57 protein-coding genes, 5 tRNA genes and 1 riboswitch (2 of these 63 running past the window's edge) are annotated in these 57,671 nt (G+C 38.1%); of the genes, 12 read left to right on the top strand and 50 right to left on the bottom strand.

Translation table 11 applies throughout. From position 1 onward, the window contains the following. The 5 genes from VXM77_RS04995 to VXM77_RS04975 form a co-directional block, all read right to left on the bottom strand. Positions 1-132: the 5' end (the start) of an IS30 family transposase gene (locus VXM77_RS04995; protein WP_289461060.1), read on the bottom strand. It extends 813 nt beyond the left edge of the window; 132 of the gene's 945 nt are visible here — the first part of the coding sequence; the start codon lies at positions 130-132; its stop codon lies beyond the left edge, outside the window. A gap of 144 nt (positions 133-276) precedes the next feature. Then, positions 277-1,518: an ABC transporter permease gene (locus tag VXM77_RS04990; protein ID WP_161832680.1), complete on the bottom strand. Its 1,242-nt coding sequence runs from the start codon at positions 1,516-1,518 to the stop codon at positions 277-279. A 2-nt stretch (positions 1,519-1,520) separates the two neighbouring features. Beyond that, positions 1,521-3,101 (bottom strand): HlyD family efflux transporter periplasmic adaptor subunit, encoded by a 1,581-nt coding sequence (locus VXM77_RS04985; RefSeq protein ID WP_161832681.1) that lies wholly within the window; start codon positions 3,099-3,101, stop codon positions 1,521-1,523. Next, complete coding sequence (locus VXM77_RS04980) at positions 3,098-3,790, bottom strand: ABC transporter ATP-binding protein (RefSeq protein ID WP_161832682.1); 693 nt, start codon at positions 3,788-3,790, stop codon at positions 3,098-3,100. The genes VXM77_RS04985 and VXM77_RS04980 overlap by 4 nt, the downstream gene beginning before the upstream one ends. Positions 3,791-3,800: 10 nt before the next feature. After that, positions 3,801-4,979, bottom strand: coding sequence for a biotin/lipoyl-binding protein (locus tag VXM77_RS04975; RefSeq protein ID WP_338507282.1), 1,179 nt, complete (start codon positions 4,977-4,979; stop codon positions 3,801-3,803). Positions 4,980-5,151: 172 nt separating this feature from the next. Between VXM77_RS04975 and VXM77_RS04970 the strand changes: the two genes are divergently transcribed. From VXM77_RS04970 to VXM77_RS04960, 3 genes are all read left to right on the top strand, one after another. Then, positions 5,152-6,030 carry an AAA family ATPase gene (locus VXM77_RS04970; RefSeq protein WP_338507281.1) on the top strand — a complete coding sequence of 293 codons (879 nt, stop codon included), beginning with the start codon at positions 5,152-5,154 and terminating at the stop codon, positions 6,028-6,030. Position 6,031: 1 nt separating this feature from the next. After that, the gene (locus VXM77_RS04965; protein ID WP_161832685.1) at positions 6,032-6,769 is read left to right on the top strand and encodes a hypothetical protein; all 738 of its coding nucleotides are present in this window, start codon (positions 6,032-6,034) and stop codon (positions 6,767-6,769) included. Positions 6,770-6,886: 117 nt separating this feature from the next. After that, the gene (locus tag VXM77_RS04960) at positions 6,887-7,372 is read left to right on the top strand and encodes a hypothetical protein (RefSeq protein WP_161832686.1); all 486 of its coding nucleotides are present in this window, start codon (positions 6,887-6,889) and stop codon (positions 7,370-7,372) included. Between the two features lie 34 nt (positions 7,373-7,406). On the opposite strand, the gene VXM77_RS04955 is transcribed toward VXM77_RS04960, so the two are convergent. From VXM77_RS04955 to VXM77_RS04935, 5 genes are all read right to left on the bottom strand, one after another. After that, positions 7,407-8,801, bottom strand: coding sequence for a cation:dicarboxylase symporter family transporter (locus VXM77_RS04955; RefSeq protein ID WP_161832687.1), 1,395 nt, complete (start codon positions 8,799-8,801; stop codon positions 7,407-7,409). Positions 8,802-8,906: 105 nt separating this feature from the next. Then, on the bottom strand, positions 8,907-9,632 hold the full coding sequence (locus tag VXM77_RS04950) for a hypothetical protein (protein ID WP_161832688.1): 726 nt from the start codon (positions 9,630-9,632) through the stop codon (positions 8,907-8,909). Positions 9,633-9,750: 118 nt separating this feature from the next. Further along, complete coding sequence (locus VXM77_RS04945) at positions 9,751-11,133, bottom strand: sodium:alanine symporter family protein (protein ID WP_161832689.1); 1,383 nt, start codon at positions 11,131-11,133, stop codon at positions 9,751-9,753. A gap of 159 nt (positions 11,134-11,292) precedes the next feature. Beyond that, positions 11,293-11,383, bottom strand: a riboswitch (glycine riboswitch). Between the two features lie 190 nt (positions 11,384-11,573). Continuing rightward, positions 11,574-11,894, bottom strand: coding sequence for a DUF5668 domain-containing protein (locus tag VXM77_RS04940; protein WP_161832690.1), 321 nt, complete (start codon positions 11,892-11,894; stop codon positions 11,574-11,576). A 50-nt stretch (positions 11,895-11,944) separates the two neighbouring features. Next, entirely contained in the window at positions 11,945-12,487 is a 543-nt protein-coding gene (locus tag VXM77_RS04935; RefSeq protein WP_161832691.1) for a hypothetical protein, read from the bottom strand. A gap of 384 nt (positions 12,488-12,871) precedes the next feature. On the opposite strand from VXM77_RS04935, the gene VXM77_RS04930 reads away from it, so the two are divergent. Next, complete coding sequence (locus VXM77_RS04930; RefSeq protein ID WP_161832692.1) at positions 12,872-13,060, top strand: hypothetical protein; 189 nt, start codon at positions 12,872-12,874, stop codon at positions 13,058-13,060. A gap of 37 nt (positions 13,061-13,097) precedes the next feature. Here the strand turns inward: VXM77_RS04930 and VXM77_RS04925 are convergent, their stop codons facing one another. Further along, entirely contained in the window at positions 13,098-13,427 is a 330-nt protein-coding gene (locus VXM77_RS04925) for a cupin domain-containing protein (RefSeq protein ID WP_161832693.1), read from the bottom strand. A gap of 143 nt (positions 13,428-13,570) precedes the next feature. On the opposite strand from VXM77_RS04925, the gene VXM77_RS04920 reads away from it, so the two are divergent. Further along, positions 13,571-14,257 (top strand): MgtC/SapB family protein, encoded by a 687-nt coding sequence (locus VXM77_RS04920; RefSeq protein WP_161832694.1) that lies wholly within the window; start codon positions 13,571-13,573, stop codon positions 14,255-14,257. 165 nt (positions 14,258-14,422) lie between these two features. Here the strand turns inward: VXM77_RS04920 and VXM77_RS04915 are convergent, their stop codons facing one another. The 10 genes from VXM77_RS04915 to VXM77_RS04870 form a co-directional block, all read right to left on the bottom strand. Further along, positions 14,423-15,226 (bottom strand): TPM domain-containing protein, encoded by an 804-nt coding sequence (locus VXM77_RS04915; protein WP_161832695.1) that lies wholly within the window; start codon positions 15,224-15,226, stop codon positions 14,423-14,425. 57 nt (positions 15,227-15,283) lie between these two features. Continuing rightward, complete coding sequence (locus VXM77_RS04910; RefSeq protein ID WP_161832696.1) at positions 15,284-15,847, bottom strand: LemA family protein; 564 nt, start codon at positions 15,845-15,847, stop codon at positions 15,284-15,286. A gap of 266 nt (positions 15,848-16,113) precedes the next feature. Next, positions 16,114-16,905, bottom strand: coding sequence for a YwaF family protein (locus VXM77_RS04905; protein WP_161832935.1), 792 nt, complete (start codon positions 16,903-16,905; stop codon positions 16,114-16,116). A 747-nt stretch (positions 16,906-17,652) separates the two neighbouring features. Continuing rightward, a complete protein-coding gene (locus VXM77_RS04900) occupies positions 17,653-17,928 on the bottom strand; it encodes a hypothetical protein (protein ID WP_161832936.1) in 276 nt (91 codons plus the stop codon). 179 nt (positions 17,929-18,107) lie between these two features. After that, entirely contained in the window at positions 18,108-19,298 is a 1,191-nt protein-coding gene (locus tag VXM77_RS04895; protein ID WP_161832744.1) for a transposase, read from the bottom strand. Between the two features lie 194 nt (positions 19,299-19,492). Further along, a tRNA-Asn gene (locus tag VXM77_RS04890) sits at positions 19,493-19,565 on the bottom strand. 19 nt (positions 19,566-19,584) lie between these two features. Continuing rightward, a tRNA-Cys gene (locus VXM77_RS04885) sits at positions 19,585-19,658 on the bottom strand. A gap of 19 nt (positions 19,659-19,677) precedes the next feature. Beyond that, a tRNA-Cys gene (locus tag VXM77_RS04880) sits at positions 19,678-19,751 on the bottom strand. 18 nt (positions 19,752-19,769) lie between these two features. Beyond that, a tRNA-Cys gene (locus VXM77_RS04875) sits at positions 19,770-19,843 on the bottom strand. 152 nt (positions 19,844-19,995) lie between these two features. Beyond that, complete coding sequence (locus tag VXM77_RS04870; RefSeq protein ID WP_338507279.1) at positions 19,996-22,620, bottom strand: SIR2 family protein; 2,625 nt, start codon at positions 22,618-22,620, stop codon at positions 19,996-19,998. A gap of 219 nt (positions 22,621-22,839) precedes the next feature. Here VXM77_RS04870 and VXM77_RS04865 point away from each other — a divergent pair, with 219 nt between their 5' ends. Continuing rightward, positions 22,840-23,106: a hypothetical protein gene (locus VXM77_RS04865; RefSeq protein ID WP_338507278.1), complete on the top strand. Its 267-nt coding sequence runs from the start codon at positions 22,840-22,842 to the stop codon at positions 23,104-23,106. A gap of 42 nt (positions 23,107-23,148) precedes the next feature. Here VXM77_RS04865 and VXM77_RS04860 read toward each other — a convergent pair whose 3' ends face one another. Both VXM77_RS04860 and VXM77_RS04855 read right to left on the bottom strand, forming a co-directional pair. After that, a complete protein-coding gene (locus VXM77_RS04860) occupies positions 23,149-23,805 on the bottom strand; it encodes a hypothetical protein (RefSeq protein ID WP_262953649.1) in 657 nt (218 codons plus the stop codon). A 639-nt stretch (positions 23,806-24,444) separates the two neighbouring features. Beyond that, positions 24,445-25,122: a hypothetical protein gene (locus VXM77_RS04855; RefSeq protein ID WP_338507275.1), complete on the bottom strand. Its 678-nt coding sequence runs from the start codon at positions 25,120-25,122 to the stop codon at positions 24,445-24,447. Between the two features lie 561 nt (positions 25,123-25,683). On the opposite strand from VXM77_RS04855, the gene VXM77_RS04850 reads away from it, so the two are divergent. Together VXM77_RS04850 and VXM77_RS04845 are read left to right on the top strand one after the other, a co-directional pair. Next, positions 25,684-26,580, top strand: coding sequence for a linear amide C-N hydrolase (locus VXM77_RS04850; RefSeq protein ID WP_161832867.1), 897 nt, complete (start codon positions 25,684-25,686; stop codon positions 26,578-26,580). A gap of 136 nt (positions 26,581-26,716) precedes the next feature. Beyond that, positions 26,717-27,310 (top strand): hypothetical protein, encoded by a 594-nt coding sequence (locus tag VXM77_RS04845; RefSeq protein ID WP_161832868.1) that lies wholly within the window; start codon positions 26,717-26,719, stop codon positions 27,308-27,310. Positions 27,311-27,391: 81 nt separating this feature from the next. Here the strand turns inward: VXM77_RS04845 and VXM77_RS04840 are convergent, their stop codons facing one another. The 7 genes from VXM77_RS04840 to VXM77_RS04810 form a co-directional block, all read right to left on the bottom strand. Continuing rightward, on the bottom strand, positions 27,392-27,904 hold the full coding sequence (locus VXM77_RS04840; RefSeq protein ID WP_262950232.1) for a hypothetical protein: 513 nt from the start codon (positions 27,902-27,904) through the stop codon (positions 27,392-27,394). A 261-nt stretch (positions 27,905-28,165) separates the two neighbouring features. Beyond that, entirely contained in the window at positions 28,166-28,798 is a 633-nt protein-coding gene (locus VXM77_RS04835) for a DUF624 domain-containing protein (protein WP_338507272.1), read from the bottom strand. 496 nt (positions 28,799-29,294) lie between these two features. Next, the gene (gene pcp, locus VXM77_RS04830; protein ID WP_338507271.1) at positions 29,295-29,939 is read right to left on the bottom strand and encodes a pyroglutamyl-peptidase I; all 645 of its coding nucleotides are present in this window, start codon (positions 29,937-29,939) and stop codon (positions 29,295-29,297) included. A gap of 27 nt (positions 29,940-29,966) precedes the next feature. Further along, positions 29,967-30,881 (bottom strand): DUF979 domain-containing protein, encoded by a 915-nt coding sequence (locus VXM77_RS04825; protein ID WP_338507270.1) that lies wholly within the window; start codon positions 30,879-30,881, stop codon positions 29,967-29,969. Positions 30,882-30,883: 2 nt separating this feature from the next. Further along, positions 30,884-31,582: a DUF969 domain-containing protein gene (locus VXM77_RS04820; protein ID WP_338507269.1), complete on the bottom strand. Its 699-nt coding sequence runs from the start codon at positions 31,580-31,582 to the stop codon at positions 30,884-30,886. 127 nt (positions 31,583-31,709) lie between these two features. Next, entirely contained in the window at positions 31,710-34,829 is a 3,120-nt protein-coding gene (locus tag VXM77_RS04815) for an SMC family ATPase (RefSeq protein WP_262953639.1), read from the bottom strand. After that, complete coding sequence (locus VXM77_RS04810) at positions 34,826-35,968, bottom strand: exonuclease SbcCD subunit D (protein ID WP_161830896.1); 1,143 nt, start codon at positions 35,966-35,968, stop codon at positions 34,826-34,828. Before VXM77_RS04810 ends, VXM77_RS04815 begins: the two co-directional genes overlap by 4 nt. Positions 35,969-36,205: 237 nt before the next feature. Between VXM77_RS04810 and VXM77_RS04805 the strand changes: the two genes are divergently transcribed. Beyond that, on the top strand, positions 36,206-37,303 hold the full coding sequence (locus tag VXM77_RS04805; protein WP_161830895.1) for a GntR family transcriptional regulator: 1,098 nt from the start codon (positions 36,206-36,208) through the stop codon (positions 37,301-37,303). Positions 37,304-37,326: 23 nt separating this feature from the next. Here VXM77_RS04805 and VXM77_RS04800 read toward each other — a convergent pair whose 3' ends face one another. Next, complete coding sequence (locus tag VXM77_RS04800; protein WP_338507268.1) at positions 37,327-38,220, bottom strand: DUF368 domain-containing protein; 894 nt, start codon at positions 38,218-38,220, stop codon at positions 37,327-37,329. Between the two features lie 243 nt (positions 38,221-38,463). Here VXM77_RS04800 and VXM77_RS04795 point away from each other — a divergent pair, with 243 nt between their 5' ends. Then, the gene (locus VXM77_RS04795; RefSeq protein WP_338507267.1) at positions 38,464-39,552 is read left to right on the top strand and encodes a PRK06851 family protein; all 1,089 of its coding nucleotides are present in this window, start codon (positions 38,464-38,466) and stop codon (positions 39,550-39,552) included. Positions 39,553-39,643: 91 nt separating this feature from the next. On the opposite strand, the gene VXM77_RS04790 is transcribed toward VXM77_RS04795, so the two are convergent. Continuing rightward, positions 39,644-39,910: a hypothetical protein gene (locus VXM77_RS04790; RefSeq protein WP_161830892.1), complete on the bottom strand. Its 267-nt coding sequence runs from the start codon at positions 39,908-39,910 to the stop codon at positions 39,644-39,646. A gap of 234 nt (positions 39,911-40,144) precedes the next feature. Here VXM77_RS04790 and VXM77_RS04785 point away from each other — a divergent pair, with 234 nt between their 5' ends. Next, positions 40,145-41,047, top strand: a complete 903-nt coding sequence (locus tag VXM77_RS04785; RefSeq protein WP_338507266.1) for a prenyltransferase — start codon at positions 40,145-40,147, stop codon at positions 41,045-41,047. Between the two features lie 9 nt (positions 41,048-41,056). After that, the gene (locus tag VXM77_RS04780; RefSeq protein ID WP_338507265.1) at positions 41,057-41,710 is read left to right on the top strand and encodes a SprT family zinc-dependent metalloprotease; all 654 of its coding nucleotides are present in this window, start codon (positions 41,057-41,059) and stop codon (positions 41,708-41,710) included. Positions 41,711-41,792: 82 nt separating this feature from the next. On the opposite strand, the gene VXM77_RS04775 is transcribed toward VXM77_RS04780, so the two are convergent. From VXM77_RS04775 to recG, 18 genes are all read right to left on the bottom strand, one after another. Then, positions 41,793-42,233, bottom strand: a complete 441-nt coding sequence (locus VXM77_RS04775) for an HIRAN domain-containing protein (RefSeq protein ID WP_338507264.1) — start codon at positions 42,231-42,233, stop codon at positions 41,793-41,795. A 242-nt stretch (positions 42,234-42,475) separates the two neighbouring features. After that, on the bottom strand, positions 42,476-42,670 hold the full coding sequence (locus VXM77_RS04770; RefSeq protein ID WP_338507263.1) for a hypothetical protein: 195 nt from the start codon (positions 42,668-42,670) through the stop codon (positions 42,476-42,478). A 108-nt stretch (positions 42,671-42,778) separates the two neighbouring features. After that, positions 42,779-42,976 carry a hypothetical protein gene (locus VXM77_RS04765; protein WP_338507262.1) on the bottom strand — a complete coding sequence of 66 codons (198 nt, stop codon included), beginning with the start codon at positions 42,974-42,976 and terminating at the stop codon, positions 42,779-42,781. A gap of 103 nt (positions 42,977-43,079) precedes the next feature. Then, positions 43,080-43,283 (bottom strand): hypothetical protein, encoded by a 204-nt coding sequence (locus VXM77_RS04760; protein ID WP_161830888.1) that lies wholly within the window; start codon positions 43,281-43,283, stop codon positions 43,080-43,082. 105 nt (positions 43,284-43,388) lie between these two features. Further along, positions 43,389-44,207, bottom strand: coding sequence for an Rpn family recombination-promoting nuclease/putative transposase (locus tag VXM77_RS04755; RefSeq protein WP_262950236.1), 819 nt, complete (start codon positions 44,205-44,207; stop codon positions 43,389-43,391). A gap of 87 nt (positions 44,208-44,294) precedes the next feature. Continuing rightward, positions 44,295-44,858, bottom strand: coding sequence for a hypothetical protein (locus VXM77_RS04750; protein ID WP_338507261.1), 564 nt, complete (start codon positions 44,856-44,858; stop codon positions 44,295-44,297). A gap of 141 nt (positions 44,859-44,999) precedes the next feature. Further along, the gene (locus VXM77_RS04745) at positions 45,000-46,280 is read right to left on the bottom strand and encodes a restriction endonuclease subunit S (RefSeq protein ID WP_338507260.1); all 1,281 of its coding nucleotides are present in this window, start codon (positions 46,278-46,280) and stop codon (positions 45,000-45,002) included. 15 nt (positions 46,281-46,295) lie between these two features. Beyond that, complete coding sequence (locus VXM77_RS04740) at positions 46,296-47,840, bottom strand: type I restriction-modification system subunit M (protein ID WP_338507259.1); 1,545 nt, start codon at positions 47,838-47,840, stop codon at positions 46,296-46,298. A 1-nt stretch (position 47,841) separates the two neighbouring features. Next, positions 47,842-48,426 (bottom strand): hypothetical protein, encoded by a 585-nt coding sequence (locus VXM77_RS04735; protein ID WP_338507258.1) that lies wholly within the window; start codon positions 48,424-48,426, stop codon positions 47,842-47,844. A gap of 88 nt (positions 48,427-48,514) precedes the next feature. Further along, the gene (locus VXM77_RS04730) at positions 48,515-51,265 is read right to left on the bottom strand and encodes a type I restriction endonuclease subunit R (RefSeq protein WP_338507256.1); all 2,751 of its coding nucleotides are present in this window, start codon (positions 51,263-51,265) and stop codon (positions 48,515-48,517) included. Between the two features lie 298 nt (positions 51,266-51,563). Further along, positions 51,564-52,373, bottom strand: a complete 810-nt coding sequence (locus VXM77_RS04725) for a hypothetical protein (RefSeq protein WP_338507255.1) — start codon at positions 52,371-52,373, stop codon at positions 51,564-51,566. A 367-nt stretch (positions 52,374-52,740) separates the two neighbouring features. Beyond that, a complete protein-coding gene (locus tag VXM77_RS04720; protein WP_338507254.1) occupies positions 52,741-53,181 on the bottom strand; it encodes an ASCH domain-containing protein in 441 nt (146 codons plus the stop codon). A 96-nt stretch (positions 53,182-53,277) separates the two neighbouring features. Continuing rightward, a tRNA-Arg gene (locus VXM77_RS04715) sits at positions 53,278-53,354 on the bottom strand. Between the two features lie 148 nt (positions 53,355-53,502). Continuing rightward, complete coding sequence (locus VXM77_RS04710) at positions 53,503-54,276, bottom strand: SDR family oxidoreductase (protein WP_338507253.1); 774 nt, start codon at positions 54,274-54,276, stop codon at positions 53,503-53,505. A 63-nt stretch (positions 54,277-54,339) separates the two neighbouring features. Continuing rightward, positions 54,340-55,050, bottom strand: a complete 711-nt coding sequence (rnc, locus tag VXM77_RS04705; protein WP_262953496.1) for a ribonuclease III — start codon at positions 55,048-55,050, stop codon at positions 54,340-54,342. A 121-nt stretch (positions 55,051-55,171) separates the two neighbouring features. Next, positions 55,172-56,032 carry a phosphate acyltransferase PlsX gene (plsX, locus tag VXM77_RS04700; RefSeq protein ID WP_338507252.1) on the bottom strand — a complete coding sequence of 287 codons (861 nt, stop codon included), beginning with the start codon at positions 56,030-56,032 and terminating at the stop codon, positions 55,172-55,174. After that, positions 56,029-56,196, bottom strand: a complete 168-nt coding sequence (locus tag VXM77_RS04695) for a hypothetical protein (protein WP_338507251.1) — start codon at positions 56,194-56,196, stop codon at positions 56,029-56,031. The genes plsX and VXM77_RS04695 overlap by 4 nt, the downstream gene beginning before the upstream one ends. A gap of 70 nt (positions 56,197-56,266) precedes the next feature. After that, positions 56,267-57,671 carry the 3' portion of an ATP-dependent DNA helicase RecG gene (gene recG, locus VXM77_RS04690; RefSeq protein ID WP_338507250.1) on the bottom strand. It continues 641 nt past the right edge of the window, so the window shows 1,405 of its 2,046 coding nt (coding positions 642-2,046); its start codon lies off the right edge, out of view; the stop codon is at positions 56,267-56,269.

Raw genomic sequence — 57,671 nt, 5'->3', positions numbered from 1 at the left:
TCGTTTTAGTTCACGAGCAATGGTTGAATGATGACGATTTAATTGCCCCGCAATTTGTCTCGTTGAATAACCCATTTTTGAAAGAACTTCTATACGTGTACGCTCAAATGTGTTAAGATGTTTATAACTCATAAATAGATCTCCTTGTTAAGAATTTGGTGTGGTAACTTCATTCTATAACAAAGAATTCTATTTATGAGCTTTTTTTATTTGTCGCACTTAATATTACAATCTGTCTTATAGAAAAAAGTGTGGCGATCACCACACTTTTTTTCTTTATTCATGACGTAATGCATCAATTGGATTAAGGTTTGCTGCCTTCATTGATGGAAGCAATCCAAAAATTAGCCCGATTGCAATCGAAAATACAACTGATCCGACAGTAGCCGGAAGACTAATCGCTACCGGTGTTTGTGAAACAACGGAAATGACTTTGGCGAGTATAATTCCCGCTAAAATTCCCAAGATCCCACCTAAGCTCGTTAATACGGCCGCTTCCGTCAAAAATTGGGCTAAAATTACTCGTTTTCTTGCCCCAATAGCTTTCTTCAAACCAATCTCATTTGTACGCTCAGTCACAGAAACGAGCATAATATTCATAACCCCAATGCCTCCGACGAGGAGTGAAATACTCGCAATCCACAACAATTGCTGATTCGTTGCAGCACTTAATTCTTGTAATTGCTTCGCCTGTTCAAGAATGTCAATGGCCTGATAACTTAATGTACTATCCCAAAGCTCAGCATTTAAAATATTCGCACAATCACGTCCTACTGTTCCCATATAATCGGTATGACTCGCCTTAACCGCGACATGTTGGGGTTCATCGTATGCATACACAACCGGCCAAACAACATCTGGAAGAAAAATGTTACCACCTTGGTTTTGATGGTAGGTATAGTAATCATCAATCGAGTGAATAACAGGTTTGGATTGATTAGCCAATTCAACAACCCCAATAATAATAAACGGTTCCCCTCTTATCTCCAACGTCTGTCCAATTGGACTTTCACTTTGAAAAAGACTTGAAGCAACATCCTGATCGATAATCATATTTTTTCTAAATTCCTGGTAATCCGAATCAATAAAGAGGCGTCCCTGACGGATCACATAGCCCATAACGTTAAAATAATCCTCATCTATTCCTTTCACGCTCGGCCCTTCTAATAAGGTGCTCTTATAATAGATTCCATCTGCATAACTTCTACTCCGATACAAAGAGGCACCTTCTACATGCTCTATCGCCTTGATCTCTTCCAACGTAGCGGGAGATACTTCTTTCGTCCCATACGGAATCTGGTCTCCCTCGACTTCATATCCATCTTGACTCAACTTAACCTGTACGACATTATTCCCTGACCCAATCAAATTCTGTTTAATTTGCTCATTTGTCCCTTTAATCGTAGAAACAATGGCAATAATCGACGCAATCCCAATAATAATACCTAACATGGTTAAGAAGGAGCGCATTTTATGTGACCAAATACCTTTTAGTGATAGCCCAATATTTTCGATCATAGTTATTCCTCTCCTTCTAGCATCACCTTAGCTTTTAACCCGTCCTTAATATTTTTAGTATACGGGAAGGCTAAATGATCTTCCTCGTTTACTCCCGAAAGAATTTCGATATACGAACCGTAAATAACCTTTCCTGTCTGAACACGTTCTTTGACTAAACGTTTATTCTGATCCACCTTATAAACAAATTTTTGGCCGTGATCCTCGCCGACATAGGCCATGTCGATGTAAAGAGTTTGTCCTTCCTCTTGCGGCGATTTTAGTGTGACTGACACATTCATATTTGGGCTTAATTGTTGATTTCCTTCAATGGTTGCAACAAATGGATAACGTGACACTTTCGGACCCCAATCTTGATTATCTTCAACAGGGTAGGGATAAATCTCTGTAATTCGTGCTTCATAGCTCATCCCCGTTTCATAAGACTGGATATCTACTACTTGACCGACATCTACCTTAGCCAATTGATATTCATTGAGCGTTCCCTTTAAGTAAAAGCCCTCATCACTTGTGACCACAAGAAGCGGGGTCCCATCGTCTATTTTAGACTGATAATCCTCTACCTTTTTTACAACACCGTTGACGCTACTTCGAACGGTCAATTGTTCGATTTCTTTTTTGATTTGTTGCTCCTTTAAGAGCGCTTCTTTATAATCCAGCTCCAACCCTCTAACAGCTGACCGTTTCTCTTGAATCAATTGTTGAAGCTCCTCTTTTGAATAAGTATCTTCACCTTCTGTCCCATCTTGAACAGGTTCTTCGTCATCGGGTTGAGCAGCAGGAGGCTCTACCGAAATTGGCGGTTCCTCTTGACCTGGAACCTTCTCACCATCTGGCTCTAGGGTTTCATCCTTTATCAGGGATAAGTACTCTCCCACGCTCATTGAAACAAACCCCTCTGGAATTTTCAACCCTTCCCCATCAATTAAAACCGATTCTTTGTTTCCATCATCTGAAAGAACGATTAAATTTAATTTCATTGGGGCAAAAACGGTGGTTTTTCCTACCTCATCTAATCCCTTTAAACGATATAAAAATGAAACATGTAACCGGTCTTTTTGATGAGCTTCTACTTGATACGTTCCATCCTCTAATGGGAAAAATTCGGAGTTATAATTTAACCCTTCTTTCGCATCCATCCCCTCTTCCTGAGACGCTGTAACTGTCTTCGCCTGGTTGCTTCCTATCGCAAAAGAACTCATCGATTGTAAGTTTTGCAACTCTTTTTTTGCCAACTGAATTTGAACATCTAACCCTTTAACTTTAGATTGTTGAACCTGTAATTCTAATTCTTTCAAACTTCGGTCATAAACAATTAAGGGGTCACCTACTTGTACCCGATCTCCCTCAGCAACTAAAACCTCTTTAACTGTTTTAAAATTCTCAAGCATGACCTCTTGGGTCATATTCGAGGCAATATACCCTGAAGATTCTTCTAAATCCCCCCACCATGAGGTACTTAAGTGGGCGACGGGAATCGTTTCAATTTCATTTGAACGCATAAATGTTAGATAGCAACCTATCCCTCCTATTAAAAGGATAAAAAGCATACCACCGAACATAAGTAATTTCTTCTTTTTCACCATTCCCATCTCCCTTTAACAGCCGAATGAATGAGCTCACCGTCTAAAATTGCAATCTGTCGATTCGCTGCCTGCGCTACCTTTGCGTCGTGAGTAATCATAACAATAGTAACGCCTTCATCATTTAATTGTCTAAATAAGTCCATAATTTGTACCCCTGATTTACTATCTAACGCTCCTGTTGGTTCATCTGCTAACAAAAGAGATGGATGATTTACAATTGCTCGTGCAATCGCAACGCGTTGCTTCTGCCCACCTGATAATTGCGTAGGCTTAAAATGAAGCCGATCACCGAGTCCAACCCTTTCAAGTGCCTGTATCGCGCGCCGACGGCGTTCACTTTTAGGAATTTTGGCATACGTCAAGGGTAACTCAACATTTTCAAGCGCACTTTGCGAAGATAAAAGTTGAAAATTTTGAAAAACAAATCCGATTTCATTTAATCGCAAGTCCGAAAGTTCGTCCTCAGATAAAGATAGAACATCTTTTCCATTCAAAAAGTAGTCACCCGATGTTGGCAAATCAAGACATCCTAAAATATTCATCAGTGTCGATTTTCCTGAACCCGAAGGTCCCATAACGGCGACATAATCACCCATTTCAACTGAAAAATTTATATTTTTTAACACTTCTACTTTTAATTTATCCTGAAAATAATTTTTTTGTATATTTTTCGCCTCTAATAGCATTTTTTACCCCCTATTCCTCAACCTCGGTTAATGAGCCATTTTGCATTTTCTCGCATGCAATCCCTTCTTTAACTTGCTCGTCGGGAAAGGCAATATAATCATCCCCTGTTAATCCATCTAAAATTTCATATCGTTGTTGTTGCTCATCATAAGCTCCTAATTGCACTTCGCGTTTTTCTAATTTATGATCATTTTCTACGTATACGTAGCTTTTATCATCTTCATTCATCAAATAGTAGTCATAAAGCCATATCCCCTCGGATGACTGATCCTGCCCCTCATCTAATTCCACGTAGACGTGTTGGCCTAAAATTAAATTTTCTGTCGATTCTAATTCAACATAAAAAGGATAATTGGTTGCCACCTCTGAATTTCCGCCCATATTTAAATCATTCGGGGTGAGCATATTATTTAAATCAATCATGGTTATTTTTCCTTTCCATGTTTGTTCCTTATTTACCCGTGATCGAACGATGACAGGCTGTTCTACCTGTAATTGTGAAACACTTTGCTCACTAACTGTTCCCTTAATGCGATAGTTGGTCATCGATAACAAGGTCATGTAGCTTTCGCCATTTCCCTCTGAAGCAGTGGCATCGCCCCCAATTGATTTAACAACACCTGTAACTGTACTTTTAACCACCGAATTTTCAACAGATGATTTTAATTGTTCGACTTCAACCTGTTTACTTTTCCTATCATACTCCGCCTGCTTTAGTTCATTCTGTGTCGTTAAAATTTGTGCTTTATGTTCAAGGCTTAATTCGTTTGCTCCTACTGAGGCATTATTGAGTAAACCTACCTGCTCATTTAAATCTGTTATAGATGCACTTAGCCGTTCTAACTCTAATTCAGCATGACTTAACTGTAGCTCGAGTTCCCCCGTCTCATAAGAAAATAGTGGTGTCCCCTCTTCAACTAAATCGCCAACCTTTACGTAAACGTCTTTAATGACACGGTCCATATTTCGTTTTACCTCTGTTGTCTCTTGTGGTTCAACAATCCCGCTGTATCGTTGAAAAAGTCCCGATCCACTCCCTAATTGATTAATAGATGAGACAGATTCAACATACACAATCCCCTCTTCATTATTTTTTAGAGACTTTCTTGCAAAAAAAGTGCATGGAATTAAAATACCTAACACGCAAAGTACACAAAGCAAGACTATCTTTTTCTTATTCTTCCTCATTTTTACAATACCTCCTATTTTTTTCTAAATTATATCACTATTTGAGTTTAAGAAGCAACCTAAATTCATCATTATTCCCTTTAATTGAAAGACGATGACCTAGTCTTCACTCACCATGGCCTTAATTTCATCATATGATATAGTAAATTCCCCTAAAATGGAGGCGGTCTTAGTGAAGATTAAATCATTACGTGTTAGTAGCCCCAATGGCTTGTGCGTCAACGTCACGACCCCCGTTCCCCTGACGCTACTCGTCGGTCTATCTGGTTCAGGAAAAAGTCAAATTTTGTTTTACATTTATAGCCTGTTTCAGCTCTTAGCAGGACACTCCATAAAAGGTCTAGCAAACGGAGAATACGAAATGTGTTTTATCCTCAATCAAAAAGAGTACCGTTACCTCGTCTACATCAATGATAATTACCCCATCATTCAACACTTATGGAACTCTGCCGACTCCTCATCCCCAACATTTGAAGAATTAATTCCCCTTTTAATGCCTGTAAAATGGTTAACCTCTATTCCGCAATTTCGTCAAACCAACACCATCACCAAATCGTATCTCCTTGCAACGAAACAGCAAACTTCTGAAATTCTCTCTATTTTTCAAAGTATTTTCGACTCCGTTGAAGACATAAAGTTACTCCATCGCCCGAAAAATACTCTCGAACTCTTCTTTAAAGAAAAAGGAGGTAGCTACCTTGAAATCCACAAGATGTCTGATGGAATGCTTAAAACATTATATTATTTAACAGAATTTGTGTTAAGCGAACCGGGTACCCTCCTACTGGTCGATGAATTTGAAAACGGACTTGGATTAAACTGTATGGGTCCATTACTCGAAGAGATGATGGGACGTGATGACCTTCAGCTCATTTTAAGTAGTCACCACCCTTACGTCATTAATAATGTCCACAGTCACTTTTGGCGTATTATCACACGCCAACAAGACACGATTGAGGCGCATACCGCTGAAGAGCTTGGAATCGGGCAAACAGAATATGACAGTTTTTTTGAACTCATTAATGTCCTTTCGTTTGAAGGAGGCGTCTAACATGAAACTCTATATTCTTGTCGAAGACGGAAAATCAGGACATAAAATCATTGATCACTGGATACCCCTACTACTGCCGACCCTAACACGTGCAAAATCTATTGCAGAAATTCAAAATAATCAATACGTTCTCTATAGTGGAATGGGTTATCCTCGTCTCCTTGGAACCGATCGTTCCTCTCCCGAAAAAAACATTCTAGGGCAAACGATTGATACTATCAATCTCTATCAAACTATCGACTACCTTTTAATATTTCTAGATGGGGACGATGATGGCGTCAGTCTTCGTCATCAAATCGTTCAACAAAAAATTGAAAGTTATCACCGCCCTCTCAGTTGCCCTTATGTAATCTTTGTCCAAAATAAATGTCTTGAAACTTGGTTACTCGGTAATCGGGACCTTTTCCCCACAACCCCTCTTCCTAACTTTCTCCCCTTTCTAGCCCACTACAATGTTAGCATCGATGATCCTGAACAAATGGAAAAGGACCCAAATTTCGCCTTCGCCTCTACGTCAGCTCTCTATCATGAACGCTATTTAAGAGCAATGATGCAAAACTTAGGTTACCGCTATAGTAAATCACGCCCCTGTCCTATCATGTATACAGAAAGTTTTATTAACGGTCTTAAAAAACGCATAGCTGAAACGCAACACCTTCAAAGCTTAAATATTTTTTTCATTTTTATGGATCAATTAAAGGAAAACCCACCTCATGCACCTACTCTCCCCCCACCTTAAATTAAGCTTTCTATCTTTTCATCCCCTTTTTAAAAAAACTTCACCCATGCATCTTATCTCAATGATACAAAATATAGTAAAATACAAGGGAATACTACAAAGATTAGGAGAAATAAAATGAAACCAGAATGGAAAATTCAATTAAATCATACGGTGTATGGTTGCTACCAACAACAACTTATCCTTGAGAATGAACAATTCACTCGTCTAGCTACTACCCAAGAAAATATAACATTCCTTCATGACCTCATGTCGATTGAGTTAGATGACTTAAAAGAAGCTTATCTAATTGAACGAATTGACTTATTTAGGGAACACTTAAAAGCCTTAAATTTTTCGATTGAATTTTTTCATTGCTGGAATGAAGAAACGGCCAATAGCTACACAGAGTATACAAAAATTGCTCACTCTCAAGAAAATGAAATTGTGGTTTGTTATAAACAGGTCACTTTACCTCACGTAACAAAGGAAGGAAAAATAATAGATAAAATTGGTGATCTTCAGTGCATTGACAAAACAAAGTACGAAGTTGCCAAAGATTCAAAAATAGGGTCAATCAAACTACAACTACTTGATATGGGGATATCAGAAATCAAGGCATAAAAAAAAGAGCGTTTCAGTAAGAAACGCTCTTTTTTTAGTCCATTTGAACGGTTTTTCGACCGTAGTAAACCTCTTCATCAATCTGATTAAATGCTTTTCCAACTAAAACGGCTGTTGTTAATGTTCCGTTCACATTTAACATTGTACGTCCCATATCAAGAATTGGATCAATCGCAATTACACCAGCAATCAAAGGAAAATACTCCCCTAATCCCATTCCCGATAAGACAACAGATATTGCCATCGTCGCCGAACCTGGTAATCCTGCAATTCCAAATGAAGCTAACGCGATAACAATAATTAACATCATAATAAATGTTATGTCAATCGGTGTTCCCGTCATATTAGCAACCATCACCGCTACTAATGCTGGATAAATTCCGGCACACCCATTCATTCCTGCATTAGACCCTAAGCTTCCAACGAACGTTGCAGTCCCATTATCTAATCCGACATTCTCGGTTAATTTTTCAATACTCACTGGTAAAGTTCCTAATGACGATCGAGATGTAAAGGCTAAAACTAATGCATCAATTACATTATGTACATAACGAATTGGATTTAACCCTTTACACGCAATTAAAATGAAATGAACTACCATCATGAGCGCGACTCCAACATAGGTAGCCAAAATAAACCCAATAGCATCATTAATTGCAGAGATTCCGCGTCCCGCAATTGTATTGGCCAATAGAGCAATAACCGCATACGGCATCCATTTAATAATAGTCATGGCAACGCTTAATATGATTTTATAAAAGGCTTCAACTAAGTCAATAAATGGTTTAACAATCGTTTCATATTTTTTCATCTGACGCTTAGTCGCTAATCCTAAAAATGTCGCAAAAATAACAACTGCTACAATATTCCCCTCAGCCATTGCCGATACTGGATTAGATGGAATCAAGCCTTGTAAGGTATCAACAAGCGGTTGTACTTCTCGAATAGCGGCATCACCTGTCACTAACTCATATCCAACACCCAGTTTAAATACATTTCCAACAATCAATCCAATAATCGCAGCAACAATCGTTGTCGAAACAAGGGTTAATAACGTATACATCGTTAACTTCCCTAAATTTTCTCCCTGCTTCATATTTAAAATCACTCGAATGATAGAAACAAAAATTAGTGGAACAACTAACATTTTTAATAAATTCATAAATCCATTTGCAATTAAACCATACCATTTATTAATTTCCGCAATAAACGGCACTTCCAATGGATTCGTTGGATATGCCCCAACGATTTGAATTAAGATTCCTAAAATAAGCCCCAATCCAGTAGCTGACAGCATACGTGTTGAAAACTTTACCTTTTTCTTCTCCATGTGTTTCATGACACCAAATAAGATAACGAGTACCCCAATAAAAATAATCGTCCTTATATCCGTTAAATATAAGAAATCTTTAAAAAATGCGCTTTGCATAAACGATGAAATCCTCCTCATTCTATCAAATACTAATATTTTACTTAAAATAATAGTTTTTTACAAGTATTTTACGTGTTTTCTCCCCACAGTCAATTTTTCAACCTAATCTTGTCTTAAAAAAGAAATAAAATCATTAGGATGCATATTATCAATGTATTGTGCGATTAAAAATTCGTCCCGGATTGATGAATGAGAATTAACATACTCTTCATAAATAAGCCTAATCTGATTTTCTACCTCATCCGACTGAACCTCATAAAAGTCTTGATAGCCATTTGAAGTAAACAAATTCGTTCCAATGAACATTTTATTATCGATGAGATACAAGCTTGGCAATAAATCTAAAAAACCATCTTTCATCACCTTGAAATCACAATGTTTCTTTATATTCGAAACCTTAATAAGTGCCCGATGATTTAATAAAATATACATCCAAAAGCACAGCAAAATAACCCCTGTAAATAAAGTGACTTTTAAGAAAAAAGAATGCATGGGTTGAAGAAATAATAAAGAGAACGCAATGATCATGATGAGACAAATAAATTTTTGATATTTAAACTTTAATTCCCTTTTTACATCTATCTCTATCTGTAAAGATTCAAATAAAACATCATGGAAGAAACTTGTAAATTGTTCTGGAGCAAGCATTAACGCCTTTTTAGATAAAATGATTTGAGTATTTTTCAATAGATTGATATCCAGTGTGGAGTAAACATGAGGGTCAATTTTTTCAACATAAATGGTGACATTCTCCTTGGCCTGTCTTAAATGTTCATAAAGTTCGGCTACTGAGCACGAACGCAATGAGTCGTATTTTTTTAAATCCATTTAATGACATCCTTTCCTATTTCTTTTCTCCTATTATGGGTCAAATCTGTCATTTTATATCAAACTAATTACTTTTTTTATTTCATCAGCACAAAAAAAGTAGTGATCCACTCACTACTTATAATTCTATTGATTCCAAGTTATTGTTAGGCTGTTTAATGTGATTCAAGTATAATTGTGTTTCTGAAACAACAACCCCACTTAAGGCAATAATCGCTACTAAATTAGGAAGCGCCATGAGACCATTAACAATATCGGCAATTAACCAAACGGCCTCTAACTGTAAAAAGGCGCCACTTCCAATCATCACAACAAAAATAATACGATAAGGCGTTATACTTTTGACACCGAATAAAAACTGACAACAACGTTCCCCGTAATAGTTCCACCCTAAAATGGTTGTAAAAGCAAATAAACTTAAACAAATCATTAATAGAATAGAACCTAATGGGACTCCCCAAATAGTTGGTAAAACAGTATTAAATGCCCTCTCCGTTAAAGAACTTGCAACTACCCCCTCCATCTGCCAAACACCGGTAACCATCAATGTTAAACCTGTTAATGTACAAATAATCAAACTGTCAATAAACGTCCCGGTCATCGAGATAAGGCCCTGTTCTGCCGCCCACTCCGTTTTTGCTGCAGCAGCTGCAATAGGTGCACTTCCAAGTCCTGACTCATTTGAAAAGACACCTCGCGCCACACCATTACGAATTGCCATCGCCACAGTTGCCCCCGCAAAACCACCTGTTGCAGCTGTCATATTAAAAGCCCCTTTAAAAATCATTTCAAACGCAGGTATAATAGACTGATAATTAATAATCAAAATAAACACACAAATGATCAAATAGCTTGTTGCCATAACCGGGACCACTTTTTCTGCTACCTTAGAAATGGACTTAATCCCACCGAATGTAACAATTAAAACAATACCCGCTAAAATAAGACCCACAATCTCTGCTTTAATATGGAGGGTACTTTCAATACTAGATGTAATCGCGTTTACCTGGGTAAACGTTCCGATTCCAAGTAAAGCTACTAAAATTCCACTAAAAGCAAAAAACACCGCTAATGGTTTATATTTTTTACCCATTCCATTCGTAATATAATACATAGGTCCACCCGCAACCTCTTGATTTTCATCTAATTGGCGGTACTTAATAGCTAGAACACCTTCGGCATACTTCGTTGCCATCCCAAAAAATGCTGCTAACCACATCCAAAATAATGAACCGGGTCCACCTGCAGCCAATGCTGTCGCAACTCCTATAATGTTCCCTGTTCCTACAGTAGCTGCTAATGCTGTGCATAAAGCACTAAACGAGGAAATGTCCCCCTCTCCAGAGTTTTCAGATTTAAAAATTAACGTTAAAGCATGTGGTAATTTAATCAACTGAATGAGTTTCAGTCGAATGGTCAACAGTATTCCGGTTCCAACTAATAATACGAGTAATGGTGGTCCCCAAATAAAACTATCTAACTGGTCTAAAAAATTAATCATCTTATCGTCTCCTTTTTCACACCCGGCGGGTTGCCTAAAGAGGGATGTTTTTTTTAAAGCTCTCACGTCTCCTAACCACAAAAAAAGAGTCATCAATAAGATGACCCTGGAGTGGCGTAGGATAAAATTGAGCACGCTTTAAAAAACGTCTCAAAAATCGATCCGATCCCTGTCCTTTTGCCTGAGAGATTGAGCAGTTTGCCTTGCCCCTTCGGCGCCTAAATCAATAGGTCTCTCCAGAGTTCCGTCCACTTTACAGTCCACACTTACAACTAAGTACCTGAGAGTATGACTCCTTCGGTGTTCCACTAAGGGAAGCTCTTCTATAAAGTTTCAACCGGTGTTTATTAATATATACCTATTGTACCCCCCTCGCTATAAAAACGCAAGGTTACATTTAAATATTTTCTCATTTTAAAAAATCCATGAAAAAAGAGAGGTTACTCCCCTCCCCCTTCGTTAGAACGGATAAAAATTAAAGTAGCGCCAACGATAATTAATAAGACCGGAACAACAAGTTCCGCAGATAATAAATTCCAACTAGATAATAACAGGAGTCCTCCTACGGATAACCCTATAACATTCAAACGCTTCACCCCTTCTTCTAGGATGTTGCATAATGAAGGGACAATAATAAACAATGTCCACCACCCGCAAAAGAAAAATTCAAAATTCCAAAGATGTAAGGAGTCACCAAAAAATCCGATTCCTACAGCAATGAGTAGGCACCCCCAAAACATATCGATGCGACTTAATTTCATAAGCATCACGCTCCCTAAGGAAACATATGCTTTGCCTTACATCACTATACCTAATTGAGATAATCAGTCAGTACTTTTTTCACCCATTGATCATCGATATCAAGCTTCCAACCTAAATAAGAACGTACAAAAGGAATTTCTACGCTCAACCGTTTAGTCGGACGATCCTTATCTTTTGTTTGGGTTAAAATCATTGCCAACTGCCGTGTCATCGTTCCCTGCACCCGATCATTCACAAGATCATCAATAACGCGTCGCCAATCAGATAACGTATTTTTCAAAATATCATTGCGCTCATCGATGATTAATTGGGGAATATCAATCACTTCAAACTCTGCCTCTACCCAAGCCTCATTTTCTACAAAATGAGTTTGACCTACCGTGTATTCTAACGTGTTCAAGACTTCTTGCGCAATCACCCTCTGATCCTCATCTAAATCTAATTTATTAGAATCTAAAATAGCCGTATATTCCGTCTCCTTCAAATAATAAAGTCCCCCTCTAACTAACCATTGGGGTAATTGAAAATAGACAACGATTCCCACGAGTAAAATAATTACCATGCTACATAAAATGACTAATCTTTTTTTCATTCCTCACACTCCTTTAATACCTTTAACAATAGGACTCTTTATTCATTTTAAAAAACATCCTCCATTAAAACAACGCTTCTTCCCTCAAAAGGTAAAAATCTTTCCATTTTTCTTCTAAAATTCTTTCCCTAAAACGACATTCTTTAAAAATAAGACATTTTCTTAATTTATCAGACATATCATTTAATAGACAGATCAGATATGACACACAATCCCTTTAACAATTTACCTCACACAAAACATACAACAGATCCATCTATTTCTATCTAATAGACACATCTCATTCTATCAACCATCACGAGAGGACCCATAATCTATCGCCTAGCAATTAGATAGCCGAATTTTGATAGATTATCATTTCCTCATGATAAAGGAGGTCTATAAATGATTAAAATTTTTTCAAGTACAGCAGGTGAAGAAATTTTGGTATCAACAATTAATAAATGGTTAGAAGAACATCCTAATATTTACATTCAATCTTTTAATTACCATACTTACTATAAAACTTCATTTGCAAGTGAAGATGAATTAGTTTATAGCTTTGTTATTAATTACATGACTATAAATAATTAAAAAGGGGGACCTACACTGTAGGTCTCCTTTTCACCCTTTAACTTAATGGTGCTGAGAGTATCACAAGAATCTGCGCAGGGGTTAGTGCAACCAACTCATGCACCACACGGGCGTCAAATGATAACATCGTTTTTTCAGTTAATTCAAATACACCATCGTCGGCTAATGGAATATTCTCCATTTCAAATGACATTTTCACGCTTCCTTTTAATACAATAACGGTTGCATAACCATTATGACGATGCTTTGATAAGCCTTCTCCTGTCTCAAAATTAAATTGTACACACTTATATTTGTCATTCGTTGTTAATAATTCTTTTCTTGATGATAATTGGCCTAAATCAATAAATTGTACTTTACTTTCCATTTTCAAATGACCTCCATCATGCTCAATTAACCAAAAATCTCTTCTTTAGAATGGCCTTCCCCTTAATAAATATTCTTATTTTTTTCTTTTTAGGCCTGATGAAGCATACAATTTTAAGAGGACTTTAATGGGGAGGAACACTTATGGATTATCAATTATTTACCGACACCATACTTAGGACACTACTTTCAATGTTTATCGGAGGACTCATCGGATGGGAACGTGAAAACACCCATCGTCCTGCAGGGTTGAGAACACATATGCTCGTATCCGTCGGTGCTTGCGTCGTCATGCAATTAGGCGCCTATAATTCCACGCATATCGCTGCCCAGTTTAACATCGATCCGTCACGGCTTGGAGCACAGGTGATATCTGGAATTGGTTTTTTAGGTGCTGGGACAATCATTAAAGAAGGGACAACAATTAAGGGATTAACGACTGCAGCTAGCCTTTGGGTTGTTGCCTGCTTAGGGTTAACCATCGGAGCCGGAGCATATATTCTCGCCATCGTCGGATCCCTTTCCGTTTTAATCACGTTAACCGTCTTCGAACATGCCTCATCATTTATTCCCTTTGGAAAATACCGACGCTTCTCTATCCATATTAAATGCAAAGAATTAACCGAAACTCTTCAGTTTTTAAATGAAATCTCCCTTAAATATCACGCTAAAATACTTGATCTTGAACTTATCTCCGTGATGGGGGATATTCGTGAAATATCTTTTCATCTTTCCACTAAACGATTAAACAAATCACTCGACTCAACAACCCTATTTTCTGACATGAATCAAAATGAAAAAATCATCTCTATTAAACTAACCGAATATTAAAAAGGAGCTTAAACCTAGTTTAAGCTCCTTTTTAAAGCCATCTAACCTACTCACTATCAAACGAATACCGTTAGAAATAAATTTCCTACAATTAACAAAGAGAGTGCTCACCTTACGCACCTTATAAAAGGTTCTTCCATCATACTGCCACTTTAATGTCATCAACTAAAACTTTCTTGAGGCACCCCCGCCACCCGATCGGCCGCCTCCCCCCCGTGAGGATGAAGAATCAGATGTTGAAGAAGAGGAGACATTAGAAAAAATACTTAATATCACAAATAACGTATCTATAGCATCCAGTCCAAGGATTCGGCAGATAAAGAGATAGATAACAAACGTCACCACAAAGCCCACCATCATAAAAACGGGATGAATTGAGGCCCCCTCATCAATCGATGTAAGATGCCCCTCAAAAATATCTTCATATCCATACTCCTCTTGAACGGCGAGGACCAATTGATTAAAAATATTAGTGATTGCTTCCGAATAGTCCCCTAATGATAGATCATTCATGGAGGCATCAATGATTCGCCCAACTTTTCCATCAGGCAAAATCCCTTCTAATCCATAACCTACTTCCACGCGTATCTCTCTATCTTTTACTGCTAATAAAACGAGCACGCCATTATCATATTGCCTATTTCCGAGTTTCATCATCTCAAACTGATTCACAGCATAACTTTCGATGTCTTTCCCCTCTAAACTATTAAGGGTTACAACCGCTAATTGTGGTTGCTCCTTCGTTTTTTCAAATGCACGATTAATCGTTAAAATATGTTCCTTTGCCTGTTCACTCAATACGTGCGCCTGATCCGTCACATAAAAATTTTCGGATGGTTGAATAGCGGCTTGTCCTTTAAGTGGCCAAAAAGCAGCACAACTGCTTATAAAGCACACGAGAACGAAAAAGCGAATGAACCTTTTGAAATTCCGACATACTACTACATGTTTATTATTTATAATTTGCATTCATAACATCCCCTTAACTACCCGAAAAAAGGTTGCTCTCCATGCAACCCTTCCTTCTTAAAACTCTACATTTGGAGCCTGTTCCGCACCAGATTGTGCCTCAAAATAATCTCGTTTTTCTACACCCATTAAACGTGCAACGACACTTGTTGGGAACTTACGAATTTTTGAGTTAAACATTTTAACCGATTCATTGTAACGATTACGCTCTACACTAATTCGATTTTCCGTTCCTGCTAATTCATCCATTAATGTTTGGAATTGAGCATCAGCCTTTAAGGCCGGATAGTTTTCAGTAATCATCAATAACCTTGAAAGTGCACCTTCTAATTCATTAGATGCTTCAACCTTATCGTTGATTGTCTTTGCACCAGCTAGTTTTGCACGAGAATCTGCGATTGATGTAAAAACTTCTTTCTCATGCTCCATATAACCTTTTGTTGCATTAACTAAATTGGGAATTAAATCAAATCGACGTTGTAATTGAGTTTCTACCGCAGCAAACTGTCCATCTACATTTTCCTCAGCAGAGACAATCCCGTTATAACTTGAAATAAAAAAACCTGCTATAACCACAATGATAAATAAAATACCCATTATAATTGGTGCTGATTTTTTCATCCAAACATCCCCTTTATTTTCAATTTTATATGATTATTATAACATAAATGAAAGTTTATTAAACATCTATTGCCTTTTTTATTAAATCTTTCCCTAAGGAAGGAGAACGCGAAACCAAATGAACCTAACCTAATCCTCAGCCATAATTTTTAACTTAAAAAAGCTAATCTCTCCAGTATCAAATCAAAAGGGTCCCTTTTTATCGCTTTTCTTCTCGAGTGATCAATGACAAATAATCTTGCGCGCCTATTACTTTCACAGGGATTTCATTTAGAGGTTGTCTCCTCTTGTCGTTTAGTGACCACCCTATGTGTGAAAAAGAACTTTATCCCCATCATAAATAGGGCAGGTGCTAACAAATAACTCGTAATTGCCAATAGGGTATATAAAGACGGTTGATACCGGTAAATGTCCTGAACAAACGCAATTGGAATCCGTAATGGTTTCTGGATAATCATCAAATTAGCTTCATAATATTTATTTAAAATAAGGCAAATCATCGTTGCCCCCAAAAAATAGGCACTAAAGTAACCGTAGCTTTTCAAACAAATTAACTCTGGCACATAGCGAAGGTATAAAACATTTAAGTAAATCATGAGAACATGAAATATTAAACTATGAAGACTTAAAAAATGCCAGATGGGATAATTCATCAAAGACGTTGTGGGCATCAATAAAAAACTAACACCCCCAACAATCCCCCCTATTATAATAAACGACTCCCCTAACCTTTTAATAACCCCTTTCCCGTAGCCACTCATAAAAGACGCATAAATAAATAATGAACAAAAGGAAAGAGGAAGCCATGAATCGATTTCAGTATATCCATAATAAAACTTGTACCCTATTTTAACTAATTCTAACAAAGTAACAACCCAAGCAATCACGCGTGTAACTCTTATTAAATGATTTTCAGATAAATAGCGAAAGGACACGCGTAATCCGATGACCAACGCGAAAACACAGATAAATAAGGCTACTAAATGAGGAAGAGTAAACATCCCCGCCGCATCATACTCATGTAAAGGAGCAAAAATAGGAACTTGCATAAACTCCATAAAAACCCGCCTCCTTCTAATTTCAAACCATAACCTCAAAGCTAAAAAAAGTTACCCCTTAAAACTATTCGACCCATAGATTAAGACATAAATTCTTTGTGTTGTTAATGTGCATCCCCCTCCCATTTCCTAATAATTATCCGTATCAGCAGGAGGAAAGAGCATCTATCAAAAATAATATAACAAAACTCGACAAAATACTACTTATTTTAATCCCTAATCATCACGAGTAGGGATTAAAAATGAAAATAAAGTTTGAGTAGGTTGTTCAGGTGAGATGGGATTAAGAATAAATAAAAATATAGATTCCTAAAAGAATTCTCATACCATCTACTTCAATCCTCTACACTACATATAATATGTGTGCTTACCTAATTAATCTACTAAAAAGGAGAATTTTGTCGCTTAAACTTTAAATTCATACTATTCTTTACCTCTCTGAAAAATAGAAGATCTATATGGTTTATTTTTTAATACCTATCCCCTTTTCCTGACCCAATGAGAGCTCGAAAGAAATGCCTACACAAAGGGGACCTAATCCTGGCATTTGACAACTATTCGACTCTCGCCCGTCATCCTCCGTTGAAAAAAGATATTTTTAAAACCGTCTGACTTGAAATCGACAACCCCTTCCTTAAGAATCGTCATTATTAAAAAAAAAGAAGCGAATCAAAGCATACATACTAGAATCCACTTCTTTTATAGATCTTATCAAACTTCACGCCATAAGATTAAATCTAATCACCTTTAACTATTTGGACGAGCATCATATTGAGTACGCATCGTCAATATTAATTGATGATGCATCGGCGATTCAACTAAAGGCATCGCTTTACATGCTACTTTTCGAACATCCCCCTGTTCTTTGTGATGACAACAAGTCGATTTTAAATAACTTAAAAACTCCATATGAGATTTATTCTGACACAGCTGCTGATTTTTTCTAAACGTCAGCTTATTATCTCCCTCCGTTTGGTAAAAAACATCGTCATTTTCTAAAATCCCCTTTAGTTTATGAGCCATTCTATCTCTCCCCCTTTGTCCTACTAATAGCATACGCGAATCCCCTCTAAAATATACGAATCTCGCGGTGAAAATACACTAAATTTTGGTAATAACACTCCGTTATCTCTCATTTTTCTATAAACTATTAATGTGCAATTTTTAAGAAAAATTTTCCAAGGAATGAAAATACACTTACCCTATGCAATTTTCAACTCTTCAAAAATGGTTTTTAATTCCACACCTTTTTGAGCTTTATGATAAATTAATTTCACTAATTCTTGTTTTTGCTTTCGTTGACACTGGCGTAAACTGTCACCCAAACAACGATTATTTAACGTTATTCGTTTTAAATAAAGGTAAACGAATTGAATCATTAACATCAATCGTTTAATCCCTTGTAAAGTTCGAATTTGATAGTTCCCCATTCCGAAATTTTGCTTCACTTCTCGGAAGAAAATTTCAATAGGCCAACGTTTAGTATAGTGTTTAAGTAGTTGTTTGGCAGACATTTTCAAATCATGACTCATAAAACAACGTAAAGCTTTTTCTTCCAAAGGAGCCGTTTGGGGCCAACTTAAAATGATTTGGACGACATGTCCCCCTCTTATTCGTCCCTTATATAGATATGTATAATAACGCTCAGATCCGACGGTCACTAAGTCGAGATCATGAAGGGATAATGTTTTCGCAAATTGTTTCAGTTGAATTCCGTTGGGACGGTAACCTTTAGGAAGAATGATTCGATTCGTTTTAATCGCTCCTAAATAATGAAACCCGACTTGCTTAGCCGTTTGAAGGAGAGCTTCACACGTATACCAACTATCCGCTAAGACATAGCCTTTATAGGGAGGTTTGGGTAATTCCATCAGAGCTCTTCGAACGAGTTCGATTTTACTCTGTTTCTCTTTTTCATAGGGAATGATTTGATAAGGAAGAATTAAATCCTCACATTGAAGCATCAAGGCGACAAATTGATGACCATAAACGTGTTGATGATGAAGATGAGAAAAGTGCCAGCTACATCCTTGAATAGGATGTGTTGCCCGTGACGAAGGTTTAGTTTTAACACAAGTCGTATCATCAACCATCACGTAAATAGGTTGTTGAGTTTGATAAGAACGCTGATAGATACAGGATAAAACATAGGTTTGAATCTGGTGACTGATCGCCTCCTCATCCCAAGGACTATCCGTTAAAAATCGTCCAAAACTTGTCCGATGACAGTGTTTAACGGCAGAGATTTTCCCCTGATAATTTTCCTGAATCATCAAGTTTAGAAACTGGTTAACATGATTAAACTGAGGTTTAGATAAGAATAAATCTAAATCAAGTTGTTTTAAAAATTTGAAAATTGAATTTGAATCTGATATAATACTATCCATGAACATTAACTTAATTCCCCCTCGTTAATTGGTTGTAGGAGACTTAATTATACAGGGATTTAAGTTAATGTTTTTTCTTTTTTTACTGGTATTTTATAGCTGGAAATTAATTGGAAGTAGTTTTGCACATTAATAGTATAAAAAAAGAATCCGTAAAAATTTCTTTCTACGGATTCCTTTTTACTCTAACGTCAAGAAAATGGAGGCATCAATCGGAGTCGAACCGATGCATTGGAAATAATATTCCCTGCCTTACCTCTTGGCTATGACGCCTATTTCTATTTTCTTTTAATGGAGGCGCCAATCGGAGTCGAACCGATGCTCAGGGAGTTGCAGTCCCACGCCTTACCTCTTGGCTATGGCGCCTGTTTCTATTTTCTTTTAATGGAGGCGCCAATCGGAGTCGAACCGATGCTCAGGGAGTTGCAGTCCCACGCCTTACCTCTTGGCTATGGCGCCTTTTCTATTTTCTTTTAATGGAGGCGCCAATCGGAGTCGAACCGATGCTCGGGGAGTTGCAGTCCCATGCCTTACCTCTTGGCTATGGCGCCTTTTCTTCATACTTCATTATATGCATTCAATCAAGAAAATGAACCATTTGTCCTATAAAATAGAAATATTTTTAGGCCTCATTAATTGAATGTCCACTCTCCCCTGTACAATAAAAACAACATAAAAAATGGAAACAGTCCCTGTTTCCATTTTAGTGATGAAGGTGTTCATAAACATCAAAGAAAAGTTTAATCCAATGCGAGGGTGCCTTCCCATCCCTAATGTTTTGAATTAACCGTCCAGTTATGTCTTTCCTATAAGGGCTCTGTGCCAATTGCCGGTGAATAGCAACAGGGAGTTCAAATAACCATTCATCTTCAATCATTAATAAGGCTCCTTCGTGGTAATGAATTAAAAAATGAGCCTTCTTATCTTGTTCCATTAACTCCTCGAATCCGTCCTCTCTTAAATACTGACATAAAATCCACTGCGCTACCGTTATTAAATCTTTTGGAGCACGTTGTAAATGATGATAAATACCGTTAGCAAACGGTTGGTAATCCATCTCAATTTGAGCCTCGATTGCCTGTTGAATCGATCTAAAATTAAAGCAAGACTGCCACCTTCTCTCTAATTCCAATACGATCTGCTCACGTACATCCGATAAGGTGATATTAAATAACATAATGAGCTCATCATCCGTTAATTGATTGAGATACATCCTTACAAGTGAAGATAACTCACCATTTGGTCCCGTTAAAAAGGAGGCTAACTTCACATATTCCACGTCCAAAAATTCATGAAGGACATGTCTCCCTACAAAGTGCCGTATTAACTGTTGCACAATCATCCCCTCAATCACCGGACACAGTTGAGTTCGTGACATTAAAAATTCAAGGCACTCCCCAATCGTAGTAGAAACCATCACTTGACTAAATAAAAAACGAACCATTCGAATCAGTTGTTCATCACCCATAGATAGTAACCCATACACCTCTAAAAGTGTTTGCCGCATTCTACCAATCCCCTGCTCGACCTCTTTTGAAAGTGCCTGATTCGTTAATAAAGAAAAAACGTGTTGACCATACCCAATTAATTCATCCACATGCTTTGTCTGTAAACGCGTGATTCCCATTCGAGCAATCAAACTTTGAAGCTCTTTACGGCTCATATAATGAATCATTAAATACAAGGTAAACGAATCAAGTTCTTGAGCACCTTGCATCAAACGCATCTCTATATATTTTTTATATAAGTAAGTCACCTCCTGACAATGATTAATGACCAACTTATTTTCATCAATAAATTCAAATAATTCTTGAATTTTAAATTGCACCTGCTCTAATTGAGAAGATCCCTTGGTCAAATCATCCGCTAAAACGAGCACCTCACTTAAATACTGATTTATAAAAGAAAAATTACTCAAATCAGCTAAAAAAACATACTTTCTCTTAAAACTAGCCGGCAAATGATAGTAGAGTAATTCCAAATTCAGCTGAGAAATCTCATCAGCCACCCCTAGACCCTCCTCCGGCGCTAAGCGCGAAACAATTAATTTCCCCACGAAATACCGATTAAACTGAGCTAAAAAATAAAGTAAATACTGTCGGCTCTTAAACGCCTCAACAGCTGTCTTCTTATATAAATCGTAAGCGTAAGACCAATTACCATGCCTAAACTGATAGTAAGCTCGATCATAGTGCTGCCAACTCCCCCCCTCGTTAACACAACATTCCGACAATATACTCGTATATGGTGGCATTAAATAATTTTTTTTATTGTTACTGAGCTCATACACCTCTCCATCCCTAGAAGACACGCGGCAAATTCCTGCTTTTTTTAATAACTCAAAAGTTTCAGCTTTGAGCTGACTTGTTTCTAACAACGTTAACTCTCCTAATTCTGAAACTTCGTCCTCAATCAATAATCTTAAATCCTTTAATCGTGCCCGTTTCAGCTCAATCAGTGGACGCAATTGATAAGCTAATTTTTCCTCCTTTAACACATGTTGATACATATTTTCTAAATTTAACGAAGAGAGTGCCTGAAAAAATGAGCGATAACGTTCTAGATACGGATACTTCTGTGCCTCTTTTAGAAGATAATTCACATCAATCACATGAATACCTTGAGATTTATAATAATCAAAACTATTATGATCAAGCATCTGTTCTAAATAAAGGAGATAAACGGGTTGAAAACTACTTCCTTGTAATTCCTTCACCCAATTTAAAATCAATTTCATATTACGGTCATTTAATGAATATCCAACAAAGAGCGTCGTATTCGATGCAATAATTGATTTGACCATCGTTTCAATGAGACGAAACTGGCGGCTATAAGACAGATAGTCGTTTTCTTTTAAAACAACATTCTGATGCCGAACATCTCCATGCATCTTAATTAAAAATTTCTTTGTTCTCGTCTGGGAAACTTCCTCATCCTTTGCAATCACATCATAAAATAAGCCTCTAGCATAAATAGCCTGTTCTAGTAAATCATCATAATTAGTAGTGATTAAATGGACCGGATTTAGTTTTAAAATCTCATCATGAATCAAATTACTTTGTAAATCCAAATCAAAAATATCCCGTAATAAATCATAATATTCTTTATGCCCGCGCAAATTATAATATTTTTGTGGAATTCGTAAATATTCATTTTGCGAGTATTTCTCTTTTTGTTCAGAAAAGGGACCGGCAAATTGGTCAATAACCTCCTTCCACGAAGGAAAATGAGAGAGCATCGACACCCCCGCCCCAACAACAACCACTAACTTGTTATCTTCTGACGCCCTTTTAATAATCCTTAAACTCTCTTGAATAAATGGTTCCATTTGTACCCCCATCCCTGTGTGTCTTCTAATCAATGCCTGCATGACGCTCATCCCAATATGTTTAACGATTCAATCGATGCCTAATCACTCACGGTTTATCTCTCCTATTTTATGAGGGATCTCCTCCTAGCATACCGTTCGTTCATCACAAACTAAATTCTTTCAATTATATTCTTTTAAAAATAGGTTAAACTAACAGTAACTATAGGAGGGATTCTTGTGAGCCTAAAAGAAACATATGATGATTTATTTTTCAAATCTTCGGAAGTCCAAAAGAATTTAGATACATTAAAACAACGAATGGAAGAACTCGATACACAAATTCAAGTGATTGAACGTAACCCTAATTTTTTAGAAACAGACGTTGAACCATTGTACGAGTTACTTTGGAAGGCGAGAATAGATTATAAAAAACAACAAACTGAATTTCATACTTTAACGCTCCAACTCCAACAGCTCAACCATATTCTTGAGGATCTCCACTAGTCCTCTCTCTTCACCATAAAAAAAGCATCCTATGATGCTTTTTTATTTCAAGTAAATCGGATGGTAAGAAGCAATATAACCACTGTCACCATTAGGTTCAAAAACGACGGTAGCTGCTCCTACCTTGTGGCAATCAACAGTCATGGACCACCCTTTATCTAAAATCAGTTGATCTCCTAACATCCTATCCTCTAATTCATATAAATCTAAATCAATCGTATAAGTCCCATCCTCATTTTGCTGACACTGATAAACCTCAGGATAAATCGCATCTTTATGAACAGGAATTTCTGGACGTGCAACATAATCCCCTAAATCAATATAGATATTATCAATGACAAGGTCTTCATTAAAATAATGATCAATTAATGACTTCATCATCTTTTTATCGAAAGCCACATACACCTCTTCATTTTTAAACATCTGTTCAACCATTGCTGGATACTCAAGTTCAAGCATATAAGAGGAAAAGTTCAAAAGTTGAAGCGTGTGTTCCTCATCCGCTTCATAATCTAAAAAGTGTGTCACCGTTAATGCGCTAAAATACTCATTTAACTCACCCACCTGTACATCAGAAAGAGGAATAACCCATTCCTCTTCGGTTTCAACAGATACTGCCTTACTGTTTCCAAAGCTCAATAAAATAACTACACATAACATCGCCAATGAAAACCAAACCATACCTAACACCTGTTTCATTAAAAATTCGCTCCTTTAATCTGTTCTCATAAAGATGATTTTGTTTATAAATGCGGATTCAACACGCTCTCAAACCCTTTGAGTTAGAGTGAGTTAAAATCATCTTCATCCATCGAGCAGATTTTTAAATTTACCTTGCTAGATAAAACCTTATGCCTGTGCAGATAAATTTTTACGATTCTTAAAACATGGATGGCGACACCGGCAACTTTCTTACCATTACCCCACCATCAGAAGGAAGCACTGGTTAAAATATAAAGACCCTTTCTAGTTGATAGATTTGATGATTAAACCTGTTGCAACGCAACCCTCTCTTCCATCATGCGACAAATTAATGATTGATATCTATTATAGTTTATTCCACAAGCCTAAAAAAGTTGACAATGTAAAAGGCTATAACTGGGATCTGTTATAGCCTTTCGTAGTGATGTGATTAATTATTTAGACATTCCCATTCACATATATATGTCCTTTAATCCCTAGATAGACCTTTAGAAGAAATAAAAGTTAAAAGTTGACCGATTTATTCACCCCTTCAATGGTTACACACCATCGATTAATAAACCCACGCCCGCATCGCCTACGATGCCCATTCCAAACAGGACCCTAGCTTCGGAAGCCCCCCTCTGTTTCTACGTTTTAGTGCATAAAAAAATGTCCAGTAGGTGATAAAGTTATCACATACTGAACATCTGCATGAAATGGCCTTGAGACCTCTAATTCAAATTTTCCATACGTTGATTCCATAGTCGTCAAGGTTGCATTTTGTGGACTCGGTGTTGAATGCACCTTAAAGGATTTAATAATGGCCTCTGTTACCTCAAGCGTGTTTGTAAAATTTCCTGTAAACGATACGGTAATCTGCAATAATCGTTGATGTGAAATCAAGAACGCACGCGTCATAACCCCCAACTGCTTTACCGACTCCCGAATAACAAGTGCTGGATGACCATCAATCACCGTCTCCTCTAACTCATCAATTCCCACCTGGTTTAATTCACGTTTTACCAACTGTTTTAAAAATTTTCGTTGATCCGATTTCGTATGAAAAGAGGCCAAATCTAATCGTCGATTACGAATCGTTACCACCAATGGAGCAAGCATATAATCCTGACATTGGCTTCCCTCATAAGCAATAAAATCATACCCGTCACGATAATGGTCCACTTTTAGATGATTAGGCACTAAAAGACTATAATTAGATGCCCCATACTCTTCTAATTGATGATAGACATACTCGCGACAAGCGTATTTTCCTAACAACTCTTCTAAATTTAACCCCTGAAGCGTTGTGCAGAATTGATGATTTAATCTCATGAATCCATTTCCCCTTTTATCAAAGATATTCGATTGTAGTCGTCTTTTTTACTACATTGTCATTGTATGGGCCAAAGTGGTTTTTTAGACATTATTTTTTTCACCCTTCACTTTAGCCTCCCTTATCTATCTCGCTTAAGACGATTAAAACCCCCACCTAAAGATATTCATTTATACAAAAAGACATTCCACTCTTCTCTTTCCACTTTTTTCATAGCATGCGAATCTGTACAAAAACACTGTAACGCTTCAACACCCCGCCGCTCTCACAAAAGAAGGGGGCACTAAAATTCAATTGAAAACGCAGTAACATGACGGTATACTAAAGGTTATCTATTTAAAAATAGGTTCTATTTCCAATCACTCATTAAAGAAATAGAACCCAACCATAATAAAACAGAGAAAGGATGGTGAATCCGGTTGTTCATGTGATAAAATGGCTACCTCTCTAAGAGATGGCGGGTTCGGGGGCAGCTTGTCCCATCACGCTTCATGTAAAAAGAAGTCAACTGACCTGAATCAAATGTTGTGCCTTTTATTCGATGATGACAACCTTATACGATGTGTACAGCAATCTCAATCAAGCATCAAACAGACCACGCATTTTTAGCAAGAAATTTTGACTATGATTCGACCAGTCTATTAAAGTTAGCTAAAATTCCAAGAAATTATAGCTACCCGCTTGAACCAACACTCAACACCTTTAAAACCCGATATTCGATCATTGGCATGATGCTATGGCATGAAGGAACCCATGTCCTAGTAGATGGCATGAATGAAAAGGGGCTATCAGGTGCCATTTTAAATTTACCTGACGCCTGCGTGTGGAATAAAGCCCCCATTTCCGATGGCATCAATCTCTTACCTACCGATGTCTCCTTCTATTGTTTATCGCAGTTTTCTTCTGTCACCGAATTAAAGGCGGCCATTCATCGACTCAATATTGTGGCCCCCGAGGATCATCCCTTTGCTAAAACCACTCAAATTCACTGGATGTTTTGCGATAAAACTGGTGAGTCAATCGTCGTCGAACAAACGGAATCAGGCCTATGTATTTATGATAACCCTATTGGAGTTTTAACTAATGGTCCGACCTTCGATCAACAATTAATCAACATTTCCCCCTATCTCAAAGATAGCCAAACGGCTCCTCCCCTCCCAGGAGATGATTCCTCTCCCTCACGCTTTATACGGGCGGGGTATTTAAAACGACACCTTCAATGGACTCAACAGCCGCTATCGACGGTAACTCATTGCTTTCACATTCTAGGAAATGTCGCCCTCCTTCCTGGGATTTTAAAGCAAACACAAGGAGAAGAATTTGAGACGCGTTATACAGCTTGTATGGACCTTAAACACTTGCGCTATTACCTGAAATGGTATCATCATCTAAAGACTCAAATCATTGACTTAAAACAAGAGCAGGATGAATGCAAGACGCTGACTTTTTTTGAGTAAATCAAACGGTTCCTTTGCTCCTCACTTCTTTTGTCTAGTTGTGTCATCTTTGTCCTAAAAGAGATGGCGGCGGATATACTTTAGATATATCCATGTATATCTTGCGTTCAATTATAAGAAGAGAGGATTGACCAACGTGAAAAAATTTATTGCTATTTTATCTGGATGTATCACTATTCTACTTGTTGCCTTTTTCGTATACAATCGTTTAGGAGCTCAAACGACACAAGAAGCGATGACCATTGCCGGGTTAAATACTCTTGAAGTCCTTTACGAAAAGAAAACAAACGATGGGTCGATTTTACTTTATCGGACACCTGGTGAGGAGCAGTTATCTCTCGCGTTTTTAAATCGGAATCTTTTAGGATACGAATACATTGACAGCGCGATCCAATATGAAACAACTTCACTTGAGGAGCAAGCGGGGTTAACGTATGTTTCACTAAAAAAATCTGATGCCATCCCTTATACCATTTACGCTGGTGTTACAACAAATCCTGACCTTTTCGAAGTATTAGTCACGGAGCCAACCTTCCAAATTGCTCACAGTGCTAAAGTATTCGAATCAAATATCGAAGGAACTTATATCTGGATGGCCTACTCAACCGATTTTACAGGAGAAAACTTTTCTCTTATTGGTTTAAATCAAGAGGGAGACATTATTGGAGATTTAGAAACAGTCGGAACAACCGTCACCATTCACCCTGTTGATACGGCAGAAGCAAATTAAAAACAAAAAAAAACATCTTTACGATGTTTTTTTGTTTTGCTAGGGGCAAAAAGTCGCCCCCGTCTATGTTTTTATCTCATTTTAATAAACAAAATCGGTATGCGTCCACTGACGGAAAAAATTAATATCTCGAATACTCCCATCGGAATTTAAGACGCCTAAATAAACACCGTCATTTCGTCCCACTTTGAAGATAGCATTCGCAGTTCCTTCTTTAGACGAAATCCCCATGTCCTTCACACATTTCGCAAAAATCTCTTTCCCTACCCCATATGTTTCAGTAATGTAAGCAACTAAATAAATATCAATCGCACCGGCACCCAGTTCTCTTGGGTCTTTTCGCAAAAGATGTTCCTTTATAATCTCAGGCCAGTCCTCCTGATAACTCTCTAATAATAAGTCTTGAATTTCATTAATGCAATACGCCTTATAGCAACGTTTCTCTCCCTGTTTTAACATCGATGCATCGCCATTTAAGTCAACTAAATGGACTAACATCTTCTTTAATCCACATAGAATGGGAATGACCTTCGTCGTTAATGATCGCCCTTGTAAATAGTCCGGTAAAATAATCTTTAAATTCTCATCTTTCATAACCTCTCCCCCAATTAATGTAAACCCTTTCTAATAGTTAATTCACGTCTATTATAGGTCCTCTTGCTAACTTTTTCAACATGAATTGCTAAATTTTTGAAAATTAATGGATATAAGTCCCAACTTCCCCTTTTTTATCAGAGATACCGACCTCACGTTCAATATATGAGCCGCTTCTTATTTGGTGTCACTCCACAACCAAGGAAGCACGACAAAATAAAAAAGGCTAACTAGCCTTCCTCATTATTCAACACAACCGCTTTATTCTTTAGTCCCACTTTCCTGAATAATGGCTTGATTAGACCAAAATTTAGAAATTACTTCATCAATCATCAGGTTGGCCCCAATTGCAATCATACCTGGTAAAATAATAATCAGACCAGGAATATAGTACAACAAAATAAAAAAGGAAACAATCATGCCTAATAGTTTTAACGAATTGAAAAATTGAGTATGGGTCAACAAAAAAGAGTCTCGTACCATTTTAAAGCGGCTGATTTGATAATTTGAAAAAATATACACTAAATACGTACTAATGAGCGTACACTCAAAGAAAACAATCCCCATTAATAAAAACTGAAGAATGGAATCCTCCGTTAATCCTCGATGAGAAACAATTAAATAAGTTAAACTTAAAAACCATAAAAGGGCCAGAAAAAGAGTCAACCAAATGGACCTCAAAAAATCTGCTTGATAACACTCTAAAAAATCATTAACGAGTTGGCACTCTTCTTTTAACGCCTTTTTTCTCCCAACAAAAAATAATGCTTTCGTTGAAGCTGCAATCGTAAAAATAGGTAAACAACCAATTAACCATAAAATTGAAACAACCGCAAGATCACAAATTTCATCTATCACTTTAAAGACAAAATAACAATCCGGTTCCTTTTTCATTAAAAATCCCTACCTTTAATTCAAATATTATTCAATCATCCACAAATCTTTTACCATTATATTATAAAATATAACATTTTCATCTTTTTTTCAACAATAAAGTCGTGAGATACCGATTACACGATTAAAAAAACTAGCCCAATTAACAACGGCTAGCCTCTTTATCCCAAATTATATGAACGATCTTCATCAATAGATTTTTTTCCTGTTCATGACCCTCTCTCAACCGTCATTCCTAAAAAATGTCCTCCCCCTATTTGTTGAACGTCATTTTAGAAAGGGTCACTTAAACCCATGGGTCGTTCTTAAAAAAGAGCCTGTTTTTAAACACCGAATAAAACCCATCCCTCATGAGAAAATAACTTTCAATTAAGCAGTTGACTCTTCCATAGGGTCTGACGATCATTCTTTTATACCCACCACTGACTCACCTAACCTGACAGAAGATTACCGCTTCACTTTTTTTCATAAAAAAAGAGGGCGTTCGTGCCCCCTTTTAGCAAACAGCTCCACCTGTTTCCTTAACGTCTTCCTCAACGCTAATGACTGTTTTGATAAGTGCGGTCAATCCTTTCACAATTTCATCTTGTGACATCGATGGCATCGTTGGCTTGTCAACGGTTTGCATCGGTAAATAAGGAATGTGAACAAAACCAGCCTTTAATTTTGGCGCCTTCGTTGCGGCGTAATGTAAGGCACCGTACATCACGTGATTACATACAAATGTTCCTGCTGTATTCGAAACCGCCGCCGGAACAAATGCTGCTTTCATATCACGCACCATCGCTTTAATCGGTAACGTTGAAAAATAAGCAGCCGGCCCATCTTCGAAGATGGTACGATCAATCGGTTGTGCCCCTTCGTTATCGGGAATACGCGCATCATCTTGATTGATGGCCACGCGTTCTACGGTAATATTAGGCCGTCCTCCCGCTTGTCCCACACAGATCACCGCATCAGGTTGTTCTTCATCAAGTAAGGTGTATAAAACATCAAGACTACAATCAAAAACAGTAGGAATTTCACGTTTAATAATTTGAACCCCTAAAAGTTCATCCGGTAATTGTTTAACTGATTCTGTCGCCGGATTAATCGACTCTCCTCCAAAGGGGTCAAATCCTGTCACTAATACTTTTTTCATAAAAACACTCCTTTAACCGCTATCTTATTAAAAAGCTAAATATCGCATTAAAATAATATGAATGACTAACATAATAATCGCAACCGGCGCTTGAGCCTTTATCACGCCGTATTGATTTTTTAAATCCAAAATGGACGCCGGTACGATATTAAAATTAGCCGCCATCGGCGTTAATAAGGTCCCACAGAATCCAGCTGTCAAGGCTAACGAACCTGCAATCACTGGATCAGCGCCTAAATTAAAAACAAACGGAACCCCAATTCCTGCAGTAATGACCGAAAAGGCAGCAAAGGCATTTCCCATGACAGCTGTAAATAACACCATTCCGACGCAGTAGGCAATCACACCTAACCAAATATTATGAGTAGGAATAATTTGACTCACACCATTAGCAATCACATCCCCAACTCCTGCCACCGTAAATAACGTTCCAAGTGCTGCTAAAATTTGAGGTAAAATAGCAGTCGGTCCGACTTGACTTAAGAGACGGTTAGCCTCTAAATTCGCTTCTTTAACTGACGATTTTGAAATCATCATAATGATAATTAGCGCCCCAATTCCACTTAAACCAATGGCGTTATAGGCCCCTAAGTTTGTAAACTGAGCAATAACAAAGGCTAAAAAGGCCAACACAAGAGCTGGAATAAATAATTTATTTCCAATCTTTTGGGCAGATTCCTTTTTAAACGCTTCACTCGTTGTTTCAAAATGAACCATTTTAACTTGTTTCGTCGCTGATAAAATGGCCATGACAATGATGAGTCCTCCCACCACGTTAGCTGGAATATAATCTCCAAAAATAAAGATAATTCCTAGAATAAACCAAAAGAGGGCGGTTCCCCAGCGCGCTTCCTGCCCTTTATTCACAAGGGAAAAAACACCTAATGAAATACTAATTAAACCAATAATGGTATAGATAATAAATAAAAGGATCTCTGCCACTCCTATTTCCCTCCTTTTGACTCTAACGCCTCATGCATACGTTTCCGTCTTTTCTCATTTAGTCTAAATTGAATAATCCCAATGATTAATGCCAAAAGAGCAATCGGTAACGTATAAAGGGCAATAGTTGTCGGTCCTTGCTTTTCATCAACAGGAATCCCTAATTCCGTCAATGTCCCTACAATAAGCATGACACCTGAAGCTCCAATGAATAAATTTTGACCAAAGAAATTTCCATAGTTCTCTGCGGCAGCTGTTAACCCTTTAATTGACTCCAGATCGTTCTCCGTTACCTCTTTATATTTAGAACGCGTCGCCCCTTCGGCCATCGGCAATACAAGCGGTCTCCCAAATTGAACATGACCTGACATCCTGATACTAAGGGCCGCCATCACGAGACGGAACGCTAAATAAATACTTAAAACACCGTCCGCCTTCGCATTTTTCAACTGCCCAATTAACCAAGCAGCACGTTCCTTTAATCCATAACGCTCCATTAACCCAATAACAGGTAAGGTAATGATAAACAATGTCATATAACGGTTGGCAACAAACGCCTCCCCGAGCTTTGTTAAAATTTCATTAAAATCTAGTCCACCAACAAAACCTGTAGCGATTCCCGCTATCACAACAATGGCAAGCGTGTCAATTTTCAAAATAAAACCGATAATAATAATAAAAATACCAATTAAGCTTAACACATAATCCCTCCTTCACTATCATACATATCTTCTATTATACCATACTTTTCAAGCTGTCTTTCCTTTCATTTATTTGGCAATTTTAAAAGGCTAAAAGGTCCTCCCTTTTAGCCTTTTCCTGTAGACCCTATTTTTTAAAATAGGCACAACTTCCAGTCCCATCGGCCTCAACGACTAATTTTACTGGAATTCGTTCTTTTAACTCATTAACATGTGAAATAATTCCGATTAAGCGGCCATGATCTTGTAAATCCATTAAAATATCAATGGCTTGATCCAATGATTCCGAATCTAACGTTCCAAATCCTTCATCGATAAACATCGTATCTAACTGAATCCCTCCGGAATTTTGTTGAACGACATCGCAAAGACCAAGTGCCAGTGCTAATGAAGCTTTAAAGCTTTCTCCACCCGATAACGTATTAACCGGTCTTTGATTACACGTATGACTATCATAAACGTCCAGGTCTAATCCTTTGCGCCCTCCCCCCTTAACCTCTTCGCGACGCAATAAATAGTACCTTCTAGCCGTCATCTTCTGTAATCGTAAATTGGCCGCAAACAATACTTCATCAAAGTAACTCGATAAAACGTAAGTTTCAAAAGACATCCTTCTACCACTTCTTCCGTTGGCCAAGGCATCCAGTTCACCGAGTGTGGCATACTCTTTTTCTTTTGATTGAATCACTGCATATTTTTTGGTCACCGAAGAAAGGAGGCGCTCATTCTGTTCCCGATTGGCTTGAACCCTCGCACGCTCGCCTTCTAATTCCGAACGTTTATGTGAAAGGTCCTCCATTCTCTCCTTTAACGGAGTAAGATCTGTTTGAACTGCACCTGCTAATTCATCACGTAACGCTTGTTCGATCGACACGGCTGTATGGCGCTCTTGGTAATATTGAATAACAAATTGCTCCAACTTATCCATTGCATCTATCCATGATTTGGCCTGCTCATAAGTCTCCCGATTAAGAAATGTTTGGACAATCTGCTCCTCTAATGAAGTGGTGGCTGTCTTAAGTTGCGATTCATACCCCTCTAATTGATTAGTTAACTCCTGTCCCACGGTCGTTAATCGCGTCAATTGTGAACAAACACGTTCATAATCTTCTTGACTTTTTTTGATGTGTTGTTCGTGAGTCACTAAACAGGTACTTATTTCCTCAAGGCGTGACATTAAAACGTCAACTGAGCGATAATCCATCGGAATCTGTTCCTCTAAATCCTTAACCGAACGTCGCTCAGACTGATAAAGATCGCGCTGATCCTGACGTTTCTGTTCTTTCTGTGCAATTTCTGCTTCAAGGGGGGCCATCATTTCCTTCTTTTTCACCAATTGCGCCATCTGTTCTTCAAGCTGTTTCACCTGAATCAATACTTGAGTCTTTTTGCGCGTCAGTTCAGACTGCTGATTCAAAAGCTTTGATTTTAACTGTCTCATGGCCACTAACGTCGCTTCCTCATCTTCACCTAGCAGACAACGTTGAATTAAGCTCGTCTTCAAGTGATTCAACTCCTCTGCTAGCTTTTGAAGCGTCACGCGTAAAATCGAACATTCCTGTTCCTCAGATCGCCCCCTTTCTTCGAGTTTCTCAACGTCTACACGATACGCCTCTAACGCGGCCTTTGATAAAATACTTTCCTGGCTACGACGAGGATTCGGATGATCACACGATCCACACACGGGACAAGGTTGCCCAACTTTCAGTTCATTGGCTAACCGAATAGCTGCTGCATTAATAAATAATTGTGCTTGATGCTCATAATCCTCCCGTTTAAGGCGTGCCTCCTCTAAATGGGTCGTAGCGCTTGCTTCTTTATCTTCAAGGCTCTTAGCCGTCTGCTCATACGCCTCTAGTTTTTCACAAAGTAACGTGACGTTCTGCAGCTCCTCCTGTCCTTTCACTTCCCTTAATTCTAATCGATGTTGTTCTTCACGTTGCTTCTCTTTTACCACATTTAATGGATCAAGCTGCTCCACTTGATCCTTTAAAGCCGCTAATTCTATGTTTCGACACTGAACCTCCGCGGTAAGCTCACGCTCTGTCTGCTCTAATTGTTGCAGTTGCTTCCGTTTTTGATCTAATAGCTTGACCCCTTCAACATAGCGTGACAACTCATCCTTTTCCCGATTCATCTCGGTCATCTCTTGACGTAAGACATCAATGGCGTCGTAACATTTTTTGACTAAGATATACTCTGTCTGACAATCCGTTAACTGCTTCTTAAGATGAGCCTGCTTTTCTAACGTATCCTGCTTAAAAGCTTGATATTTTAAACATTCATTTTCAAGATTAATCAGGCCTTGTGCCTGCTTCGCCTGACTCACCTGATGTTCGTATCGGGTAATGGTGTCTTGTTGCTCAGTGAGTTGATCTAACCGTTCTTTTGCGGTCGCATACTCTTCAATTTTTTCATTGATTTTCTTTTTTAACTCATACTCTTGTTGGCAACTACTTAATTGCTCAGCTATTTGTTCCTTTTGTTGCTCTAATTGATGTTCTACCGCTTCAAATCGCTTTTGTTGATGCTCAATGTCTTCCATCACTTCGTGTAAAGGACGTTCTAAATCTAACGCCTGATTTTCGTCTGTTCTTACTAATTGAAGTTCTGCCGTCATCGCCTGTTGAGTTTCAAACACCTCGGCCTTTAATCGATTAGCTTGCTGAGTTAACTGTTCCTGCACAGCCTTATAAAAATCAGTTCCGAATATTTTACGTAGAATTTCTTCCTTATTCGTTGTATTAGCCACTAAAAACTCTTTAAAATCTCCTTGCGGAATCATGACAATTTTTCGAAACTGTTCAATTTTTAGCCCAATAATTTGTTGAATTTGTTCACGAACTTCACTTTCTTTAGTCAAGGGCGGATAATCGCTTGCCACCTCTAAAAATTCGACCGTCGCCGGAACTTCGCGAAATCCCTCTCCCCTTTTTTTCTTTTGAAGTTGTTGCGGTGATCGCGTGATACAATAAGTTTTCCCATTCACACTAAACGTAAAAGAAACCTCCGTTTTAATCTCGCTTTCCTTTACAAAATCACTTCTTAACTCTTTTCCAGAACGACTTCCCCCACTTGTTTCTCCGTAAAGCGCATAGCAAATCGCATCAAAAATTGTCGTCTTTCCCGCACCTGTTGGTCCCGTCACGACAAAAATATCTTGTTGATCTAAATCTTCTTTAAAATTTAAAGTCAGCGGCTTGGCATAAGGTCCGAAGGCAGACATTTTCAATAACAATGGTTTCATTCACAAGACTCCTTTCGCACTTCTTTAATAATTGTCTGAATCGATGTTTTTGCGGCCTCTGACAACGCCTCTCCTTTATGGTGTTCATAAAAATCACTAAATAATTGTTCCGCCGTTTTTTGTTGACGCGCCTGTTTTGTCAATTGACTTCCCTTAAACGCTTGATTATTTTGTTCTAACTCTAACATCATCACATAAGGAAAATTTTTACGAAGTTTGGCCATCGGCTCAATTAATTCACCTTTATCTAATAACACAATACGCAAATAATCTTCACATCTTGGTAAAGCTAGAAGTTCCTCTAATGTCCCTTTGATTGTTTTCATGTCCCGAAGTGGTGTTAACGGCAATAATTCACAAGAAAGCTTCCCTGCTTCGTCTAAATCAATCATCGTCACAGATTTGTGATACTGTTCTTCTGAAAAAGAATATTTAAGTAAGGAACCACTATACCTGATCTTGTCACTTCCCACTTTTTGTGTTCGATGTAAATGACCTAAAGCGACATAATCAAACGCCTCGAAGTAGGCACTAGAAACTGACTCTTTCCCTCCTACCACTAACTTTTTTTCCGAATCGGAGATTAAAATCTCCTCACTTTGACCCACAACAAAAGCATGCGTGAGTAAAACGTTTCGCTCTGTCGCATCAATCGGGTTAGCAGCCAGAGTCACTCGCATCGCATCGTCTAATGATTTAACCGTCTCATCCTCGTGGAGCTCGCGTACAACGGCATAATCGGCAAATGGTAATAAATAAAAATTAACCGGTCCAAATTCATCTCGCAAGACCACTTTTTTGATCTCCTTCGTATATCTTCCCGCGACATAATAATGAGCCGCCTCAAATAACTCATGACCAAAATTAATGAGGTCCGCCCCATCGTGATTGCCCGCCACCGCCAAAACTGGCGTTTTCAATTCAACGAGCACTTCCTTTAAAAATTCACTATATAAAGCAACCGCCCGAGCGGGGGGCACACTGCGATCATAGATATCGCCCGCTAACAAAAGCGCATCCGGTTGATACGTCTTAATATATGATTTAACCTGTTCAAGCACATAGCGCTGATCCTCAAGCATGGAAAACGAATTAACTACCTTACCAAAATGCAAATCGCCTAAATGTAATAACCTCAACGTCTTATCCTCCTAAAAAGCGAATGTTTGTTCTCATTATAAGCCTTTTTTACAAGAATCGTCAACCCAATCCCTAACGAACTCATCGACAAGATTTTTGGATTATTTCCAAGGAAATACACGTCCCCCTATTATCGTCCATAAAAAAGATAATTCGTGCAAAAAAAGACAAAAAATTATACAATAGAAACAACTTAAAGAAATCATCCCCTAACACGTAAAAAATAGGAGGTTTTTATGCTAAACCCAAACTTACCAAAATATCTTGCCATTGCCGAATGGATGAAAGAAAACATTTATAATAACACCTTTAAAGCAGGCGAAAAACTAATCAGTGAAAATAAACTGTGTCAAAAATTTGAAATCAGCCGTCAAACCGCCCGGCAAGCAATCGCCGTCTTAGAGGAAGAGGGACTCGTCATCAAAAAACAAGGAAGCGGAACTTACATCAACCCAATTAGTCTCAAAGCCAGACTCAACACCAAAACCATCGCCCTCATCCTACCCGAACTGTCAAACGATCAAACCCCTACGATGTTAACCGAGATGGAGGACCTCTTTTCAACGGCGGGCTATCAGCTAACAATACGCCTCACCCACCATCAAGTGACACGAGAGCGCGAACACTTATTAGCCCTCTTAAACGCAGATATCGCCGGTTTAATCGTTGAGGGAACAAAGTCTGCTTTACCTAACCCCAATCTTGACCTTTATCAGGAATTTTTAACTCACCATATCCCCTTACTCTTTATTCATAATTACTATCCCGGACTTCCTTGCCATTTCATTATGACCGATGATACGGCCTGCGGCCAACTCGCTACCCGACACCTCATTCAACAGGGGCACCAAAAAATTGGAGGATTGTTCCAATTCAACACCCTTAAAGGTAACTTTTTTTATAAAGGATTTTTAACTGAAATGTACGACCACCATTTAGGGGTCGATGAAAAACATCTCATTTGGTACGGAACCGAGACGACTGAAGACTTATTTTCACAGGGAAATCTTTCAAACCTACTCGATACCTTACATCGTGTTACCGCCATTCTTTGCGATAGCGAGGAAGTTGCCCTAAAACTGATTCAACACCTCGCTAACGAAACCTCATTAAACGTTCCAAATGACCTTTCGTTAGTGACGCTAGGAAACACAAAACTGAGCCAACTCGCTACCCCACCACTGACAAGTATTGACCCCTGCCGTCCAACGATTGGAAAGTTGGCCGCAGAAGCTCTAATTCAACAGATTGAAGATCAAGAAACGATGATCAATCATATTTGCCAACCGACACTCATTCCTCGTCAGTCGGTAAAACACCTCCTAGACAAATAAAAAAAGAGCACTTGGCTCTTTTTTTATTTCTGTTTTTTCTCCATCAACTTACTGAATTGTTCCAAACCAATGATGACTGCTCCACCGATAATAAACCACACAAGGTTAAACGTTGAAAAAGACATCGGTGCTTGAGCTGTTTCAAGCGTTGTTGGTCCCATAATGACCGCATAAATCGACCCGATCATTAATCCTAAAATTAAGTAAATCATTTGTGGACGTGCTGTCTCTAAGAAGTGGCGAATTAATTTAATCGTTGATAAAATCCCAATAATAACTCCAAGTCCGAATACGATTAAAATAGGAAGGGCCGAAAAATTAAACGTTAAAACTTCTTTAATTGAACTAATAATTGTTGTATATAACCCAAAAATCAATAATAACGTGGATCCCGAAATTCCTGGTAATACCATCGCTGAAATCGCAATCATTCCTGAAATAAACACATAAAGGATTAATCCAATATTTAAATGGCTAAGAGAAATCTCCATTCCACCTCCGCCTGATACCGGATTAAACACAGTAATCGCCACGACAATCAAGATTCCTGTGACCGTCCAAACGATATTTAAATATTTATTTTTAATCGTTTCTTTTTCCGCCTTGATAATTAATGGGATGGAAAATAAAATAAACCCAATGAACACCGAACTAATACTATAAATATGTTCTTCAAAAATCGAACTTAAGAAGAGAACCGAAAGAATCATTCCAAGCGCCCATCCGATTCCAATTTTTAATAAAAATTGAAGAGCCTGTCCTTTATCTTCTCTGCTACTCTTTGAAACAAGCGTGTTTAAAGAACCGATAAACTCATCATAAAATCCTAAAATAAAAGCGATCGTCCCTCCTGAAACACCAGGCACACTATCGGCAAGCGCCATAAAAAAACCGCGAATTAAATTGATTATAAACATATCTTTCACCTTTACCTATTCTATCTCATCCATTTTCCTAAGAGAAATCATCCATTATTTGTAAATGAATAATAGCCTTTTCCATTCTAATTCTAGCATAAAGCCCCTTAAACTTCAACGAGAGAAGAGAAATTAAAAACACTTACAACGAGTGATAAAATTAAAATTCTCATTCACACATTAGGCCCTTTTCCCATAAACTACTAGTGAATCATCCATCATTACTTTATGGGAGGTATTTAAATGACTGCAACTATTAAAAGCTATTTTGTCTGCGCAAATAGCTCACGCGGATTTTATAATTTCTTTGACTCAAACCTTCAAGGCGTTGATCACTTATACATTTTAAAAGGGGGACCAGGAACAGGAAAATCGACATTAATGAAACGAATCGGTGCTGACTTTTATGACTTAGGCTATGACGTTGAATTTATTTATTGCTCGTCTGATCCTCATTCACTTGATGGAGTCCTTATTCCCCAATTAAAAGTCGGAATCGTTGATGGTACTGCTCCCCATGTTATCGAACCAACGGCACCTGGAGCCGTTGAACAATACGTTAATTTAGGAATCGCCTGGGATCGTGCAAAACTTGTCCCTTACAAAGAGGCTATCCTTGATTTAAAACACCAAATTAGTACTTGCTATGACTTACTTTATTATAAATACGCCGAAGCCCTCAAAATTCATGATCAATGGGAAAAAATCTATATTGATGAAATGGACTTTGACCTTGCCCCACGATTTAGAGCGATCCTTTGCGACGCCCTACTCGACTATAAAAAAGAAGACCATCTCCCTATCGTTAAACACCGCTTCTTCGGTGCCTCTACCCCTAACGGATCCACTGATTACATCGAAGATCTAACTCGCGGATTTAAACGATACTTCATTAAAGGTCGACCAGGAACAGGAAAATCAACCCTCTTAAAAGAACTCGCTAAAAAAAGTGAATCCCTCGGATACGATACCGAAATTTATCACTGCTCTTTCGACCCTGAATCACTCGACATGGTCCTCATCCCTAAACTAAATGTCTGCTTCTTTGACTCAACAGCTCCACACGAATATTTCCCTAGTGTTGAGACCGACGAAATTATTGATACTTATGAGGCACTCATTACACCAGGAACCGATGAAGCCAATGCCGAAGCACTTAAACAAATTGAAGCAGACTACAAAGCCACTGTTAAATTAGGAACCGTCGCTTTAGGACAAGCTAAAGCCCTTCACGATCAATTAGAAGAAATTTATATTCAGGCCATGAATTTCGACATTATTGAGGGAATCTACGTCCAACTCAAAGAAGAAATCATGGACTTCATTCAATAACTTTTTAAAACCAAAAAGATGAGAGTTAATCCTCTCATCTTTTTTTACTGCCGCCAAGAAAACGGCCCTCTTCTCTGACACCGCCCGTCCCTTAACGACGTTTCGATTTGTTATCTTTTGTCGCTTTCTTAATTAATAAAGCCTCCATTTTTGATTTAATTTGATTATACGTTACTTGATCAAACAATAAATCATTCCAAATCTTCACATGATTATCGCGCATTCCGGCAATGGCTTGCTCATGCGTTGGACGCACAATCACGGCCACGCCTTCTTTTTTCTTAATCTCTACCACGACTTTTTCCTTTTGTTTCGTTTCAAACGTTCCTTCAGCACCATTAACTGTATCTTTCCACATGACGATTCCCCCCATCATATCACCACTTTGGCAGTGACCTCTTTTTCAACTTTATGCGACCTTCCCTAAAATATGAAAAAAAGTGAGCTCACGCTCACCTTTTAAAAAACCACTCATTCCGTTCATTGACAAGACATGATAAAATAATACACGATATTTATCAAAAAATAGAACTTTAACATCATGACCACTCACATTTAAAAAGGGGTTTTATCAACTTATACGAGGTGAATTATGTTCAATAAAGCTTATATCAAGAAATTTATTCAAGACTCATGGATCGCACTCCGGCCACTTTCTTTAACACTGGCCATCGGTTCCACCACGCTAGGAATCCTAGCCGCTTATCAAATGGGGGCCATTCACTTTAACGCTCCTTTCGACCTTCTTCTTATCTTTCTCATTACGGTTGCTGGATTACTGGCCCAGTCGGGTGCCAACTTAGTCAATGATTACTTCGAAGGGTCGTTTCGTTACTATCGTCCGGGGGGGCGCCAAATCAAATTTTTAGGGGTGGTCCGCACGTATTTTGATGTTTACGTCTTTTTATGGGCCATGGCTTGCTTCGCCATCGCCGGGCTCATTGGTCTTTTTTTAATTTACATCACCAATCTTCACATGCTAGTCATCGGACTGACAGGGCTTTTCATCGCCTATGCCTACACAGGAGAACCCTTTGTCCTCAAACGCAAAGGACTTGGAGTCATCATCTCCTTTATCGCCATGGGACCATTAATGGTATTAGGCGCAAGCTTTCCCTTTACAAAGGAATTATCTTGGTATCCCATCCTTCTGGCATTGCCTGCCTCGCTTTTCATTCCAGCTCTCATGATTAGTAATGAAATGCGTGATTTCACACGCGATCAACGGTTAAGTATCGGAACATTAAGTGTGCGCATCGGGAGTAAAAACAGCACCTACCTCTATCGAACACTAGTATTTGGGGCCTATGTTTTAACCACTATCTATGTAATCACAGGACTTTACCATCCCGTCGCCCTCATCGTCTTCTTAACCCTAAAAGATGCCCTTACCGCCAACCAGTCCGTCACAAACTTTGAAAAACTCGGAATTCCTTATACCAACCGTCTGCACTGGAAATTCACGCTTTTACTGATTATTTCCCTACTGTTTTAAGGAGGTTTTATGAAGCTAACGATTTGTAATGAAACATTTCACGTGGAGGTTCAATACGCGAAACGAAAAAAAATAAAGTTGGAGGCGACCCCTGAGGGGCACCTCACGCTTAAAGTTCCGCGGCACACGAGTGAGGAAGACATCGTGGCCTTTCTTGAATCCAAAAGCGAATTTTTAATGAACTTACGTCAAAAACAAAAAAATAAAAAAGTGATTTCCAACCAGAAATCTTATGCCGATGAAGAGCTCTTTCTTTACCTCGGTCGGGCTTTGCCCTTATCCCACCTCCTTGAGGAAATTCCCGAGGAAAAAGAGCAAATTCAACAAGCACTGCAACGATTTTACACTCAAAAGACAAAACAATACATCAAAAAACGAATTCCCCATTTTCAAACCCTCATTGGCGTCAAAGCAAAATCTGTGACCGTGCTCGACTCCCCTCGAACATGGGGAACGTGTAATTCTAAGCGGGAATTAACGTTCAACTACAAACTCACCATGGCACCCGAGATGGTGATTGATTACGTCATTATTCACGAGCTTTGTCACATCTATCATATGAATCATGACCGCTCTTTTTGGCGAAAAGTGGGGATGTATGACCCTAACTACAAACAACACCAAGCCTATCTTGAAACATTTGGCGGTGTCATGACTATTTAAAAAGCAGCCCCTCGGCTGCTTTTTATGATTTTCTTTGATAAAAGCGTTACTTTCCATTTTTATTTTACTTTTTAAAGCTGTTTTAGTCCCGCAAATAGACGTCTACTTTAATTTTTAGCCAGCGGCCTTTCCATTCCTTCGATTTTAATTCTCCAAAAAGAAATTTTCCTCCGTCCATTAAACGAGCGAATACTAAATTATCTCGCCTAGAGATATAGCCAATCTTATCGCCTGCGGGCGATTGAATAACAATGGCATAACTATCATGCGGATTAGTTGGTTCACGAAAAAAATCCAACCGACTCCCCACGTGTAGGGATGGTTCAATATCATTCATATTCTCAATATAGTGCGTCCCCGCCACCTGAATCTCAAGTAAAAAAATATCCCGTCCAAATGGCTTTATCGACGCCACCCTACGTCCTTTGGCGTGTAGTAACCTAATCATTCTAGCGAGTCTAACGATTATTTCCTTCATGAGCTCTCCCCCATCAACTGCTTGATTCTCATTTGATAACTGCAAGTTACCACCTTATCACCCTAGTAAACGCGTGAAATAAAACAATAGGTCCACATGGCCTTTCCTCCATGATTCCACCCCTAAGTTTTTTCCTTATTATAACATATCCTGGCTTATGAAAGAGAAAACTCATGATTATTTTCTCAACATCTCCCACTCTGATGAAATGATAGCAATCTGCCATTCTCCCAACCTATTTAATAATTACATAAAAAAGGCCCTCTCTCAAAGAAAGAACCTCTTGATCAATCATTCACAGTAAGATGTCGTAATTGACGAACTTCTTCAATTTCTACTCCCGTTGCTTTCGCAATCTGCTCATCATCTAAAACATCTAATAAATTCTTGGCAATTTCTCTATCGATTTGTTTCCTAACTTGTTCAAGCCCTTGCTTGACTCCCTTTTCAAACTCCCTTTTAAGGAGCTCATCTAATGTCATATATTCCACCTCCAACCTTTTATCTTGCTTCATCCGGTTAACCCTATCATGTCACTGATGCATAGACTCAGATGTTATTTGAGCGATACTTTTGTTAGAGAAGATTCATTAGTTTTCATCTCGTATTCGTCGAACTTCCTCAATCGTCAATCCTGTTTTTAACGCAATCGTTTCGTCATCTAAAACATCCAATAAATTATGGGCGATTTCTACTTTTTCCTCTTCCTTTCCTTGTTCAATTCCTTGCTCAATCCCTATTTTAATGCCTTTTTGGAGTTCTCGTTCTTTAATCTCCAATAATGTCATATATTCCACCTCCAACCTTTTATCCTGCTTAATCCGATTGACCCTATCATGTAGCTGATGCACGAGTTCGGACTTTTTGGTGAGGGAGATTTTTAGAAAAAGATTAATTATTTTTTTCGTTTCTTAATCGCCGAACTTCCTCAATCGTCAGTCCTGTTTTTAACGCAATTGTTTCATCATCTAAAACATCCAATAAATTCTGGGCGATTTCTACTTTTTCCTCTTCCTTTCCTTGTTCAATTCCTTGCTCAATCCCTATTTTAATGCCTTTTTGGAGTTCTCGTTCTTTAATCTCCAATAGTGTCATATATTCCACCTCCAACCTTTTATCCTGCTTAATCCGATTGACCCTATCATGTAACTGATGCACGAGTTCAGACTTTGTTGAGGGGGATTTTTATAAAAAAATCAATTACTTATTTTCGTTTCGTAATCGTTGGACTTCTTCAATCGTCAGTCCTGTTTTTAACGCAATTGTTTCATCATCTAAAACATCTAATAAATTCTTGGCGATTTCTACTTTTTCCTCTCTTTTCCCCTCTATTTTTCCATCCTCAAATTCTTCTTTAAAAATTTCGTATAATGTCATATATTCCACCTCCAACCTTTTATCTTGCTTAATCCGATTGACCCTATCATGTAACTGATGCACGAGTTCGGACTTTGTTTGAGCAACATATGTATCTGTTGAATTCTCAACATAGCTTAATAATTCCTTCATCTCCTCGTCCACGTCATCCATAACCCCACGTGTATTTAAAAAGATTTTTGTTGTCTCATCATTTAATTTTAGCGATTGATCTTCTATACAATAGTTTTCAAAACTGTAAATATGTCTCCCTTTGCCAAAAGGATCAAACGTGCAAATAAAGATGACAAAACTTTTACAAAGTTCTAAATAATCACTGCCCTTTTGAATAAAGTCCAAATCGACGCTTCCTTGATAATATCGACTCCTCTTCGCTAGGTTTTTATGTTTTCCTCTTTGCATCTCTACATTATAAATGGTTTCCTCTTCATCTTGAACATAAATGTCTAACCGAATCGCTTTACTCTCCATTACTAAATCAATGGACTTTTGGCTTTCCACAAATTTAATTTTTTTAATTTTAACCTTCAAAATCTTTTCTAGCACTTGCCGGCAAACTTCAGCATCGGAAAAGACCTTAGAAAACAAAAAGTCATCCGATAAATTTAATTCTTGTAACGTTCTTTTTCGTTGATAGGGCATGTAACGAACCTCCTCTATTATAGCATATTCAGGATTTCAAATAATCCTCTCTCTTTTAAATACGCTAATTAAAGGCGATTTCCTTTTTTATTTTTTCATTTCAATCTTTGTTCGATTGATTTCTTCTACTATTGTCTTCACCTCTTCATCCCGCAAATCATCAATCCGTATCATGTTATGATGGATTCCATTGAGCGATGTCCCTAACGAAATCCCTCTCTCTTCATCGATAATCCAAAATCGATCATGCAAGTTTTCAGAAGAATAGACTTTTATTTCACATCCTACTTTTTGACTAATTGTGTTGTATAGGTTTTTATTATAGTTCTCCTCATTTATGACTACCGTTATCTCCTTAGGATTTAACCGCGTCAATACATCAATCATTAAATCTTTATAGGGTTTATTAAAAGTGCCAAAGAAATAGGGGTCTATAATTAATAAACGACTCCCTGTGACCCCCTTACTCATTAAATAAGAAATCAGTTTATCCTTTCTTTCCTCCTTGCTCCCTACTAATATTTCGTGAGACACCTCCTGATTTCCCACAAATAAATCGTGGTAGAAACTCCCAACAGAATTGAATACACATCCACCGTTATCAGTTAATACGATTTCTTGTTCAACAACATCTGGTATAAATACATCCATCACTTATCACCTTTTCAACTAAGACTTAGATGTTCTTAATAGATCCTTTTGACTTGTTCTTATCACCTATCCCTCTACAACCTTTAACACCAAAAGAAAAAGCTAGACACTTTATCGTCTAGCCCATTCACATCATTCGAATTAAATAAACATTTGCTGTAATAGTCCTTTTTTATACTGAAGGAGCTCATTTAACTTATTTTGTTCCTCCTCCGTCTTCAATTCTAAGTTCAATAATAAAGCCACAATTTTTTGTTGTTCCTCCATACATGGACATTGGACTTTCATTTTCATTAACTCAGTTTTAGAAATATTATACCTAGTTGAACCTTGGGCCAAAATGGATATTTTCTTTCTATACTCCCCACTTCGAAGCATATATGCAAGAAATATAGGTGAATAACTATTATGATTATATATACGATAACCAAAACAAAAACTATTTAAATATAAATTTTTAATCTCATAATCCCAACAAGAAACCATTCCTACTTCATTGGGTGTCTCTGAAGATGTCGTAAATAATAAATCACCTTTTAACACTGGATTCTGATTCTCTTGTTCAGAAATATTAACTTGTTCAATCATCCGTTTTGCTAAGGTATTACGAAATACATTTATATAAGTAACAAAGCTCCCATTACCAAAACCAAAGTCTTCTTTTGTTTTACCACTTAGACCAGCGTAAGTAAACCCTATTTGTTGTAGAGTTTTCTCTTCCCACTCAGGGTATTTCTTTCCATTCTCATCTTTAAACCTTAGTTCTTGTGAGAAGATTTTTTGCAGGAGGCCTTTTTTATAGTTCTTTAATTCTTCCACTTTTTCTGTTTGTAGTTCGATTTTTTTATCAATTAGTGAAAAGAAAGTGGCGATTTTTTCTTGTTCCATGCCTGATGGAATCAATAATTTGACTTTACTGATATTAGCTTTAGAAATACCTAAAACCTTAGCACCCGCAGCATATACTTTAATTTGCTTTCTTACACTTGGTGAATTCATTAGATAGCCTTTAAACCCATTCACCATTATTCCTTTATTGTCACGTGCTAGTATAGTGTGTAATCCTGCAATAATTTTCTCTTCCCCAATACTTTTTAGCTCAATTGCTTTACCAATATCATTATAATCTTCCGAAGCATCTGCAATAACTACATCGCCATTTTTGCAATAAGATTCAATAGAAATTTTACTTAAATCCACCGCCTCTTTTACATAAGGTATCTGCGTATTTTTAACATCTAATAAAGTTGGAAACTTCATATGAATATCACCATAATGAATATTCTTCACTCTACCCTTATCATTGTCCAAAAAATCTCGAGAAAATGAATTAGTTGTATAAAAATCAAATATATCACCTAACGCATGCTGTTTCCACTCATCACTAAACTCTTTAAATCTAAGATTTGGTACATTTTTCATTGTATTCACCCCCTCTTATAATCCAAGTTCTTTTAAGTAGGATGCGAGTTCTTCATCGATTTGGGCGATTTCTCGATCAATTTCTGCAATGCGTTGGCTGACAGCTTGTAGATCGACAGGCTCTTCCTCTTCAAATGTATCGACATAACGAGGGATATTTAAGTTGTAGTCATTTTCTTTGACTTCATCGAGTGTTGCTACATAAGAATATTTATCAATCGTTTCACGATTTAAATACGTTTGAACGATTTTATTCACATGTTCTTCCGTTAAAACATTTTGATTTTTGCCTTTATCAAATTCATTGGACGCATCAATAAATAAAATGTCTTCATTATGTTCACGGCATTTTTTAAAGACTAAAATCACCGTTGGAATACTGGTTCCATAGAAAATGTTCGCCGGTAAGCCAATCACGGCATCGAGGACGTTACGCTCTTCAATTAAATATTTACGAATGACCCCCTCAGCTGCCCCACGGAATAAGACCCCATGAGGGAGCACAACCGCCATCGTTCCTTTATCGTCTAACTGATAAATCATATGCTGAATAAACGTAAAGTCTGCTTTTGATTTAGGGGCGAGTTTTCCGTACGCACTAAAACGTTCATCATCTAAAAACTTCGCATCCCCACTCCACTTCGCCGAATAAGGAGGATTCGCCACGATCGCCTCAAAACGTTCGTCTAAATGTTGCGGATGCTCAATGGTATCATCGTTACGAATGTCAAAATTCATGTAGTTCACGCCGTGTAATAACATGTTCATGCGTGCTAAGTTATACGTCGTTGCTGTTAACTCTTGCCCGTAAAACTTACGAACATTCGCCTCACGTCCGACCCGTAATAATAAAGAACCTGAACCACACGTGGGGTCATACACATTCTTTAAGTCTTTTTTACCAGCCGTCACGATTTTAGCTAAAATTTTAGACACTTGTTGCGGCGTATAGAACTCTCCGGCTTTTTTCCCGGCATTCGCCGCAAACTGACCGATTAAATACTCATACGCATCCCCTAACACATCAATTTCGGAATTTTCATAAGCAAATGGGATATCAGCAATATCCGCTATCACCTTTGCGATTAACGCCGAACGACTTTTTACATCACGCCCCAATTTTGAAGACGTTAAATCCATATCATCAAATAAATGGTCAAAGTCTTGTTGACTTTCATGCCCAATCGTTGATTCCGTAATATTATTAATCGCCCCTTGCAACGCTTCAATATCAAACGTACGCTCTTCAATTAAACGAAGTAACGATGAAAATAAGTACGTGGGTTCAATGAAATATCCGATATCACTAATTAACTCCTCTGACAGCGCCTCACGATACTCCTCATCTTGCCACGCCTCTTCATAGCTAATCCCATCTTCTTCTAATAACTTCGCCACCCGTTGCTCTACATTCTCCGATAAATAACGGTAAAAAATCAAACCTAAAATATAGTTTTTAAAATCATAGGCCTCCATCGTTCCGCGTAACGTATTGGCAATCGACCATAAACGCGCATGTAAATCCGCCTGCTGTTGTTTTTGAATCTCACTCACTGTCATGCTATTTTTCCTCCTTCAACGTTCGAATCATCCATTCATTCATTAACTTTTCTTCTAATCTTTGTTTTTCAATCCATAGTTTTTTTCGCTGATGACCTAATCGGTAAACCGTTGCTATTTTCTTCTGAGTTGTGACGCCTGGGAGATCAATCGGTAATTCCCTTATTTTTTGCATCGATAAGGCTTGAAGACTTGAGCCTTGTCTTTCAACTGCTAATCGTCGTTGAATATCCGGATGCTCATTAAAATACCACGCCACATACTCGGGGCAAACCCCTTCGTGACATTCCAAATAAACAAAATTAATCGGAATCACGTACCCTTCATACGCATCTGTCACCACAAAGGCCCGAGGGGCCGTTAACCCAATCAAAACCATTCCGACCTTTGCTAGTGGAACTTCTCGAATATATCGATCACTCACTAAAACTTCTTGGCCTTCTACCTGTAAATTAGGGTCTACTGTTACCTTATTTAACTCTTGAATGGTAAACAATCGCCTTGGATAAGCTTTTTCATTCGGTTTTGCCTTAATACGAGCGAGCGTTGCTCCTATTGAGAGTTTACCCACTTCTTCTAGCTTCATACTTTTTCACCTGCTTTTCATACTAAAAGCATAACATATCACTCGAATAGTGTCAAAAGAAAAAGTGCTTTTGTTGAAAAAAGCACTTTTAATTATATTTATTCGTATGATCCACAATAAATTCTTTCACTTTTTTGACCTTACGTTTTTTAGCTAACAATTTATCGACGACAGCGTCCGAAATTTCTTGATGATTCAAAATACCCGCATACTGATACTCAGCCACAAATTCTTGAATGGTTTCCTCATTCAGGTTCACTTCCTCAGCAAAATATTTAACTTCTTCTTGTCGGGATTGTTCTTCAAACGCATAGTAAGCTTCGTCAATCGAATCTTCTGGCGACAACGTTGGAATCACTTTATTTAAGAAAGATTTTAATAAATCTACTTTTAGACGTAACTCCTCATTATCCGCTCGATCAAGTTCTGCTATAATCTCTTTAATATCTTCGTCACGCTGTTTTGTATCTGTTAAATCAATTTGACGAATCAAGTTCATGATATAGCTCACATTAATTTTATCGGTATGCATGATTTCAATACAAAAATCAAGATCGGCTAAAACAGACACCTTTTCTCCTTCGGCGCGTTTCACCTCATCATAAATTAAGAAATACTTACTTTTAAAATCTTGGTACGTCTGCTCGGAAATCCCCACCGTCTCTTCATTAAACTCAAACTCCGTAAAGGTCTCAAGTTTCACTAACGCCTTGGAAAGTTCACGGAAACTTAAAATAAATTGACGTTTTTCCTCCTCGGTTTGAAGTCCATCCACCTCTTGTGGCGATTTAACAAGCTCATACAAGCGATTTAACTCTGCCTCAAACAAATCTAAATAATAACTGTAACTTCGCATTAACACCGTATCTGTATTATTCGTATCCGAGAACAGGCGGATTGCATCATCCGTATTTTCTTTTAAATTACGATAGCAGACAATATTTCCATAAGGCTTCGTCGTTTTTTGCACGCGATTCGTTCGGGAATAAGCCTGCAATAAATCGTGATATTTTAAATTTTTATCAACATAAAGCGTATTTAACGTTTTCGCATCAAACCCTGTTAAGAACATATTCACGACTAATAAAATATCAATTTGAGCATTTTTCACCCGCTTCGAGACATCGGAAAAATAATTTGAAAACGTGTCGGTCGAATAATTCGTATGGAAAAGTTGATTATAATCAGCAATCATCCGCTCTAAACTATCGCGCGAATGTTCATCACGCCCTTCACTGTCTTCATTCGCTCCAAATGTAAAGATCCCTGCAATTTTGAGACGATGATCCATCGCTTTAAATGCATCATAATATTTAATTAACATCGGAATACTTTGCACCGTAAAAATCGCCGTATATTCACGATTACGCGTTTTAGCGTCATGGTTTGCGATAATGTGTCGCGCGATTTCTTCAATACGCGTCTCATTCATAAAAACTTCATCCGTATTAATCGCATGAACCTTCGTATCATCCATTTCATCGTAATTTCCACGAATCGTATTAATATACTCGACCGAAAAACCAAGGACATTTTGATCATTAATCGCATCTTTAATTAAATAATGGTGCAAACACTTTTCAAAAAGATCAGCTGTTACCCGCCCGTCCTGACTCTTATTCTCTTCAAAACGTGGCGTTCCAGTAAACCCGAAATATTGTGCCTGATGAAAATGTTTATTAATGGCTTTATGCATATCTCCAAACTGAGAACGGTGGCACTCATCAATAATAAAAATCACTTTCTCATTCCGATACTGGTCCATAATTTTTTCATACCGCGGGGACTTCACCGCATTCGCCATTTTCTGAATCGTCGTCACGATTAACGGACGGTTAATATCTTTAATTTGTTGAACCAATTTATCCGTTTTATCCGTCGTATCCACAGAATCCGGTTCAAATTTATTAAACTCCTTAATCGTTTGACTATCTAAATCTTTACGGTCAACTAAAAAGAAGACTTTCTTAATCCCTGGTTCATTCGCCAAAATCTGACTGGCCTTAAATGAAGTTAACGTCTTCCCACTCCCTGTCGTATGCCAAATAAAACCATTATTATTTGTCTCAAGGGCACGTGTCACCAACGCCTCTACCGCATAAATTTGATAAGGCCGCATGACCATTAATAATTGATCCGTTTCATTAATCACCATATAACGCGCAATAATCTTCGAAATTTGACACTTTTCCAAGAACGTAAACGCAAAATCGCCCAATTGACTAATCCGCTCATTATTCACATTCGTCCAAAAGAACGTTTGACTATACATCAATTCCTTATCCGTATTGGCAAAATACTTCGTGTCAACCCCATTACTGATGACAAAGATTTGGATATAGCGGTAAAGACCTTGATAGGAATGCTTGCGATAACGATCAATTTGGTTAAACGCCTCCTTCATATCTAGTCCGCGTCGTTTCAACTCAATTTGAACAACGGGTAACCCGTTAATTAATACCGTTACATCGTAACGATTCGTATATTTGCCAACAACCGTCGTTTGAGCCGTCACTTGAAATCGATTTTTACACCAATGCAAGCAATCAAAAAATTCTAAGTAAATTTCAGAACCATCCTCGCGTTCAAGCACAAACTTATCCCTTAAAATTTTCGCACTCTGGAAAACACTCTTCCCTTCTACATGGCGCATGACGCGTTCAAACTCTTTATCCGTTAAAGGGACACCGCCCAATTTTGACTCATTATGGAGTGATAACTGCTTTCTAAAATTTGCGACTAACTGCTCTTCGTCCGCGATACTGACCTTTTCATACCCCAAATCGCACAATTGAGCAATCAATTGTTTTTCTAATTCTGCTTCGCTTTGATAAGACATCATCAAGCCCCCTTATTTTAATCGTCTCCCTTACCACCCACATCATCGCTAGATTGGCATAAGAGAAATTAAGCTTTTCTACATTAACTAACCTTTTTTTCAGTCACTTTATATTTAATATCGACAAAATAATAAAATTTACTCTAAATTCCTATTTATCCTTCACCTAAATAGGCCCTACCATAATTCTTATACTAGTGTACCACAAAAGTAATAAAAATTTAAGATTCCAGTGTTCTCTGCACCTTTTTAACCTCAAAAAAACAGGCTCACTCTAAAAAGTAGCCTGTTTTTCATCTTACGGTTGAAGCGGACACTCAAAAATAAAGGTTTCAAATTCCACGTTATAATCATCTGATAATCCTTCAAATACAAATCGAACGTCACCGCCATTTAAATCAATCGCCGGAAATGTCACAACCCCTTCAGAAACAACTCCAGGTAGGATATCATCACTGATTTGTTCATATTGAGCTTCCCAGTTTTCTTCGTAATCGTACTGTTTATTTCCTTGTTGCACCATCGAATTGTATGGATAGAACTGAATATTCGTTGAAGATTCATTTTCTATTTTTAAATATGCGCGTGTTTCACTTTTCGCAAATTCTACGCGTTCAAGCGTCATTTTATATCCATTCTGATTCAATTCTTGATTAAGTTCGACGGTCTTCATAGACGGAGCAAAGGCCGTTGCATAATCGACTTTCTCCACCTGTGTTGCTGCTACACCCGGCATCGTCATCGTTACTCCTAAAAGATTTTCTCCTTCAACTTCATCGCCAATCACACCTGTGACTCGAACAATATCGTCAATACTTACCTCCAAGTTTGGATCATCGATACTTACGAGCGTATTTCCATCATTTCCCCCATCAAGAATAAACACTTGCAAGTAAGTCCCATTCTTATCACGGGATGGTTCTGTAAAAACCTTACCATAAAACTCAACTCGGCGTCCCTTATAGTCCTTCGTATTCGTATAAATTTGTTGAAACTCTTCCGATGTTACAACAGGCTCTTCCTTCTTTTCTTCTTTCTCATCCGAGCGACTACATGCCGTAAAAAATAATAACGCAACCATCATTGAACAACACAACCATCTTTTCATTTTTACACCTCGCTTATTTCAAAATAAAACCCATTCTTCTTTTTATAGACTATACTTTTTCGCCATTCCTATTCGCATCTTTTCTTAAACAAAAATTTTTTTCACATCCTTCATACTAAAGCTAATATTCAAAAGAGCAAGAACGAATCTTTACTTAGCTTTTAGCCGACTGTTACCTATTATGTAATAGCCTCCTATAAAAGTTTCCATCATAAAAAGGCTAATTCCTGAATAATTCTCTTCAAATCTTCCATAATGAAAAGGTAGATACGGGATATCTAACATCTACAATGGGAATCTTCCCTGATTCCCACGCTAAAATATCTTTCACTGATAAAAAATTCACCTCAAGGCGAGGTGAATTTTTTTATGGTTTATAAACAACTTGAAACTCTTCACAGACAACAAGCATCTCATCATGAAAGTGAAATCCCATCTCTAAAAGTTCCTTAGAAAAAAAATCGCGGTGAGTCGTTCGCCACGTCTCTAGGCGTCGATCACCTTCCCCCTCTTTAAACGCATGCTCCTCAGTGACTTCATTAAACGGAACGATGCTTACCTTCATCGTCTCCACGATACAAACAGCCTCATCTCGTCCGTTTAAAATAATGTTATAATCAGCAACTTGCGGTAGTTTTGCTTCCCCTCTCTCATACCAAACAAATAAAGAGGTGGTGGCGCATTTTGTCCCATTCATCACTAACTTAGCCAACTCATCCGGATTCACCGCAAATGCCCATGCCTGATAAGTATCGCTCACCTCTTGATTCAACGATCGGTAAATCTTCCATAACTCCTCGTGTCTCATCTCATCTTCTCCCCCTATAAAACAAAAGAAGTCTTTCAACTTAATGTTAAAAGACTTCTTCTTATGTTATTCCTTATACTAGGATTTTAATCAAAGTGGCGCGCCTGGCAGGAGTCGAACCCACAACCCTCTGATCCGAAGTCAGATGCTCTATCCAATTGAGCTACAAGCGCTAATTACATTACTAATTTCCTTACATTTATGATTATATCGCTTTTTTTTCCTTTGGTCAACCCATAATCCCTATTTTTTTAAAATCTTCGGTTGAGGGTTTACCTTTTTAAAAGCCCTCGAATTGATCGAGGGACTTTGAATCTTCACTTATTTTTTCTTCAGCTGCGTTTGATAAACGATCTGACACCCTAACTTCCTTGGAATCAATCGATTCAAAAATAATAACACACGATTTGAATACCCAGGAATAATCAGAGTCTTCCCCTTCATCCATTCGTAATAGGCATACTTCGCCACCTCATGTGCAGTCGGCACCTTCATTGCAGATTTTGCTACCTTGATCTTTGCCCGCTGCTGAAACCCTGTGTCAACAGGGCCTGGGCAGAGGGCACTTACAACAACCGATGACCCTTTCGCCTCTAACTCCTTCGTAATCGCCTCCGTCAGCTGCAACACGTACCCCTTACTCGCATAATACGACGCCATCAATGGGCCAGACTGAAAAGCCGCGGTTGACGCCACGTTTAACAAATAGCCGCGATCCTGTGCGACAAATCGTCTTAAAAACAGCTTGCTCAAATAATGAACGCTCTTAATATTCAAATCAATCATATTAAATTCATCTGAAATATCTAATTCTAAAAACTCTCCGTATAACCCATACCCCGCATTATTGACTAAACCAATGACGTCGTAGGCTAAACACGCCTCATACAATCGACAAACCTCATCGGGGTTCGAAAGATCCATTGGCATCACCACAACCTGGCATCCTGCATATTTCTCCAGTCTTTCTTTTAACGTTTCCAATAAAGATTGACGTCTGGCTACTAATATTAATGAATGCCCTTCACGGGCGAGTACTTCACACATTGCCTCCCCAATACCTGAGGAAGCGCCCGTCACAACAAAATACGCCATCAACCATTCACTCCTCCAAAGAAAAAGGCAAAACTCTTTTTTCCTAAGTTCTGCCTCTTCCCATTATTTTTTTTCACATGTTTTTGCTAAAATTTCAATCGCACCTTTAGCAGCCTGTTGCTCTGCTTCTTTTTTGGTTTTACCCATTCCACGACCTAGCGTAATTTCATCTAATAAAACTGCCGCTTCAAATAAACGGTTATGCGCCGGTCCGCTTTCTGATACGATACGATACTCAATCGCTTTTTTAGAATCAGCTTGAACAAGTTCCTGCAATGTACTCTTATAATCAAAAACATGCATCACAGTTCCTTTTTGATACGCCTCATGAATAATCTCATGCACAAATGGATAGACAACATCCATTCCTAGGTCTAAGTAGATAGCGCCTAAGAAGGCCTCAAAAGCATCGGCTAACACCGTTGGACGTTCACGACCTCCTGAGTTCTCTTCCCCACGACCGAGTAACATTAATTGTCCAATATTAAGTTTACGTGCGTAAGATTCTAAAGACGGCTCACAGACTAATTGGGCCCTGATCTTCGTCATTTCCCCTTCAGATAACGCAGGTTTCAAATTAAATAAATAATTAGATACCGTTAGTTCTAAGACCGCATCACCTAAATATTCTAAGCGTTCATTATCTTCAATCTTATAACGACGATGTTCGTTCACATATGATGAATGCGTAAAGGCTTGACAATAACGATCAAGTTGTTTAAAAGGTATCTTATTTTCATTTAAAAACTCCGTTAATTGATCTAAATACGCCATACAATCTCACCTCCATTCAATGTGAAGTAATTATAACCTTTTTCCTGTTATTTCTCAAGCCATTCAAATCAACATCACAAAATTCGACGAAAATAGAATCTATTTTCGTCGAAGAAATTGATTAATTTGATTTTAACGCCTCGCTAATTTTACGCACGACGTCTTTTGATACCGTTTCACGTGCCTGACGAATGGCATTCATTAACGCCGTAGCATCCGATGATCCGTGTGCTTTAATCACTGGAGCCGATACCCCTAGTAAAATTCCGCCTCCAACTTCAGATGCATCCATGCGTTTTTTAATACGAGAAATTGCCGGTTTTAATAACAACGCTCCAATTTTTCCACGCGTCGTTGATAAAAACTCTTCTTTAATTAACGATAATAACGATTTTGAAGTTCCCTCAACCGATTTTAGCGCGATATTTCCTGAATAACCATCCGCCACAATAATATCGACCTCTCCTGCAATCATCGTTTTCCCTTCCATGTTTCCAACAAAATTAATCGATGGGTCCGCCGAAATAAGGGCAAATGCTTCTTTTTGTAAATCTGTTCCCTTTCCATCCTCTGTTCCAATATTCAATAGGGCAACCGTTGGATTTTGAATATGCATCACCTCACGTGCATAAATAGAGGCAATTTTAGCATTTTGATATAAGTATTGTGGTTTCGCATCGCTCGTTGCTCCAGCGTCACATAAAATCGTATATTTGTTCTTTTTAATCGTTGGCATTACCGGTGCTAATGCCGGACGCTCCACTTCTTTTAAACGCTTCACCACTAAGGTTCCCGCTGCAATTAAAGCCCCAGTTGCTCCAGCCGAAACAACTGCATCAATCGCCCCCGTTTTTGCATCCTTACATGCACGCACCATCGATGAGTCTTTAAATTTGCGGATAGCCATTGCTGGGTCTTTAATATCCATTGGAATCACCTCTTCACAATGAACGATTTGAATTCGATCATGAGGCTCCTTCATAAATTTAAGAATTTCCGATTCAATTCCATATAAATAGACTTCGATTCAATTCCATATAAATAGACTTCAATATCATCAAACTTTTTAACGGCTTGATATGCGCCTAACACTGTTTGCTCAGGTGCAAAATCGCCACCCATCGCATCTAATCCGATTTTTATCATGTACCTATCCACCTATCTCTTTATTTTTCCTTATAATTATAAGCTATTTCTTCCTAAAAAGAATCCCTTTTTAGTCAAATTGATGCATTTCATTGGCCACGGTCTCTTGAATATAATCACGTAACCCCAAAAATTCGTTATTATATAAAAATTCATCCGAGCTCACTAATGCATAAGCATCCTGCATCGCTACTTCTAGTATGTTATAGTCTTCGACTAAGTCAGCCATTTTAAATACCGGTGCCCCTGATTGTTTCTCACCAAAAAAGTCTCCCGGTCCTCTGAGTTTCAAATCAGCCTCTGCAATCTCAAATCCGTCTGTTGTTGCCGTCATAATTTTAAGACGCTCTAAACTCTGTTCATTTTTAATATCACTCATCAATAAACAATACGCCTGCTCACTTCCACGACCGACGCGACCTCTTAATTGGTGGAGTTGTGAAAGTCCAAATCGATGCGCATCGTAAATGAGCATCAAGTTCGCATTTGGCACATTTACTCCGACTTCAATAACGGTCGTTGAAACTAAAATTTGCGAACGATTTGCGACGAAGTCTTCCATGACCGCATCTTTTTCAGCTTGTGAGAGTCGTCCATGCATTAATCCAACTTTTGCCTTACCAGCAAAATGGTGTTGCCACAACTGATGAACCTCAACCGCATTTTGTACATCAAGCGCTTCTGATTCTTCAATCAGTGGGGTAATGACGTAGGCTTGTTGGCCGTGGTCTAAAATGGTTTTTTGAATAAAGTCTAAGGCGCGATCGAGTTTAGCGCTATCGATGAGAAAGGTCTCGACGGGTTTTCGGCCTTGTGGCATCTGGTTAATGATGGATACATCCATGTCTCCAAATGCTGAAATCGCCAACGTCCTTGGAATCGGGGTTGCTGTCATCATTAAAACATCAACAACGTCTCCTTTTTCACGAAGCATCTTTCGTTGATTCACCCCAAAGCGGTGTTGTTCATCCGTAATGACAAGCCCAAGATTATGAAAAACAACGTCTTGTTGGATAATCGCATGGGTTCCGACAATGAGGTCGATGTCTCCCGAGGCCAACTTGGCTAAAATTTCACGGCGACGTTTTCCTTTTACGGAACTGCTTAAAAATTCAATTTGGAATTCTTCATAAGGTTTAAATAAGTCAACGAGGGATTTAAAGTGTTGTTGGCCTAAAATTTCAGTTGGAACCATTAATGCCGTTTGGTATCCTGAGAGCATCACCATTAGTAGGCTAATTGCAGCAACGACTGTCTTTCCGGATCCAACGTCCCCTTGCAGTAGACGATTCATTCGACTCCCAAGCTTTAAGTCCTCTTTAATTTCTTGTAGTACCTTTTGTTGAGCATCCGTGAGTGTAAACGGAAGGTTTTTTATAAAGGTTTCGACCCGCGTTTCATCAAAAACTTTCTCAGCTCCTTGGCGTTCGATTTTTGTCTGATAACGTAAATATTGTAATTTAAGTTGAAATTTA

The organism is Turicibacter sp. KK003 (assembly GCF_037014675.1).
GTDB classification, from domain to species: domain Bacteria; phylum Bacillota_I; class Bacilli_A; order MOL361; family Turicibacteraceae; genus Turicibacter; species Turicibacter faecis.
The sequence above is the reverse complement of the archived record's forward strand: the minus strand, read 5'-3'. Positions and strand labels throughout refer to the sequence as shown.

What these genes read in the sequence shown, in the direction of transcription:
- VXM77_RS04895 (WP_161832744.1), bottom strand. Translation starts at nt 19,298, where the DNA reads ATGTTCATGGATAGTATTATATCAGATTCAAATTCAATTTTCAAATTT.
- VXM77_RS04835 (WP_338507272.1), bottom strand. Translation starts at nt 28,798, where the DNA reads ATGAAAAAGGAACCGGATTGTTATTTTGTCTTTAAAGTGATAGATGAA.
- VXM77_RS04750 (WP_338507261.1), bottom strand. Translation starts at nt 44,858, where the DNA reads ATGGATGTATTTATACCAGATGTTGTTGAACAAGAAATCGTATTAACT.
- VXM77_RS04795 (WP_338507267.1), top strand. Translation starts at nt 38,464, where the DNA reads ATGACTGCAACTATTAAAAGCTATTTTGTCTGCGCAAATAGCTCACGC.
- VXM77_RS04920 (WP_161832694.1), top strand. Translation starts at nt 13,571, where the DNA reads ATGGATTATCAATTATTTACCGACACCATACTTAGGACACTACTTTCA.
- VXM77_RS04950 (WP_161832688.1), bottom strand. Translation starts at nt 9,632, where the DNA reads ATGGATTTAAAAAAATACGACTCATTGCGTTCGTGCTCAGTAGCCGAA.
- VXM77_RS04900 (WP_161832936.1), bottom strand. Translation starts at nt 17,928, where the DNA reads ATGGCTCATAAACTAAAGGGGATTTTAGAAAATGACGATGTTTTTTAC.
- VXM77_RS04980 (WP_161832682.1), bottom strand. Translation starts at nt 3,790, where the DNA reads ATGCTATTAGAGGCGAAAAATATACAAAAAAATTATTTTCAGGATAAA.
- VXM77_RS04805 (WP_161830895.1), top strand. Translation starts at nt 36,206, where the DNA reads ATGCTAAACCCAAACTTACCAAAATATCTTGCCATTGCCGAATGGATG.
- VXM77_RS04930 (WP_161832692.1), top strand. Translation starts at nt 12,872, where the DNA reads ATGATTAAAATTTTTTCAAGTACAGCAGGTGAAGAAATTTTGGTATCA.
- VXM77_RS04740 (WP_338507259.1), bottom strand. Translation starts at nt 47,840, where the DNA reads ATGACAGTGAGTGAGATTCAAAAACAACAGCAGGCGGATTTACATGCG.
- VXM77_RS04695 (WP_338507251.1), bottom strand. Translation starts at nt 56,196, where the DNA reads ATGATAAAAATCGGATTAGATGCGATGGGTGGCGATTTTGCACCTGAG.
- VXM77_RS04710 (WP_338507253.1), bottom strand. Translation starts at nt 54,276, where the DNA reads ATGGCGTATTTTGTTGTGACGGGCGCTTCCTCAGGTATTGGGGAGGCA.
- plsX (WP_338507252.1), bottom strand. Translation starts at nt 56,032, where the DNA reads ATGAAGGAGCCTCATGATCGAATTCAAATCGTTCATTGTGAAGAGGTG.
- VXM77_RS04790 (WP_161830892.1), bottom strand. Translation starts at nt 39,910, where the DNA reads ATGTGGAAAGATACAGTTAATGGTGCTGAAGGAACGTTTGAAACGAAA.
- VXM77_RS04860 (WP_262953649.1), bottom strand. Translation starts at nt 23,805, where the DNA reads ATGAAACAGGTGTTAGGTATGGTTTGGTTTTCATTGGCGATGTTATGT.
- VXM77_RS04840 (WP_262950232.1), bottom strand. Translation starts at nt 27,904, where the DNA reads ATGAAAGATGAGAATTTAAAGATTATTTTACCGGACTATTTACAAGGG.
- VXM77_RS04785 (WP_338507266.1), top strand. Translation starts at nt 40,145, where the DNA reads ATGTTCAATAAAGCTTATATCAAGAAATTTATTCAAGACTCATGGATC.
- VXM77_RS04960 (WP_161832686.1), top strand. Translation starts at nt 6,887, where the DNA reads ATGAAACCAGAATGGAAAATTCAATTAAATCATACGGTGTATGGTTGC.
- VXM77_RS04945 (WP_161832689.1), bottom strand. Translation starts at nt 11,133, where the DNA reads ATGATTAATTTTTTAGACCAGTTAGATAGTTTTATTTGGGGACCACCA.
- VXM77_RS04975 (WP_338507282.1), bottom strand. Translation starts at nt 4,979, where the DNA reads ATGAGGAAGAATAAGAAAAAGATAGTCTTGCTTTGTGTACTTTGCGTG.
- VXM77_RS04915 (WP_161832695.1), bottom strand. Translation starts at nt 15,226, where the DNA reads ATGCAAATTATAAATAATAAACATGTAGTAGTATGTCGGAATTTCAAA.
- VXM77_RS04905 (WP_161832935.1), bottom strand. Translation starts at nt 16,905, where the DNA reads ATGGAGTTTATGCAAGTTCCTATTTTTGCTCCTTTACATGAGTATGAT.
- VXM77_RS04765 (WP_338507262.1), bottom strand. Translation starts at nt 42,976, where the DNA reads ATGACATTATTGGAGATTAAAGAACGAGAACTCCAAAAAGGCATTAAA.
- VXM77_RS04780 (WP_338507265.1), top strand. Translation starts at nt 41,057, where the DNA reads ATGAAGCTAACGATTTGTAATGAAACATTTCACGTGGAGGTTCAATAC.
- VXM77_RS04730 (WP_338507256.1), bottom strand. Translation starts at nt 51,265, where the DNA reads ATGTCTTATCAAAGCGAAGCAGAATTAGAAAAACAATTGATTGCTCAA.
- VXM77_RS04850 (WP_161832867.1), top strand. Translation starts at nt 25,684, where the DNA reads ATGTGTACAGCAATCTCAATCAAGCATCAAACAGACCACGCATTTTTA.
- VXM77_RS04745 (WP_338507260.1), bottom strand. Translation starts at nt 46,280, where the DNA reads ATGAAAAATGTACCAAATCTTAGATTTAAAGAGTTTAGTGATGAGTGG.
- VXM77_RS04990 (WP_161832680.1), bottom strand. Translation starts at nt 1,518, where the DNA reads ATGATCGAAAATATTGGGCTATCACTAAAAGGTATTTGGTCACATAAA.
- VXM77_RS04720 (WP_338507254.1), bottom strand. Translation starts at nt 53,181, where the DNA reads ATGAGACACGAGGAGTTATGGAAGATTTACCGATCGTTGAATCAAGAG.
- VXM77_RS04955 (WP_161832687.1), bottom strand. Translation starts at nt 8,801, where the DNA reads ATGCAAAGCGCATTTTTTAAAGATTTCTTATATTTAACGGATATAAGG.
- pcp (WP_338507271.1), bottom strand. Translation starts at nt 29,939, where the DNA reads ATGAAAAAAGTATTAGTGACAGGATTTGACCCCTTTGGAGGAGAGTCG.
- VXM77_RS04935 (WP_161832691.1), bottom strand. Translation starts at nt 12,487, where the DNA reads ATGAAAAAAAGATTAGTCATTTTATGTAGCATGGTAATTATTTTACTC.
- VXM77_RS04910 (WP_161832696.1), bottom strand. Translation starts at nt 15,847, where the DNA reads ATGAAAAAATCAGCACCAATTATAATGGGTATTTTATTTATCATTGTG.
- rnc (WP_262953496.1), bottom strand. Translation starts at nt 55,050, where the DNA reads ATGGCGTATTTAGATCAATTAACGGAGTTTTTAAATGAAAATAAGATA.
- VXM77_RS04800 (WP_338507268.1), bottom strand. Translation starts at nt 38,220, where the DNA reads ATGTTTATAATCAATTTAATTCGCGGTTTTTTTATGGCGCTTGCCGAT.
- VXM77_RS04965 (WP_161832685.1), top strand. Translation starts at nt 6,032, where the DNA reads ATGAAACTCTATATTCTTGTCGAAGACGGAAAATCAGGACATAAAATC.
- VXM77_RS04815 (WP_262953639.1), bottom strand. Translation starts at nt 34,829, where the DNA reads ATGAAACCATTGTTATTGAAAATGTCTGCCTTCGGACCTTATGCCAAG.
- VXM77_RS04735 (WP_338507258.1), bottom strand. Translation starts at nt 48,426, where the DNA reads ATGAAGCTAGAAGAAGTGGGTAAACTCTCAATAGGAGCAACGCTCGCT.
- VXM77_RS04755 (WP_262950236.1), bottom strand. Translation starts at nt 44,207, where the DNA reads ATGCCCTATCAACGAAAAAGAACGTTACAAGAATTAAATTTATCGGAT.
- VXM77_RS04770 (WP_338507263.1), bottom strand. Translation starts at nt 42,670, where the DNA reads ATGACATTAGATGAGCTCCTTAAAAGGGAGTTTGAAAAGGGAGTCAAG.
- VXM77_RS04940 (WP_161832690.1), bottom strand. Translation starts at nt 11,894, where the DNA reads ATGAAATTAAGTCGCATCGATATGTTTTGGGGGTGCCTACTCATTGCT.
- VXM77_RS04870 (WP_338507279.1), bottom strand. Translation starts at nt 22,620, where the DNA reads ATGGAACCATTTATTCAAGAGAGTTTAAGGATTATTAAAAGGGCGTCA.
- VXM77_RS04855 (WP_338507275.1), bottom strand. Translation starts at nt 25,122, where the DNA reads ATGAGATTAAATCATCAATTCTGCACAACGCTTCAGGGGTTAAATTTA.
- VXM77_RS04725 (WP_338507255.1), bottom strand. Translation starts at nt 52,373, where the DNA reads ATGAAAAGATGGTTGTGTTGTTCAATGATGGTTGCGTTATTATTTTTT.
- VXM77_RS04925 (WP_161832693.1), bottom strand. Translation starts at nt 13,427, where the DNA reads ATGGAAAGTAAAGTACAATTTATTGATTTAGGCCAATTATCATCAAGA.
- VXM77_RS04760 (WP_161830888.1), bottom strand. Translation starts at nt 43,283, where the DNA reads ATGACACTATTGGAGATTAAAGAACGAGAACTCCAAAAAGGCATTAAA.